This is a genomic window from Specibacter sp. RAF43, assembly GCF_052114065.1.
Classification (GTDB): domain Bacteria; phylum Actinomycetota; class Actinomycetes; order Actinomycetales; family Micrococcaceae; genus Specibacter.
Genome location: NZ_JBFREA010000013.1, coordinates 1 through 57,671, shown reverse-complemented (window position 1 = coordinate 57,671; position 57,671 = coordinate 1). Strand labels below are relative to the sequence as shown.

Genomic DNA, 57,671 nt, shown 5'->3' with positions numbered 1-57,671 from the left:
GGACAGCATTAACCTGGTGGTGGCGCTCAAGGAGGAATCCACCATCAGCTCCGTCACGATCAACCAAATTGCCGGCTCCGGCGGGCAATTTAATATCCTGACCAACAGCCGGCCCGTTCTGGACGGCGCGGCAAAGATCGGCAGCGGCTCCTTCAGCGCCCCGGACTTCACCCTGAAGGCGGCGCCGGGGGTCAAGGCCAAGTATGTGATTATCAACTTCACCCAACTGCCCAAGCTGCAGCCGTTCAGGACGTACCCCTACGGACTAAAGATCGCCGAGATCAGCATCAAGTAGCCGCCCGGTCCGCCCCGGACGGAATAACTTGCGCCAGAATCCAGTTGTGCAGGACGAAAGCCCGTTGGTGCCGCATCCCTAGCGCGGCCCAAGCTATGAAGGAAGAGGTTCACCGACACGTGAGCACGCAAGCACCCACCGCCGGAGACGTTCGTGACGTCATCATCGTCGGATCCGGCCCCGCCGGGTACACGGCCGCCATCTACACGGCCCGCGCCGATCTCAAGCCGCTCATGATCGCCGGCTCCGTCACCGCCGGCGGGGAGCTGATGAACACCACCGACGTGGAGAACTTCCCGGGCTTCCCGGACGGCATCATGGGCCCGGACCTGATGGAGAACTTCGGCAAGCAGGCCGAACGCTTCGGCACCGAGGTGATGTACGACGACGTTGCTTCGGTTTCGCTCTCGGGTGCGGTCAAGACCGTGACCCTGGCCGACGGCCAGGAGTTCAAGGCCCGGACCGTCATCATTTCCACCGGCTCCGCCTACCGGGAGTTGGGCGTTGACGGCGAGAAGCGGCTGGTGGGCCACGGCGTGAGCTCGTGCGCCACGTGCGACGGCTTCTTCTTCAAGGGCCAGGACATCGCGGTCATTGGTGGTGGTGACTCGGCCATGGAAGAGGCCATCTTCCTGACGAAGTTTGCCGAGACGGTGACGGTCGTGCATCGCCGCGACACCCTGCGCGCCTCAAAGATCATGCAGGACCGGGCGCTGAACCACCCGAAGATCAAGTTTGTGTGGAACAGCGAGGTGGTCGGCATCGATGGCGAGGCCAAGGTGACCAATGTGCGCCTGAACAACCTCGTCACAGGCGAGAAGAGTGACCTTCCCGTCACCGGCGTATTCGTTGCCATAGGCAACGATCCCCGGGTGGACCTCGTCAAGGACCAGCTGGAATTGACGGGCGCGGGAACGATCGCGGTCTCGGGCCGCTCGTCCAAAACCTCCATTGCTGGCGTTTTTGCCGCCGGCGACGTCGTGGACCCCACGTACCGCCAGGCCGTCACCGCCTCCGGGTCGGGGTGTGTTGCCGCGCTGGATGTGGAGCACTACCTCGCCGAGCAGAATTCCTAACAAAGACAAGTGGTGCCTTTGCCGGCACCGGGTGAAAGAAAGAGAGTGCCATGAGCAATGCCAAAAGCGCCACGGACGCCACCTTCAACGACGACGTCCTCAAGGCCGAAAAGCCCGTCATTGTAGATTTCTGGGCGGAATGGTGCGGCCCCTGCCGCAAGCTGGGCCCCATCCTGGATGAAATCTCCGTCGACTACGCGGACAAGGTGGAGGTCATCAAGGTCGACGTTGACGCCAACCCGGCCATTTCCGCCAAGTACGGCATCACCTCCATCCCTGCCGTCTATCTCTTCCACGGCGGCGAGGTGAAGAGCACCGTCATCGGTGCTCGGCCCAAGCAGTACTTCGAAAAGGAATTTGCCGATTTCCTGAAGTAGGCACCTTCCCCACTTTGCCCGTATGGACCGGATTTTTCCGGTCCATACGCGTTTAAGCACTTCTCCCAGATTGATTCTAAGCGTCAAGAATCGGATTGCCGGAATGGGCCACGGGGGCTCTTTGACGGGCCAGAAACGTGTTTCACGTGAAACATGCATCGCATTGGAGGTCCACAGACTGACACACCTCCGTGATGGCAAAACGTGCCGGTCACGCGGCGGCCTGTCACGGAAGAGGACGCGGCGGTAGAACGGTCTCCCACAGGTGCACCCGCACGGACAAATTGCGGTGGAGCTGACCGGTGTCGAAATCGAGGCGGCCATGGATCTGGGCCCTGGTTCATATCGATGGACGGACCTGTCCTGCCTCAGTACTACTTCGACAGTTGTTGGTTTCTTGCTCGCTGGTCTCGGTTTCGGGCGGGGGGCGAGGGAGGCGGGAAGGGTCATCGATGAGTTGGAAGTTCGCCACCTTCGTCCCTGGGGCCCGGGAGAAGGTCCGTGCCACCGTTGCCCGACACGGGGGCTCAAAACCCTGCCGGCGAGCTTGGCGATCACCGACAACGGGCCCGAATCGAAGCCGGCGGCCCCACCTTCCTCGCCGCCGCCCGGACCTGGTAGAACCAGGCCCGGGAGACATGGTGTTCTTTGCAGAACGCGCTGACAGCCCCGCGAGGGGCATCCTCGGGCCACGTCGCGACGCGATGCCGGATCTTCAGAGCAGGTTGAGTTTTAGTCACAACCCCCTGACCACGGACGTGTTGTCCGAGGGCCCGTCGTCCGTCTCCGCCGCCTGCAAGGTGCTGGCACCGAAGCTCGTGGCTGGTGCCGAATAGCTGCGCCGGCGCGGCGGCAGGTATATTGCCCACGGAGGTTGCGTACCCGGTCAGCTGGTGCCAGACCCTTGAGTCAGGTGTGGCCTCGCTGGTGGTTGTAATAGTGTGACCAGGCCGGGAATGGCGCGATTCTCTCGGCCTCTGAGCGGTACAGTTTTGCGTAGGCCCTTCCTCCAGCATGGTGCGGTTGAATCGTTCGACCTTGCCCTTGGCCTGGGGCAGGTAGGGGCCGGTGCGTTTGTGTGTGATGTCCGGGCCCAGGGCGTCGGCGAAGGCATGGGAGCGGTCTCGGCCAGCCGGGAGAAGTCATCGACCGCGTTGTGCAGGTACCCGTAGCCGGGCCGACGGTTGGTGAGGGTCCGGGTCTTGTTGCGGTTCCCTGCGGCTTTGCTCACCCGGAGGTCTTCTTCAGCTCCCCCGGCCACGCCGCATGTCACCAACGTCCGGGGTCAATACACCTAGTCAACCAGCACTGAAAAGACCACCACTACGGCTACAACGACAAGCCAACCAAAGACAGCCCAGCTAACGCTCCTCAATCGCTTCTTCTCACTCATGGCAAGTCAGTCCTCTCGATACTTCAATTGCGGCCATGCTAGCAGGGTCTTCCACGGCCCGCGTGCCCGCTCAGGCGGACCGCTTCACGCCCCGTCCAAGACCTCGGCACAGCTCGAAGAGTAAATGCTGCAGTGCGGTCTGAAACCCCGGTGCGGGCCGGCATGGATCCCATCGGCCACAACTACGTCCTTGCCGTCATTGAACAGCACATCCGCCTGGCCTACGCCGAAATCCACCCCGACGAGAAGGACACTACCGCCGCCGGAGTCCTGCGTTGACATCGGCGCCGAACAACGCTTCATCAAACCCCATGGCCCTGGACCAACGGCACAGTCGAACGCCTCAACCGGATCCTCCAAACAGGATGGGCCTATCGCCACATATTCACCAGCAACTCCGAAAGAGCCGCAGCCCTTGCACCCTGGCTCCACTACTGCAACACTGCACGCATCCACACCGGCACCGGAACACCACCCATCAACCCGGTGTCTCCAACCTAATGGCCAAGTAGGCCCGGATTGATGCCGGGGAAAAGTCCGGCCCGAGTAGGGATGAGCTGGTGCGAAACAAGCAGCTGCGGGCCCAGGTGCGGGACTTGAATGAGTCCAACAATATCCCTAAGTGGGCCTCGATCTTCTTCGCCAGAAAACCGGCCCATCACCACCGCTGGCCACCGATTCGCCGGTGAAAGGCGGGCAAAGGATCACCGACGCACTCCGCGCCCTGAATTCCCGGGACGCGAAGGTTCGGCCCCTGACCGGGTTCATGGGCCTTGTTCCGGAAGACTCGCATCACGCGCCCGGGGCAGGCTGGCCGCCATACCGGAAAACTGCTGACTCGGACCATCGACCTGCATTCCGCGCGTCTTATCGTTCCTTTCGCTGGCTCACCCGCGTCGTTTTATGGGAACCCTTTCTCTCCCCTATGACGACGTCAACAACAGGCGTCATGGCTCCCGAACGTTCGCCACGCGTCCCCGAAGGAATGAGACGTACTGGCTGCGATGGTTTAAGGCTATCCAATGGGGTCGGATACTTAGCCACCGCTGGATGGAACTCTTGGCGGGTGTGCAGCACGGATACGGCTCACAGAGCCCGTCGACTGTTGCCTGGCCGCTGAGGGCGGGTTGACGCAACGTGGCTCGCCTACATCGCTGTCCGGCCTTGGAAGACCGCAAGCGGCCCTACTGCGCCACGTCCACGGCGGCGCGGTCGACGCCGACCAGGGCAAGCCCAGAGCCCGCAGCCCTGGACTCCGCCCCGTCCGCCTTCGACGCCGGGACAAGATCCGCGGCAGCCACCCGCATATCTGCCCTCCCCCGGGAGCGGCATCTCCCCCCGACAATTGGACAATCGTCCCGGGCTGGACATCTCGGGCCGATCCCCGGCAGACGAAATCAACGGGGACCAGATCGTTCAGGACCATGTTTCACGTGAAACAGTGCAGCGGGATGCCGTGCGGGCTGCTACTCACCTCTCCTCCTGCTGCCTCCAACCCGCTGGGGGAACCCGTCATAGCTCCGAACTCGGCACAGGTCTAGTGACTCCACGCGCAATTATGTGGAAGCCGGGATGTCCCCCCCGCTGGGCGTGAAGCTGCAAAGCCCCTCGACGATGGATGCTGCCTTCACCGTCAGTTCCATATGGTCGGTCCACGTCGGCGCCGTCTTGCCCGTGGAGCCACGACTCTCGCCGAAAAGCCAACGCCGATTACGGTTTGGATCTCTGCCTGCGTCACCCGCGATGACGGCCCGTGCACGTAGTGGCGGCTATTCTTCCCTTCCAATGAAGCTACGAAGTCGAGCTGCGTTTCACCTCGATCCGTGCGCTGCACCCTCTGCCCCTCCTGGGACCCAAACGCTCCCCGGCCGGGGCGCTGAACCAGTACCAGACCAACGATGCCGATATTCCGCCGGACCGCCAGTGGCAGCACTGGGACACCCAGCGCGTCAAGGAATGGGCCACGCGCACCGGGCCGTGCACGCTGAATGTCGTGGAACGGATCTTTGAATCCGTCCAGGTCAAGGAGCAGGGCTTCAATGCCGCGCTGGCGGTGCTGCGCCTGAGTCGGCGCTACGGCCCGGCCCGACTGGAAGCGGTCTGCCGTATCGCACCGCAGAGCCAGATCAGGTCTCCGCGCTACGCCCACCTCCGTCCCCTGCTGGAAACCGGCCAAGACAGGAACCTTCAGCCACCGCCGGAGCTATTCCACCACGAAGGCGGCTACGTGCGCGGCAGCGACTATTACGCAGGAGGCACCCGATGAGCTCACTGGATATCGAGACCAAGCGAAAAATGCGTGAAATGAACGCCACCGAAATGCTCCAGTCAAGCGAGGCCCAGGACGAAACCCTGAGCATGGCGCTGAGCTTCGACGAACGGGTGCGCCTGATCGTTGACGAAGCGAATTCGACGTTCACCACCTCAAAGGTCGACGGCCTGATCAGTCGCGCGAAGCTGCGCTACCCCAACGCCGACCTGCGCCAAGTGGACCTGGTCGAGGAACGCGGGCTGAACCTCAACACACTCACCGCCATTGGCAGCTGCGGGTTCATAGCCCAAAACCAGAACGTGGTCTTCCAGGGATTCACCGGTTCCGGAAAATCGTATCTGGGCTGCGCCCTGGCGAGACAGGCCTGCCGCAACCGGATCCGCACCCACTACGTGCGCATGCCCGACCTCGAGGAGGAATGGGTCCAGGCCCAGGACAAACCCATGGGCGCCTCCAAGTTCCTGAAGAAATATGGATCATTTACCCTGCTGGTGATCGATGAGTGGCTCCTGGACCGCCCCAGCGGCGACTTCCTGCGCATGCTCCTGGAACTCATGGAACGCCGCTATGGCTCGGCGTCAACGGTGTTCTGCACGCAATATCAGCAGAAGGACTGGCACCAGCGGCTCGGCTCCGGCGTTCATGCCGACGCGATCATGGACCGGATCATCCACAACACCATTTGGATCGAGACCGGAAGCGACAACATTCGTGAGAAGATCGGCGCCGATCACGAATGACTAGACCCGTTGGAGGCCGGTGGTTCCCACCCCGGACAGCACCGGCCCCCAACGGCAATATCAGTGGCCCCAACGGCAATAATGGGTGGTCCCCAAATCGCCGAATACTCACGCGGCCCCACATGGGCCGTCACACTCCCCCGAGGCCGACGCCGCAGCGCCCTTGCCCGGCTCAGGCTGACTCCAAACAGGTTGGCGGAGCCGACTGCTGCAACTGGGCCGAGACGGGGCAAATCGATCGGGCCCGGTCTATCAACAGACCCTTCCCCGCGAAACCGTATGCTGCCCATCAGCTGCTTCGCGGGGAGGGGTCTGTTTCACGGCCCGCGTGCGGCGGGCCATCTCCCTGCTGCCCTCGGCCACTAGGTCTGCGGTACTTGGTTGATGGGAGTCGTTCCGATCACGGTGTTGAATGGTTAGACTTTGCCATCGGTCCAGGGGCATTGGCGTTGATGAATTGTTATCCGGCCCCGATGTCAGCGACGGCGTGTTTGAAGGCTGGCGACCGCTGGCCCGTGACGGCGTTGCTCTTCAGGATGCACTCGATGCGGCAATGCGGTCGCTGGCGAAGAAGGCCGCAGCCCGTCGCTGCAATCGCAGCGGAGCCAGCGGTAGGCGCATCGGCGTGAGACTCCGAGTTCCTTGGCCACGTGCGAACCAGGCCGGCCGGACCGTATCCGGTCGACGAGCCATTCACGTCGATGAACAGTCGATCGTGCATTGGGGTGGCGGACATTCGAACCAGTGTCACCACCCATATGGCCAGGTACAGGCATTGCCGGCCGACACCTTGGTGATTTCCATTCTGTGCAGCGGAGCCTTGGCAGAGGCCCGGGCCCTCGGGCGGACTAGACAGACTTTGCAGAACCGCTCTCGCCCCGCAATGCGACATCCCCAATGGCCGGCGAGAACCCTTCGAGACACCCTGCGACGGCGGGGTGAGTCGCCGCGGCGGCCGAGGCAGGAACACCCTTCTGCCGCTCGCGTCGGTTTCACGTGAAACATCGTTGTAGGGCGTCCGCGGTGCCTCCGCGGTGACCCTGCCCGGAAGTCCGCCTCAGGGGGCTCGGAGTCCGGGAAAACCCTGGCGAGCAAGAACTACTTTCCGCGCTTAGGATCGATCCAGGACAAGGCCAAAAAGCAGGGCGGGCGATGTTTCACGTGAAACACCGCCCGCCCTGGGAGATCAACTAGTTGGACCCGGGTGCCAATACATCCATGATCCGGTTGAGGTCCTCGACGGACGCAAACTCAATACTGACCTTGCCCTTGCGCGACCCCAGGGAGATTTTCACGTTCGTGTCGAGCCGATCAGACAGCGAACTTGCCAAGAAGTCCAACCGTTCGTGGCGCGGGCTCGGTTTGCTAAGCCGAGACCGGGAAGGATCGGCAGGAGCCTGGTACATCGCGACGGCCTCCTCGGTGGCCCGTACGGACATCCCCTCCGCCACGACCTTTTGGGCGAACCGTTCCATGGCCTCGACCTCGGGCAGCGACAACAGGGCGCGAGCATGCCCGGCGGAAAGTACCCCGGCGGCGACCCGACGCTGAACCACGGGAGGCAGCTTCAGCAGCCGAAGGGTATTGGAGACCTGGGGACGCGAGCGACCGATACGATCAGCCAGCTGCTCATGCGTGGTGCCAAAGTCCTCCAGCAGCTGCTGGTAGGCTGCCGCCTCTTCCAAGGGGTTTAGTTGGCTGCGGTGCAGGTTCTCCAGGAGGGCGTCCCGCAGGAGGTTCACATCGGAGGTGTCGCGAACAATGACGGGAATGGTCTCCAGCCCCGCGGCCTGGGAGGCCCTCCATCGGCGCTCACCCATGACCAGCTCGTACGGCTGATCCCCCTTTTCCGTGGACTTTCTGACCACGATGGGCTGCAAAACGCCGATTTCGCGGACGGAGTGCACCAATTCCGCCATGTCATCTTCGTCAAAGACCGTTCTTGGCTGCTTGCGGTTCGGGTGGATTTCCCCCACCGGCAGCTCCATGAAACGCGCACCCGGGACCTCAACCAGCTCGACCGACGCGACAGGCTTCCTGGTCTCCCGAAGAGCAGTCCCCGACTTGCGGCCCTTGGGCTCCGGGAAAAACAGGTCAACTGGTCGGGTAGGCAACGCCGATGACGAATTGGGGTCATCCAATGTTGAACTTGGGATCAAGGCACCTAAGCCGCGACCAAGGCCTCTACGCTTATCGGTCATTGACATGTCCTCCATAGAACGAGCCCCGGATACGACGGAGCCAAGTGAATTGCATTATGAAAACGTGGGCGCCGACGGCAGTCCCTTGGTATGAAGTCTAACGCTCGGCCAGTTCGGCCGCCGCCTCAAGGTAGGACAACGCGCCAGTGGATGAAGGATCATATGTCATGACGGTTTGCTGGTAGCTGGGCGCCTCGGAAATCCGTACCGACCGCGGGATGAGGGCCTGGAGCACCTGTTTCGGGAAGTGTTCGCGGACATCCGCCGCAACGTGCGCGGCCAGATTTGTTCTGCCGTCGTACATGGTCAACAGGATGGTCGAAACGACCAGCTCGGAATTGAGGTGTTTTTGTATCATTTCAATGTTTTTGAGCAGCTGACTGAGGCCCTCAAGTGCGTAGTACTCGCATTGAATGGGAATCATGACCTCGTTGGCGGCACAAAAGGCGTTCACCGTCAACAAGCCGAGACTGGGCGGGCAGTCGATGAAGATGAAATCGAGCCGAGGCTCTCCCTCCGCCTCGCGATACTTGGTGTATTCCTCGATGGCGCGCCGCAGCCGCTGCTCGCGCGCGACCAGGGAGACCAGCTCAATTTCCGCTCCGGCCAGGTGGATCGTTGCGGGTGCGCAGTAGAGATTGTCAATGTCCGGGCACGCCGCAACAACGTCAGCCAGTGCGAAGTCATTGATCAAAACATCATAAATACTGTCGATATCGGCGTGGTGCGGAACGCCCAGGGCCGTTGAGGCGTTTCCCTGCGGGTCTATGTCTATGACCAGGACGTTTAGCCCGGCAGAGGCAAGGGCGGCGGCAACATTGACGGTGGTCGTCGTTTTGCCCACGCCCCCTTTTTGATTGGCAACTGTTAGGATGCGAGTCTTCTGCGGCCGGGGCAGCTTGCGTCCCAACAACCGCTCCCGCCGCTTGGTCTCGCTTGCCAACTGGCTGGCGATGGGGCTGCCGTGATCAAAGTCGTCGTCAAGTGCGGAGAGAGTTTTTGTCGATGTTTCACGTGAAACACTGACAGTGGCGCCCAAATCAACCGATTTAGGCTGATTATCAAGCTTGTTGGCCCATACGTCCGATCGTGCCGACCCCAACGACATGAAGGGTGGGATCCGTTGCGAAACCGCTTCGCTACTGGTCACGATGACACGCTCACTTTCATCTGGCGGTAATGCCACTCTCTAGACTATCGGTTCCAACCCTCGCGATTGTGGATCAGCGCCGGGCCACCTTCACCCGGACCACGGTGGTGGGTTCGAGCAAAATATCGCCTCCGACGGTCAGGACTTCGGTCTGGATCCCGCCCAGCTTCTTGATCGTCTTTGCCGCCTTGGCGATCTCCTCCGGCGCGCTGCGGCCCTTTATGGCCAGCAGTTCCCCGCGGCCGCCCAGCAAGGGAATTGTCAGCGTGGCCAAGGTCCCCAGCGCAGACACGGCGCGGGCCGTGACAACCGAACATTCCACCTTGCCGATAGCCGCCTCGGCGCGGGCGCGCACAATCTCCACATTGTCCAGGCCGAGGTCCATCACAACTTCCTCCAGCCAGACCACACGACGCTCAAGGGGCTCGATCAAGGTCAGGTAAAGGTCCGGGCGGGCAATGGCCAGGCACAGGCCCGGCAGTCCGGCTCCGCTGCCCACATCGGCTACCCTTGCGCCGTCGGCAATCAGCTCGGCAATGACGGCACAGTTCAGAACATGCCGGTCCCACAGCCGTGGGACCTCGCGCGGACCTATGAGTCCGCGTTCAATCCCCGACGTTGCCAGGTGCTCGACATATCGCTTTGCCAGCTCAAGGCGATCCCCAAAGATCGCCTTGGCGGCATTTGCCTCGTCAACGCTTAGATCAACCACAACTTCAGTCCCCTCGCAAGCGATCCCGCTCACCCAACCATCGGCAGGTGAGCGGGACCGGCTATTTTCACTGCGTTTTATGCCTGGTGCGCGGCCGTGACGACGATGTGGCGCTCAGTGCCTTCGCCCTCGGACTCGGAGGCAAGGCCCAGTTCAGCAATGGCGTCATGGACAATCTTGCGTTCGTAGGCGCCCATCGGTACCAAGGCCACCGATTCGCGGCCGGCCTTGATCAGCTCGGCGGCGTCCCTGGCCACCTCGGCAAGTTCGACGTTGCGGCGGTCGCGGTATCCGGAGATGTCCAGAACCAGGCGGGATCGGTTGTCCGTGGCCGCCAGGACACTCAGGCGGGTCAGTTCCTGAAGGGCGTCCAGCACTTCGCCGTCCCGGCCCACCAAAGCCTTGAGGTTATCCGCTTCGTCCTCGGCCACAATGGAGATGTAGGTACGCCCGTTGCGCACCTCAATGTCGATGTCGCCGTCGATGTCGGCAATGTCCAGCAGCTCCTCCAGGTAGTCCGCGGCAATGTCGCCCTCTTCTTCGAGGCGGCTGGCAGTGGTGGAGCCTTCAGTGGAGGAGGGAGTTTCTTCGGCGTCAATTTCAGTTTCAGCAGGCATTATTTCTTCTTCCTGTTCTTGCGTTGTGGCTGGTTGCGCTGACCCTTGGGGGCGGGAACTTCCTCAATGACGGGCTCGAGGCTCTTCTTGGAGGCGCCCAGCAACGGCAGGCCCTTGGCCTCGCGACGCTTCTGGTACTCCTTGTAGGCGGGCGACCCGGGGGTCGGCATGCGGCGAATCACAAAGAACTGCTGGGCCATGGTCCAGATGTTCGTGGTGGTCCAGTAGATCAACACACCGATGGGGAAGTTCACGCCGCCGATGCCGAAGACGAGCGGCAGAACATACAGCATCATCTTCTGCTGCTTCATGAACGGGCCCTGCATGGCCTCTTCGGACATGTTCTTGGTCATGATCTGCTTCTGCGTGATGAACTGCGAAGCGATCATCGCCACGATCATGATCAGCGACAACACCACCACGGCCACCGAAAGATCTCCGCCCTGGAGTTGGGGCAGGAACGCGGCAGACAGTGGGGCGCCAAAGATCGTGGCCTGGTCAAACTGGGCCACCTGGCCGTGGTTCATGGCGCCAATGCCCTTGCTCTCGGCATTGGCCTTGGCCACCCCGGAGAGCACACGGAACAGCGAGAAGAAGAACGGCATCTGAATGAGCATGGGCAGGCACGCGGAGAACGGGTTGGTGCCGTGTTCCTTGTACAAGGCCATCTGTTCCTGCGCCATTGCCTGGCGGGAGAGCTGGTCGGTCTTGCCCTTGTATTTGGCCTGCAACTTCTTCATGTCCGGCTGGAGCGCCTGCATGCCGCGCTGGGCCTTGATCTGCTTGACGAAGACCGGGATCAGGGCCGCACGAATCACCAGCACCAGCCCGATGATGGACAGCGTCCAGGTCACCCCGGACGCGGCCGGCAGTCCAATGAAGGTCAGCCCATCATGGAAGAGCACCATGATCATTGAAACGAGCCACTCGAAGGGGTACAGAATCGTCCCGAAGAAGTCCATATTTCTTTTCTATTCTCCTCAAGCCGCCGGGCGGCTTTGTGTATCCGTCTGGGCTGCCAGAAAGACGTCTGGGTGATTCAGTTGGACGATGTAGGGGACCTTGGCGCCGTCGTTCCAGTGGATGTGCGCCGGCGCCGGCACCGGATCGATGCCCCCGGAATTCCACGGATGGCACCGCATGACGCGGCCGGCCGCGTACCAACTGCCCTTAACTGCCCCGTGAACGGTGACAGCTTCCAAGGCGTATGCCGAACATGATGGAAAAAACCGGCACACCGGCCCATAGATGGGCGAGATGAAGCGCCGGTAAACGGTCAAGATGACAATCAGCAGATTGCGCGGAAGGTTCCAGACGAAGCGCCCGACGACGGCCGGGCGGCTCGGTGTGTGACGCTCGAGGCGTGCTTGGGCCACGGACATCATCTCCTTTCCGACACTTCGGCCTTGTCTACCGGTGGTGCAGCGGTATCCTGGCCGGGCACCTTCTCCCGCTGGTCCACCCTGGGTGGAACGGCTTTGGAAAAGGCACGCTGATAGTCGCAGACAAGCTCGCTCCACTGGGCTCCGGCGGCGGCGGGCAAGGCCCGGACCACCACATTCAGTCCATATGGATAACGGCGAACCGTCTCGGCGGCTATTTCTCTCAGTCTCCTCTTAACGAGGTTCCGAGCAACAGCGTTCCCGACAGTCTTCGCAACGATGAACCCGATTTGACTGGGTTCGCCGCTGGAACTGGGCACCACATATAACACTAAGTTCCGGCGTCCGTTGCGGACGCCGGAACGTACAGTATGTGAGAAGTTGGCGGAGGTCCGCATTCTGTTCTTGGTGGCTAGCACCCTGCGATCAACTGCTACTTCTGCAAGGCTCGACGGATCGTCAAGCAGTTGGTTTGGTTAGGCCGACAGTTCGATGCGACCCTTGCCACGACGGGCGGCCAGGATGGCACGGCCGGCGCGGGTGCGCATGCGAAGGCGGAAGCCGTGCTTCTTGGCACGACGGCGGTTGTTCGGCTGGAAAGTCCGCTTGCTCACGGTAGTTACTCCAAGACAATCAAAGATGCGCCTTGCCCGAAGCTATGAAGGGGAAGAACAGGCCGACGCTAAGTATATGGATGCCCGCTTTTCCACCCCCAAAAGAGGAGCGCACGCCGGAGCGCAAAGCGGACACAAAGGACTTCACAACGTTAGGTCATTTTGGCCCCCATAGTCAAACCGTCCCCACACGGCTGCGGCACCCGGGATGCGTGATTTTGCCCGTTCCCCCGCCGCCCGTCATCCACAGGGCGTGTGCACAATCCCGTGGATAACCGGTGGACAACAGGGGGCAGACCGGTGCCGGGAACCGGCTGCGTGTGACATTTATCCACAAGCAGAATTCCTTGCTATCTTCTGGCGTTTTCATCCCTTAGGCTTGGCGCGTAGTTGGTTATCCACGGGTTGTGAATAACTCTGTGGATGGTCATTGCGGATGCCGGCTCCCCACACTCCCTGTGTGTAAGAGAAGTCACGCACGTCCGCACGCAAATACGAGATGGCTGGTGGAAACGCCGGCGGTAAGGGTGGATCAGTCCATGAGCACAGAGGAGATCAATGACGTTGGCAGTTCCTGGCGCCGGGTAATTCGGATCCTGGAACAGGACGAACGTGTCTCGCCGCGCCAACGTGGATTTGTTGTCCTCACCCAACCGCAGGGGCTCATCGGCAACACCCTCCTGGTGGCCGTCCCCAACGAATTGACCCGCGAGGTATTGCAAACACAGCTCAGCGCAACCCTCAATGATGCCCTCCGCCAGGTGTTTCCCGAGGAAATCGGCTGTGCCTTCAGCGTCAACGCCGATCTTGTCCCACCGGTCAAGGAGGAGGCCCCGGTCCAGGAGCCGTCCCCCGCCCGGGCGGAGCGGGTCCACCGGCCCGAGCACGGTTCCAAGCCGTCTCCCATGCTGCCGAGCACATCCCAGGAATTCGGGCGCCTGAATCCGAAGTATATTTTTGACTCATTTGTGATTGGGGCCTCCAACCGGTTTGCCCATGCCGCAGCCGTTGCGGTGGCCGAAGCCCCGGCCAAGGCCTACAACCCGCTGTTCATTTATGGGGACTCGGGCTTGGGCAAGACCCACCTGCTCCATGCCATTGGCCACTACGCCCGCCGCCTCTACACGGGAATCCGGGTTCGATACGTCAATTCCGAGGAATTCACCAACGACTTCATCAACTCCATCCGTGATGATGAGGGCGCGAGCTTCAAGCAGCTGTACCGCAACGTTGACATCCTGCTCATTGACGACATCCAGTTTCTGGCCAACAAGGATGCAACACAGGAGGAGTTCTTCCACACCTTCAATGCCCTCCACAATCACAACAAACAGGTGGTGATCACCTCCGATCTTCCGCCCAAGCGATTGCAGGGGTTTGAGGAACGCATGCGTTCGCGCTTCGAGTGGGGCCTGCTGACCGATGTTCAGCCCCCGGAGCTCGAGACCCGCATCGCGATCTTGCGCAAAAAGGCCATCGGGGAGGGATTGTCCGCACCCGATGACGCCCTGGAATACATCGCCTCGAAGATCTCCACCAACATTCGTGAACTGGAGGGTGCCCTCATCAGGGTGACCGCGTTCGCCAGCCTGAACCGCCAGCCCGTGGACGTCGGGCTGGCGGAGATGATACTCAAGGACCTGATCACCGACGATGGCGCGCAGGAAATTACGTCGACGGCCATTCTGGGACAGACCGCGGCATATTTCAACATCTCCCTCGAAGAACTGTGCAGCAAGTCCCGGACCCGGACCCTGGTGACCGCCCGACAGATCGCGATGTACCTGTGCAGGGAGCTGACGGACATGTCCCTGCCCAAAATTGGGCAGGAATTTGGCGGCCGGGACCACACCACCGTGATCCATGCGGATCGAAAGATCCGGGAGTTGATGGCCGAACGCCGTGCCATCTACAACCAGGTCACGGAACTGACCAACAAGATCAAGCAGCAGCAGCGCGAGGGCTAGTCCCGCAGCGGGCGAAAAAAATTCCAGTAATTAACAGCTGTGGATAAGCCTGTGGACAGTTAAGTGCACAACCGCCCTGTCCCTGCGGATAACTACAGGGTCGGCTGTGGATCGTTGATTTGGCCGGAAATCTTGTCCACCTCCGCCCACCGCACGATGCGGGACAGCCCCACAGATTGTGCACAGGGCAGTTCCGCGCAACGGCGCCAACCAAGCGAGTTATCCACAGTATCCACAGGACTTATTAACACTACTAACTACAAGAATTATTCGTTTCAAAGAACATTTTCCCCGTGCCCCGACGCCGGCACGGCTGCGTCGAATGGCAATGTTCGGCTCCGCTGTATGAAGCGCTAAGCTGTCTGCAAGCATGTAGTTTCACAACGGTCACCTGTCCTTCCACCGAAGGCCCTGCGATCGGCTCGTCCACCACCCACTTTCCGCATGATGAAAGGCGGCACCCCTCCGTGAAGTTCCGAGTCGAACGGGATGTTCTGACCGAAGCCGTCAGCTGGGCCGCCCGATCCTTGTCACCACGGCCGCCGGTTCCCGTCCTTTCGGGCCTCCTGCTTAAGGCCGAGGCCGGCACGTTGAGCCTGGCCAGCTTTGACTATGAAATTTCGGCACGGTTGGAGATCCCCGCAGACATTGCCGAGGAGGGCAGCATCCTGGTCTCCGGACGCCTGTTGGCAGATATTTGCCGCAGCCTTCCCGCCGCACCGGTGGACGTGGAAACCGACGGTTCCAAGGTCACCTTGACGTGCCGCAGCAGCCGCTTCCACTTGGCTACCATGCCGGTCAATGACTATCCGGAACTCCCGGCCTTGCCCGAACTCAGCGGAACGGTGGACGGGGAGGCCTTTGCCCAGGCTGTTTCACAGGTCATCATCGCCTCCAGCAAGGATGACACCCTGCCCATTCTCACCGGTGTAAAGATGGAGATTGAGGGTGACCTGATCACCTTGCTGGCCACCGACCGTTACCGGCTGGCCCTGCGGGAAATCCGCTGGAATCCGGCCTCTCCGGGCATTTCCACCGGCGCGCTGGTAAAGGCCAAGACCCTCAGCGAAGTTGCCAAGACCCTCGGCGGGTCCGGGAACATCAACATCGCCCTCTCCGATAACAGCGAACTCATCGGCTTTGAAAGCGGCGGCCGGCGCACCACCTCGCTTCTCGTCGATGGCGATTATCCGAAGATCCGCTCACTTTTCCCGGACAATACCCCCATTTACGCCACGGTCGAGACGCATGCCCTGGCCGAGGCCGTGCGCCGTGTTTCCCTCGTCGCCGAGCGCAACACCCCGGTCCGCCTGATTTTCACTGACGGCCAGCTCACCCTGGATGCCGGCACCGGCGAAGATGCACAGGCATCGGAAAACCTTGAGGCCACGCTGATGGGCGGGGACATCACCGTTGCCTTCAACCCGCACTACCTCAGTGAGGGGTTGAACGCCTTTGACAGCAAGTACGTGCGTTTTTCCTTCACCTCYGCCCCGAAACCGGCCATGCTCACCGCCCAGGATGACGCCGACGGGGAAAACCGCGACGACTACCGCTACCTGGTGATGCCGGTAAGGCTTCCCAACCAGTAGCTCCGCCCGCCGCTTCACCATCACCAGAAAAGAGAAACCGTGCACATCGGACTTGTCGGACTTGGAAAAATGGGCTTCAACATGCGGGCGCGCCTGCGGGCGGCAGGCATCCAGGTCACCGGCTTTGACAGAAATCCCGATGTGACGGACGTGGCCTCACTCGGCGAGCTGGTGGCCGCCGTCCCGGCACCGCGCCTGATCTGGGTCATGGTTCCCTCCGGCGACATCACCAACGCGGTGATCACGGAATTGGGACAATCAATGGAAGCCGGAGATCTCCTGATTGACGGGGGAAATTCCCGGTTCACCGAAGACCAAAAGCACGGTGCCATGCTTGACGCCAAGAAAATCGGGTTCATGGACGTCGGCGTCTCCGGCGGGGTGTGGGGCCTGCAAAACGGCTACGGCCTCATGGCGGGCGGATCCGTCCAGGACGTGACCCGGGCTCTTCCGGTACTGGACGCGCTCCGCCCGGAGGGTGAACGCGCGGACAGCTTCGTCCACGTGGGCGGCGTGGGCGCGGGGCACTACGCAAAAATGGTGCACAACGGCATCGAATACGGGCTGATGCAGGCCTATGCCGAAGGTTATGAGCTCCTGGCCAAGAAAGAGATCATCAAGGACCTGCCCGGGACGTTCCGTGCCTGGCAAAAGGGGACCGTGGTCCGCTCATGGCTGCTGGATCTGATGGTGAAGGCCCTGGACGAGGATCCGGGCCTGGAGTCCATTGACGACTTTGTGGAGGACTCCGGCGAGGGGCGCTGGACCGTGGAGGAAGCCATCGCCAACGCCGTGCCGGCGCCGGCCATCACGGCGGCCCTTTTTGCCCGGTTCTCCTCCCGCGAGGACAACTCCCCCGCGATGAAGATGGTTTCCGCCCTCCGGCACCAATTTGGCGGACATGCCACAAAACCCGCAGGCTCCTAAGACGATCCGAACACGCCGGTAGCATCTGTGTTTATTGAGCAACTTTCCCTGACGGATTTTCGCAGCTACGCCCAGGTTGACCTCCAGCTCACTCCGGGCGTCACGGTGCTGGTCGGCTCCAACGGGCTGGGCAAGACGAATCTGGTGGAAGCCATCGGTTATCTTTCCACGCTATCCTCGCACCGGGTGAGCACGGATGCTCCCCTGCTGCGCTTCGGTACCGAGCGTGCGTTGGTTCGGGCCCAGCTGGTCCGGGGTCCGCAAAAAGTGCTGCTGGAACTGGAAATCAATGCCGCCCGGGCCAACCGCGCCAGAATCAACCGCGCCAACCCGGTGCGGGCCAGGGACATTTTGGGGATCTGCCGCAGCGTCCTGTTTGCCCCGGAGGACCTGGCCCTGGTCAAGGGGGATCCGGGCGGCCGGCGACGTTTCCTCGATGAGCTGCTGGTGGTCCGCCTCCCCAGGCATGCGGCAACCCGGACCGAATTCGACCGGGTCCTCAAGCAGCGCAACGCCCTGTTGAAATCCGCCCGGACACAGCATTTCTCGCGCAGCGGCATCAGTGACGGGCAGCTGGACACGCTCGATGTCTGGGACCAGCACCTGGCCGCGGCCGCCGCCAATTTGCTGACCGCCAGGCTGGAATTGCTTGAGCGTCTCCGCCCGCACATGTCCGAGGCCTACGCCCAACTCACCGACGGATCCAAACTCTTGCGTGCCGTCTACCGCAGCAGCATTGACGCCCAGGCCGAGGGATCGGAGTACGGAGCCGCGCCCGTCGACGGCACCGCGGCGGACCAAGTCGCGCCGGATCCGGAGGACCTGTCCAAGTTCAGCGTTGCCGAACTCACCGAAAAGTATGTGGTGGCGCTGGGTGCATCGCGCAAGCGGGAACTGGAGCGCGGCACCTCCCTGGTGGGTCCGCACCGGGATGAACTGGAATTGCTTTTGGGTGTGGCACCCGCCCGGGGCTATGCATCGCATGGGGAATCCTGGTCCGTGGCCCTGGCCCTGCGCCTGGCATCGTTTTATGTGCTCAGCGAGGACGATCACACCGCCAACAACGAGCCGATCCTGATCCTGGATGACGTCTTTGCCGAGCTTGATGCCCAACGGCGCAGCAAGCTGGCGGGGATCGTTGCCAGCGCCGAACAGGTTCTGGTGACGGCCGCCGTCGACGGGGATATTCCCCCCGAACTGTCGGGGGCCCAGATCCAGGTCCTCCCCGGAGGGGTAGGACAGAGCGGGGCAAATGCCGCAAGCGTGGTGCCCGGTGGCGGGTAGCACGCCCGACCCCGGTGCCGCCGCCGAGGATCCCACGGGCATCAAGGGCCGGAAGAAGGCCCAGGCAACCGATCACGTCACCGAGGTGGATGCCGCCCAGGCCGCCCTCAACAGGATGCGGGCCATCGCCAAGAGCCGCGGGGAACTGCGGATCCCGCGCGGGCGGCTCGGCGAGAAGCCGACCCCTCGACGCAAGCGGCAGCCGTTCCTCGATATCAAGGACGGCGGGCGCGACCCCCTGGGCCTGGGCAAGGTCGTGAGCCGGCTGGTGTCGGACCGCGGCTGGTCCTCGCCGCTGGCCGTCGGTTCCGTCATGGCGCAGTGGGACACCCTGGTGGGCCCGGACATTGCCGCGCACTGCCAGCCGGAGAGCTTTGACTTCACCACCTTGCACGTGCGCTGCGACTCCACCAGCTGGGCCACCCAGCTCAAGCTCCTGTCGTCGTCGCTGCTGGCCAGGTTCGACGCCGAACTGGGCGCCGGCGTCGTGACGAAAATCCTGGTGCTGGGTCCCACGGCACCCAGCTGGCGCAAGGGCTTCCGAAGCGTCAAGGGCCGCGGCCCGCGAGACACCTACGGGTGACTCGGGCGGCCATGCCGGCCGGGCCGGTCAAACGCGCGGGAGGGCTTTAGAATCCCTTGGCGCGTACTTCCCCTCAACTCCCGCTCCGAAATTGGATTCTAAGGCGGTTATCTCGCCGCCCAGGGCACGTTGGGACGGCATTCACCCCCGCTACGAGGTAGAATTAGAGGCAAGACCGTCTCTCCGCGGCGCTATGGCAGATCCTGTCGTGGGTGCGGGAGCGGTATTTATGTGCCTTCCACGGTGACCTTGGTGCCCGGGGCTTGACCGCCCCGCACAAGCCAATGGTGGCAATCGAGCGAAAAATAGAGGGGTCGAACGCGCCTGTGACTGAGATTAATCCGGATGCCCCGGAGAATGCGATGAATCCAGACCTGGACAGCCCGGCTGCAGCGGTTGCGGTCGACATCAGGGCGGAAAACACCAGCCACTATGACGCCAGCGACATCACGGTCTTGGAAGGCCTGGAAGCGGTTCGCAAGCGTCCCGGGATGTACATCGGCTCCACCGGGCTGCGTGGACTGCACCACCTGGTATATGAAGTGGTGGACAACTCCGTCGACGAGGCCCTGGCAGGCTATTGCGACCACATTGAAGTTACGCTCCGAAGCGACGGCGGCGTCCGGGTCGTTGACAACGGGCGGGGCATTCCCGTTGATATCCACCCCACCGAAGGCAAGCCCACCGTGGAGGTCGTCATGACGATCCTGCACGCCGGCGGAAAGTTTGGCGGCAGCGGTTACGCGGTTTCCGGCGGTCTGCACGGCGTGGGCATTTCCGTGGTCAACGCCCTCTCCCGCCGGGTCGATACGGAAATCCGGCGCAAGGGGTTTGTGTGGCGCATGAGCTTCGCCGACGGCGGCAAGCCGCAGGGCACCCTGGTCAAGGGGGAGGCGACGACCGAGACCGGCACCATCCAGACGTTCTATCCGGATCCGGAGATCTTTGAATCCGTCGAGTTTGATTTTGAGACCCTTCGGGCCCGTTTCCAGCAGATGGCGTTCCTGAACAAGGGCCTGAAGATCACGCTCACCGACGAGCGCCTGGCCAAGCCCGCAGCCGATGAGGACCCGGATCTTGACGCCATCCCCGAGGGCACGGACGCGGCCACGGGCAAGCGCGTGATCGTCTACCAGTACAACGACGGCCTGCTGGACTATGTCAAGTACTTGAACATGTCCAAGAAGTACGAGCCCGTGCACGAGGACGTCATTGCGTTTGAAACCGAGGATTCCTCGCGCAGCATGGCCGTGGAGCTGGCCCTGCAGTGGACCACGTCGTTCTCGGAAAGCGTTCACACCTACGCGAATACGATCAACACCCACGAGGGCGGAACCCATGAGGAGGGCTTCCGTGCCGCCATGACGTCGCTGATCAACCGGTACGCGCGCGAGAAGAACATCATCAAGGAAAAGGACGACAACCTCACCGGGGACGACATCCGGGAAGGCCTCACCGCCGTCATTTCCGTGAAGCTGTCCGAACCCCAGTTCGAGGGCCAGACCAAGACCAAGCTCGGCAACTCCGAGGTCAAGGGATTTGTTCAACGGGTGGTGACCGACGGGTTGGGTGACTGGCTCGAACGCAACCCCGGCCCGGCTCGGGACGTCATCCGCAAATCCATCCAGGCGTCCCAGGCCCGGCTCGCGGCCCGGAAGGCGCGCGAAAACACGCGTCGCAAGGGACTGCTGGAATCCGGCGGCATGCCCGGAAAGCTCAAGGACTGCCAGTCCAAGGACCCCTCCCTTTCCGAAATCTACATCGTGGAGGGCGACTCCGCCGGCGGTTCGGCCGTCCGCGGCCGCAACCCAACCACGCAGGCGATCCTGCCGCTGCGCGGCAAGATCCTCAACGTCGAACGCGCCCGCCTGGACCGGGCCCTGGGAAATGCCGAGGTCCAGGCCATGATCACCGCATTTGGGGCCGGCATTGGCGAGGACTTTGACGTGGACAAGGCCCGGTACCACAAGATCGTGCTGATGGCCGATGCCGACGTTGACGGCCAGCACATCACCACCTTGCTGCTGACCCTCCTGTTCCGCTACATGCGCCCCCTGATTGAAAGCGGTTATGTCTACTTGGCGCAGCCTCCGCTGTACCGGATCAAGTGGTCCAATGCGCCGCACGATTACGTCTACAGCGACAAGGAACGCGACTCCGCGCTGGCCGCCGGTGCCGCCGCCGGCCGCCGGATCCCCAAGGACAATGGCATCCAGCGCTACAAGGGGCTCGGTGAGATGGATTATTCGGAACTGTGGGACACCACGATGGATCCGGCCCACCGCACCTTGTTGCAGGTCACCATGGAAGACGCCGCGGAGGCCGATCAAATCTTCTCCATCCTGATGGGTGAGGACGTGGAATCGCGTAGGAACTTCATCCAGCAAAACGCCAAGGACGTCCGGTTCCTCGATATCTAGGCGGCGGCAGCTCCTGCCGCAGCCGACCTATTGCGAAACCGACATATATTGGGAATGGAATATAAAAGACAATGAGTGACGAAACCCCCGAAAATCCGGGCAGCGGCGAGACCGGCGAAGATGTTCTTGAAGGCACCCTGATGCACGACCGCATCGAGCAGATTGATCTGCAAGAGGAAATGAAACGGTCCTACCTGGACTATGCCATGGCCGTCATTGTGGGTCGCGCCCTGCCCGACGTCCGTGATGGACTCAAGCCCGTCCACCGCCGCGTGCTCTATGCCATGTTTGACGGCGGCTACCGCCCGGAACGCTCCTTCAACAAGTGTGCCCGCGTGGTCGGGGAGGTCATGGGCCAGTACCACCCGCACGGTGACTCGGCCATCTACGACGCCCTGGTGCGCCTGATCCAGGACTGGACCATGCGCTACCCGCTGGCTCTGGGACAGGGCAACTTCGGGTCCCCCGGCAACGACGGCGCCGCCGCCCCGCGATACACCGAAACCAAAATGGCCCCGCTGGCCATGGAGATGGTGCGGGACATTGACGAGGAAACCGTTGATTTCCAGGACAACTACGACGGCAAGAACCAGGAACCGACCATTCTGCCGGCCAGGTTTCCCAACCTGCTGGTCAACGGTTCCTCCGGCATCGCCGTGGGCATGGCGACCAATATCCCCCCGCACAACCTCCGCGAGGTTGCCGACGGCCTCCAGTGGTACCTGGCCAACCCCACGGTCAGCCGCGAGGAACTTCTGGATGCGCTGATCGAGCGCATCAAGGGACCCGACTTCCCCACCGGCGCGCAGATTCTGGGCCGCAAGGGCATCGAGGATGCCTACCGCACGGGCCGTGGATCCATCACCATGCGCGCCGTGGTCAACGTGGAGGAAATCCAGGGCCGCACCTGCCTGGTGGTCACCGAACTCCCCTACCAGGCCAACCCGGACAACCTCGCCATCAAGATCGCCGAACTCGTCAAGGACGGCAAGATCGCCGGCATTGCCGATCTCCGCGATGAGACGAGCGGGCGCACGGGCCAGCGCCTGGTCATCGTGCTCAAGCGCGACGCCGTGGCCAAGGTGGTGCTGAACAACCTGTACAAGCACACGCAATTGCAGGAGAACTTCAGCGCCAACATGCTGGCCATCGTCGACGGCGTGCCGCGCACCCTGCCGCTGGATGCGTTCATCCGCCACTGGGTGACGCACCAGATGGATGTCATCATCCGCCGCACCAGGTTCCGCTTGCGGAAGGCCGAGGAAGAGGCGCACATCCAGCGCGCCCTGCTGAAGGCCCTGGACGCCCTGGACGAGGTCATTGCCTTGATCCGCCGCTCCTCCACCTCGGAGGAGGCCCGCGACGGCCTGATGGCCCTACTGGAGATTGACGAGATCCAGGCCAAGGCCATCCTGGACATGCAGCTGCGCAAACTGGCAGCCCTGGAGCACCAGAAGATCCAGGACCGCAGCGACGTCCTTGAGACCATGATTACCGAATTTAACCGGATCCTGGCCGATCCGGAGGTCCAGCGCGGGATCGTCAGCGACGAGCTCGCTGAGATCACCGCCCGCTACGGCGACGATCGACGCACCGAGATCATGATGGGCTACGACCCCAACATGAGCATGGAGGACCTCATTCCCGAAGAGGAAATGGTGGTCACCATCACCCGCGGCGGCTACGTCAAGCGGACCCGCAGCGACAACTACCGCACGCAGCACCGCGGCGGTAAGGGCATCAAGGGCGCCCAACTGCGCGGAGACGACGTCGTGGAACACTTCTTCGTCACCACCACCCACCACTGGCTGCTGTTCTTCACCAACCTGGGCCGGGTCTACCGGGCCAAGGCGTATGAGCTCGCCGAGGCCGGCCGGGATGCCAAGGGCCAGCACGTGGCCAACCTGCTGGCCTTCCAACCGGACGAAAAAATCGCCCAGGTCATGGAGCTGCGGGACTACCAGCAGTCGCCGTACCTGGTGCTGGCCACCAAGAACGGGTTGGTGAAGAAGACCCGGCTGGAGGACTACGACACCAACCGCTCCGCCGGGGTCATCGCCATCAACCTGCGCGACGGCGACGAACTTGTCTCCGCCCAACTGGTCTCGGACACGGACGACCTCTTGCTGGTGTCCCGGAAGGGCCAGTCGATCCGCTTCACGGCCACCAATGAGGCGCTGCGTCCCATGGGGCGGGCCACCTCCGGGGTGACCGGGATGAAGTTCCGGGACCTGGATGAGCTGCTGGCCGCGGCGGTGGTCACGGACGACTCGTACGTCTTTATCGTCACCGAGGGCGGCTACGCCAAGCGCACGGCCGTCGCCGAGTACCGTTTGCAAGGCCGCGGCGGGCTGGGAATCAAGGTTGCCAAGCTGGTGGAAGACCGCGGCGACCTGGTCGGCGCCTTGATTGTGCACGAGGACGACGAGGTGTTGGTGGTCATGAGCGGCGGCAAGGTGGTCCGCTCGAACGTCTCCGAGGTCCCGGCCAAGGGCCGCGACACCATGGGCGTCATTTTCGCCAAGCCGGACAAGAATGACCGCATCATCGAGGTGGCCCGCAATAGTGAACGCGGCCTGGAGCAGGACGATGATCTACCGGATGTGGACGAGCCGGTCCCCGGCAGCGAGGAAGGCCTCGAAGCGGGCAATCAGCTTGATGAAGTACCGTTAAACGACCATGACGCATCAAATGGAGGTACCGATTGAGCACGAATAACCCGAAACCGCGGCCCGGTGCCGCCCCGAGGGTCAGTGCCCCGGTGCGTCCGGCCCAGCGTCCCGGCTCCTCCATGGGAGCCACCAAGACCGCCGCGGTGAAGCGACCGGCCCCTGCGCGCCCGCCGCTGGTGAAGCCCGCCCCCAAGGCCAAGGCCCGCCGGGCCCGCCTGCTGGTGAGCAAGGTGGAGCCCTGGTCGGTGCTGAAGATGGCGTTCCTGCTGTCCGTGGCCCTGGGCATCATCACCGTGGTGGCCGCCATCGTCCTGTGGTCGGTGCTGGACGTGATCGGCTTGTTCGACAAGGTCAATTCGCTCATGACGGACATCCAGGGCACCGAGGGTGGCAGCGCCTTTGATCTGAAGAAGTACGCCTCCCTGGGCCAGGTGGCGTCGTTTGCCACCATCATCGCCGTGGTGAACGTTGTCCTACTTACGACGCTGTCGCTGCTCTCCGCCGTGCTGTACAACATTTCCGCCACGCTGGTCGGCGGCATTGGTGTGACCTTGACGGACGACTAAAATCGCCTAAATCCGCGAATCGGCGGGGCCAATCCCGCAGTGGACCCGCCGATTTGGGACTTTGGGAATGTGTACGGTAAAGTTTTGTTTCGGCCCAGCTGAGGGTTGTGAGGGCGTATAGCTCAGGCGGTTAGAGCGCTTCGCTGATAACGAAGAGGTCCCAGGTTCAAGTCCTGGTACGCCCACGGAACCTGCCGGTTCTGTCCTAAGGATGGTGTGATGGCAAGGAAATTGCTGGTCTTGGCCGCGGCTMTCGGCGGATTGATCATCCTGAACAAAAAATGGCAGGTAGCCAAGGAACACAAGGCAACCTGGAGCCAGGCGACGGATACCGTCAAATAATGCCGAGATATACTTAACACCTCCGCTGGGGGCATGGCGCAATTGGTAGCGCACCTGCTTTGCAAGCAGGGGGTTCGGGGTTCGAGTCCCCGTGCCTCCACCCAGACAAACACCCCGGTCCTGTGGACCGGGGTGTTTTGTGCTCTGCGGCGCGGCGCCGATTCTTCCCTGCCGCGCCGGTGACCTACTGTTGACAGGTGATCTTGTTCCTGGCCGTGGTCGGCATCCTGGGTGTTTCCGCTTCCGGTCCCATCATGGCGGCCACGGCGGCGCCGGCCCTGACCATCGCCCTGTGGCGCAATGCGTTCGGTGCCGTGGCCATGGGTTTGCCGGTCCTGGTGACGGGTCGGGCGGGCATCGCGGGGCTGACCCGGGCGGAGCTGAAGTGGTCGGTGATTGCGGCCACCGCGCTGGCACTGCATTTCGCCTGTTTCATTACCGCCGTCAAATTAACCAGCGTTGCCGCAGCCACGGCCATGGTGTGCCTGCAGGCGGCATGGATCGCACTGCTCCAGTGGGTGCGCGGTCGGCGGCCACACCGTTCCATCGTCCTGGGCCTGGGCATTGCGCTCGGCGGCGTGGTGGTCATCACCGGTTTTGACTTCGGCGTCTCCCGGGATGCGCTCATCGGGGACGTCCTGGCGCTGGCCGGCGGTGCTCTGGCCGCCGTCTACACCCTTGCCGGCGCCCGGGCCCGCAAGAGCATGACCACAACCCTTTACACGAGCATTTGCTACAGCATTTGTTCGATCATTCTGCTGGCCATGTGCCTCGTGTTCGGCCAGCCGCTTATCAATATTCCCGCCATCGCCTGGCTGGGCATCATCGGTGTCACGGTGGTGGCCCAAATTCTCGGCCACACCATCTTCAACCACCTGCTGGCCACCATTTCCCCGCTGGTGGTCTCCATGATGATCTTGTTGGAGATTCCGGGCGCCGCGTTGCTGGCCGCGGTGTTCCTCGGCGAGCAGCTTCCCTCCGGGACGTACCTGGGACTGACCCTGATCCTTGCCGGGCTGGCCGTGGTGGTCCTGCGCCAGGGCCGCAGCGGTTTGAAACGGCAGGCCGAGGACGCCGGGAGCTGACAACAAAGGCCCCGGCATCCTTGGATGCCGGGGCCTTTGCGAGGGGCCCGCCCGGGTCCCCTGCCGGGGAGGGCTGCCGGCTACTTGTTGTTGTCGCTGTTGGGCGCCTTCGGCTTTGGCGTGGCGGCACCGTCGGAAGCGTCGGTCACGGTCTCCTTGGCCGCCTTCGCGGCAGTGTCGGCGGCATCGGTGACCTTGGCCCCGGCGTCGGTTGCGGCCTCGCCAGCGGCATGCAGGCCATGCTGGGCTGCCTCGGCCGCGTCCTGTGCCGCCTCCTTGACGTTTTCGCGGACGTCAGGGGCGGGAGTAAAGGGCGCCGGGGTCTTCCACGGGTCCTCCACAGGCTTGGAGGCCTTCCACGCGGCCGCTCCGGCCGCCGCCGCGGCGGCGATCACGCCGAAGACCACCCAGCCCTTGCCGCCCTTCTTCTGGCTGCGCTTGAGCTCGGCGGCGGCCGTCCGCGCTGCGGACGCCGCGGCCTTTTCCGCCTGCTTGATGGCCTTTTTGCTCCCGGTGAGCTTGGCCACCACGACATCCACCTGCTCGGAGGTCGTGGCATTTTCCAGGGCCGCGGCCACCGCGCCGGCAGCGTCGCCAAGTTTTGCGGAGAACTTTGGCAAGAACTCATCAACCACCTTGCCTTTGGCCGAGGCAATATGCGGGGCGGCCTTGTCCAAGGCCTCGTGCATGCGCGGCGTGGCCTCATCGACGGCGTCGGAAATCCTTGGGGCCAGTTTTACCAGGCCCTCCTGGATCCTGGGCGTCACGGCGGCCACGCCGTCGGCGGTGTACCGGGCAGCCTTGCGCAGGCCGTCCTGGACGACGGGAGATGCCGTCTCGATGCCCTTTTCAATGCGGGGGACGGCCCAGCCCAAGGCGGCCTCCACCCGCTCACGGGCGTTATCGACTCCGGTGTTCAGGGACTCTTCCAAACCATGGGTAATGCGGTCTACCTTCTTCACGTTTCTCCTCCAGATGTCGGCATTCTCCGTCTTCAGCCTACGTCGCCTACTGCGTCCGTGCTATCCCTTCCCAGTTCGCCCGGCGCGGAATGTGCGGTGCTGGCAGCAATAATGCCAGATTCACATGGCAGAATGTCGCCATGACTGCTATCCCAACCGCAAAAGCAACTATCAGCACCAGCCTGGGCGACATCGTGGTAAACCTCTTTGGCAACCACGCCCCCAAGACCGTGGCGAACTTCGTGGGCCTGGCCACCGGTGACATCGAATGGACGCACCCGGCCACCGGCGAGAAAAGCAATGCGCCCTTGTACAACGGCACCATCTTCCACCGCATCATCAAGGATTTCATGATCCAGGCCGGCGACCCCCTGGGCCGCGGCACGGGTGGCCCCGGCTACCAGTTCGACGATGAGATCAACCCGGATTTGAACTTCAACGAGCCCTACAAGTTCGCGATGGCCAACGCTGGCACCCAGGGCGGTCGCGGCACCAACGGGTCCCAGTTCTTCATCACCACCATCCCCACCGGATGGCTGCAGGGCAAGCACACCATCTTCGGCGAGGTTGTCGATGCCGACTCCAAGGCAGTCGTTGACGCCATTGAAGGCGTGCCCACCGGTCCCGGCGACAAGCCGCGCGAGGACGTCGTCATCAACTCCATCACGGTGGAAAAGATCTAGTCCCGGCCATTTCCGGCACGACCGGCCGCCGGTGATTTCGACAATCACCGGCGGCCGGTGCTTTGTCCCCGGCGGTTCAGGCCGCTCTTTCCGTTCCGCACTAAGGATTCCCGCCATGAGTTTTCCGCAACAGAGCGCCGGCGCCCCGACTGGGGCTCCCGTCTGCCCGCGCCACCCTGAGCGGGTCTCCTATGTGAGCTGCCAACGCTGCGGTCGTCCGGCATGCCCGGAGTGCCAGCGCAGTGCCGCCGTGGGAATCCAGTGCGTGGATTGTGTGCGGGAGACCGCCAAGGCCATGCCCGGCCGGAAGACCATCTTTGGCGGCGCCGTTCGGACGGGACGCCCGGTGGTCACCCTGACCATGATGGCGATCTGCGCTGTGGCGTTTGCGCTGGATTGGGCCATTCCCGGCGGCTTCGTATTCCAAAATTTTGCCTATGCCCCGTTTACCACGGCGACCGAACCGTGGCGCATGATCACCTCCGCGTTCCTGCACTCCACCAACATCACGCACATCGCCTTCAATATGTATGCGCTGTGGATTCTGGGCAATGCCCTGGAGCCGGCGTTTGGCCGGGCCCGCTTCCTGTCCATCTATCTGGTCAGCGCCTTCGCCGGATCGGTGGGCGTCCTGCTGCTCTCCCCGGTGGATACCGTGGTGGTGGGCGCCTCCGGCGCGGTCTTCGGCCTCTTCGGGGCACTCTTTGTGGTGCAGAAGAAGCGTGGCGGGGATCTGCGGCAGATCGTGGTGCTGCTGCTGATCAATGCGGCGCTGGGATTCTTTATCCCCAACATCGCGTGGCAGGCCCATCTGGGCGGCTTGATTGCCGGTTCGCTGTGTGCCGTTGCCGTTGCCTATGCTCCCGCCAGGAACCGCAACGCCGTTCAATGGGGCGCCATGGCCGCCATCGTGCTCGTTTTGGTGGGCCTGACCCTGTACAAGGTCTCCACCTTCCCGGCATTTCTCATTGGTTGAGCCCGTGTCCGTGGCGTAAGTCAGGCCTGTAGGCGCCGGTAGTCGCCGGCATAGTGCACCAACGGCGAGGAACCAGGCTGCCAGGTGGTCTGGCTGCCCATGGCGGTGACTGCGCCGACCACCAGTAGGTGGGTGGCGGCCTCGTGGACCGCCGTGGTGGAGACTTCAAAATATGCCAGGCCGCCTTCCAGGATGGCGCAGCCGGTTCCCGGACCCCGCCTGAAGGGGATCTGGCTCAGCAGCCCTTCCACCGGCGTCCCGGGGGACGCCAACCAGTTGGCGTCCCGCTTTTGTTCGGCCGTCAGCAGCGTCAGGGCCCACAGTCCCGAGCCCGCCACGGCCTGTGCGATCCGTGATCCTTCATACAGGCTCACCAGCATGGTCGGCGGGTCGTAGGACACTGACAAGTAGGCGCTGACGGTGGCGGCGTAGTCCCGGCCGCGCCACACCGTGGTGACAACGGCCACCCCGGCGGCCTGTTCGGCACTAAGCCTGCGGTATTCATCGATATCCTCCTGTAGCGGTATATGTGGAGAAACCAGGTGGGCATCGAGCGGGGCGGAGAGTTCCATGAGGCCATCGTCGCACGGATCCTTAGTTGTCCACAGCTCTATCCACAGCTGGGCATAACTTACAGGATTGTAGTTCTAGTAGCGGGCCGTTCGTCGTTCGTTCAGTTATCCACAGCGATATGCACACTGTTAATAAGTTACACACATGTAATTCCACAGCTGTGGATTACTTTCGGGCAGCAATTCCTGTCATTTAAGGGGATTCGTCGAAAAAGTTATCCACTTCTGTGGATAACTTTGAGAACAACTGGGGACAACTGATGTTCGAAGACGGCCTGTGGAAAGTTCGAACAAGTTTTCAACACCCGTGGATAAGTGGCGAAGTTTCATGACCCTCTCCCCAAACTGTGGATAACTTTGGGGACAACGTGTGAACAACGGCACGCCCGCGACGACCCACGCTCTTGGCTCGTTTCGTGCGACTGCCAAGGGGTATGTTCCTGATGGAACACTGACCCTACCGGGCCGGCTGGCGGGTACAGGGGCCTTGCCCGGTATCGGGCGATCGCAGAATGGGAGAGACGGAGATGTGGCAGTGAATTTGGAAAGCAATCCGGACCGGGCGATCCATCTCTGCCGCCTGTCCGGGGCGCTGCGAGGAGAAGATGTGCCTCAATACGCGAGCGGGCCGGAACAGCGGCGCCGCGAGATTAACGACGGAGCCGGCCGTCCGGCCGGTGAGATCCTCGCTGATTTGGCGGCCAGTGCTGCCCAACTGGAAGACGCCTTCGCCCACTGCGCCGCGGGATGGCCCAATGGAAATTTCCGTGGCGGAGCTCACTACGGGGTCTTTGGTTGCCCCGCGCACCGGCTTCGAGAAGTGGAGATGCACCATGTGGATCCCGGGCTCGGCTACACGCCCCGGGACTGGCCGGAAGAATATGTGGCCTGGGACCACCCGGAATTGCTCTCCACGGTGCCAGAGCGGCTGGCCTCGTCCGGTGACCGGCGTCAGTTCATAGCCTGGTTGGCGGGCCAGGGTCCCTTGGACGCCGAAGCGACCCTACGGCCCTGGTGAGCGGCCCCTCCGACCGCACCGTGTAGGCGGGGTGGAGCTATGCCAGCAGGGCATCCAGTCCGGCGTTGGCGGCCTCGGGCAGCAGGGGGACGTAGCGGTCGTAGATGGCCTGACGGGCGCGCCGCCCCGCCTCCACGGCCTGGCGGGCGGCGATGGCCTCGAAAATCTCGCGGTCCAGGGCCGCCGAGGAGGCCTCCGTCCGTTCGGTGGCCTCGGAGTCCACGAGTTGCTGGGTGATCAATCCGACGATCGCCTCGGCGACGGCCCGGCCGCACATGGTCAGCAGCGAGTTGCCGCTCGCCTCCCAGACGGCCAGGTGGAAGTCGACGTCGGCCCGGGCGAACGCCTCGGCGTCCTTGCCCACGGCCTGTTCCATGCGTTCGATGGCCGAGCGCATGACGGCCAGTTGTTCGGCATTGTGCAGCGTCGCGGCCAGCCGGCAGGCCGAGGATTCAAGCACCAGCCGGAACTGGACCAGCTCGGTCATGGACAACGAGTCCAGCCGTGCCATGGTGGTGAAGGAACGGGTCAGCGATTGCGGGGAGGGCTCGAGCACCCTGGGACCGCCGCGCCCGCCGGGCTTGGACTCGATCAGCCCCATGGACTGGAGCACGCGCAGCGCTTCGCGCACAGTCGGGCGGCTGACCGAGAACTGCACCATCAGCTCGCGCTCGGAGGGCAGGTGGTCCCCGGCGACGATGGCGCCGGAGGTAATGGCGGTTTCAATCTGCTCCACGATCCGCTCGTAGGTGAGCGTTGCGACCGCCGGCGTGAAGGTAACGGTGTTCATCTGATGCCTGACGTCAAGGGGGATGCCTTCTCTTGCGAGCAACGGCGCAACTGGTTCGACCAGCCAACTAATTAGAAATATACAACCGATGGTGCCGCGTTGTCAGTCAACCGCTTCATAGAGAGGCACGTCCTCGGACTCAGCCAAGTCAAACACCACCTTTTCGAGCGTGCCGGTGAACGCAAACTCGCCGTCGTAGTGGGGGGAGACAGGCGAAAGGGAATCGCGGCCAATATCCAGTCCGTGCCAGCCGTGGAAGTGCGGCAGCACGCGCGGGAACACCGTGGCGCCCACAGGGTGCGCGCCGACAAAAAGACGCCCCACGCCGGCGCGGTCGCCGGTCTTGTCAAAGACAAAGCGCAGCACGGTGGCGTCCGCCGGGACCGGCCCGGYCGAGCGAATGACGTAGCGCTCCCCCACATAGTTGTACTCGTAGTGCAGATGCCCGTCCCGGACATAGAGCACATAGCCGCTGCTGACCCCGCCGAGCGCCACCAGCACGCCCTCGGATTGGCCCAGCGGCTGCGCGAGATGCGCCGTGATGGAATGCGCGCGGTTCATCGTTGGCGGCGTCGCGGCCATCGGCAGGTGGGCCATGCCGGGCAGGTACGTGAAACGGCGCCGGGCGCGCGGGGAGCCGGGCCGCGGCACCCTGGCCCGCACGGCGAAGCCGCGGTCATCCAGCGGCAGGACCCCGTATTTTGAGGCTTCCACCCAGAATCGCTCCACCATCTCGGCCAGCTTTTCCGGCCGTTCGGCGGCCAGGTTGCGGCATTCGGACCAGTCGGCATCCAGGTGGTAAAGCTCCCACTGGTCGGATTCGTAGGGTGTGCCGCGCTGGTGGAACGCGACGGCCTTCCAGCCGTTGTGCCACAGGCCCCGGTGGCCGAACATCTCAAAGTGCTGGGTGGTTCGGGTGGTCGGCGCATCGGGTTGGGCAAAGCTGTACGACATGTCGGTGCCGTGCATCGGCAGTTGGGGGACACCGCGGTACACCTCCGGCGCCGGCACGCCCACGATGGCCAACATGGTGGGAGTGAGGTCGATGACGTGGTGGAACTGCTCGCGCACCTCCCCGCGTGCGGCGATGCCGTCGGGCCAGTGGATGATCAGCGGGTCCCGCACGCCGCCCTCGTGCGTGTTTTGCTTGTACCGCTTGAACGGCGTGTTGCTCACCTGCGCCCAGCCCCAGGGATAGTTTGTCTGGGAGTCGGGCCCGCCGATCGAATCGATCCGGGCGAGGTTGGCGGCAAAGTCCTCCGGGATGCCGTTCTGGAATGCCGTCGTGTTCAGCGAACCCTGCGCCCCACCCTCCTGGCTGGCGCCGTTGTCGGAGATGAACGCGATCACGGTGTTGTCCAAGCGGTCGATGCGCCGCAGGAAATCAAGCAGCCGGCCCAGTTCCGTGTCGGTATGGTCGATCATGGCCGCATAGGCTTCCTGCAAGCGGGCAAAGAGCCGGCGCTCGTCGCCGCTGAGATCCGCCCACGGGAGCACGCCCGGGTTGCGGGGCGCCAGGGCCGTGCCGGGCGGGATGATGCCCAACTCGATCTGCCGGGCGTGACGCTCGGCGCGCACCACGTCCCAGCCGCGCGCGTAAGTGTCTCGATATTTCGCCAGGAACTCCGCCGGCGCCTGGTGCGGGGCGTGAGCGGAGGCGAACGCCAGCTGCAGGAAGAAGGGCTTGTTGGGCGTGACCGACGTCTGGTCGGTGATAAAGGAGATGGCCCGGTCGATCAGATCCCCGGTCAGGTGATATCCGTCCTCGGGTGTGGCCGGCGGGTCGATCGCATGATTGTCGTACGTCAGCTCCGGATGGAAGCAGTCCGTTTCGGCCTCCAGGAATCCGTAGTAGCGCTCGAAGCCCCGGGCCAGCGGCCATTGGTCATAGGGGCCCGATGCCGTCGTGTGTTCCGTGGGGGCAAGATGCCATTTTCCCACGCACATGGTGTTGAAGCCGCGATCGCGCAGGATTTCGGCGATGGTGGCAGCCTCATTTGTGACAAAGCCGCGGCCGCTGGGGAAGCCGGTATCCAGATTGGAGAGCATTCGCATGCCCACCGAATGGTGGTTGCGTCCGGTCAACAGCGACGCCCGGGTGGGCGAACAAAGCGTCGTGGTGTGGAAGTTCGTGAAGCGCAGGCCCCCGCCCGCCAAGGCGTCGATATGGGGGGTGTCGATCTCGGAGCCGTAGCACCCCAGATCGGAGAATCCCACGTCATCGAGGACAATGTAGATGATGTTGGGCGTCGCCGGGGAGGCCGCGACCGGTTCAGGCCACCACGGGACGGATTCCTCGTGGGTGCGCCCGATGGTTCCGTAAAACGCCGTGGATGCCACGGGGATGGTGCCGGTCATAATTCGCTCCTTAGCGTCATCTTTGGCGCAGGGTCATGAATCGGAAACTGTCGGGGAGCGTACCGAAAATCACCGTGTTTGCGCGGGAATGAAGACCGCGGCAAGGACGCGGCGGCTCCCCGGGAAACCCGCCGCCACTCCTCATCGGAGTCTGGCCAGCATAATATAACTGGCCTGACCATTGCTATAGGTTGATATATGTACTTCAATGTTGTTGGATAAGTCACATCGCAGGACTTTTCGAACAATCGATCTCAACCGATGGAGTGCTCATGCTTCGCTCAAAGAAAACTAGCCTGTCAGTGGCCCTGCTGCTGGCGTCCTCGCTGACCCTGGGCGCATGCTCCGCCGGTTCGACGACGGGCGGTGAAGGCGGCGGTGCCGCCAAGACGTCCATCACCGTGGCCTTGAGCGGCCCGCCCGTCAATCTCGATTTCACGACGACGGCGGGCTCGGCGATTCCCCAGGCGCTCATGGCCAACGTCTACCAGGGGCTGGTGCGCGTTGACCAGGACGGAAAGATCCAGCCCCTGCTCGCCGACTCCTGGGAATTGAGCCCGGACCGCACCACGTATACCTTCAAGCTCCATCCCGGCGTCACCTTCTCCAGCGGTGATGCCTTCACGGCCGACGATGTTAAATTCAGCATAGATCGCGTGAAGTCCGACGCCTGGAAGTCCAGCCTGAAAGCCAAGATGAACGTCGTCAAGGACGTCGTGGTCGTCAGCGACACCGAAGTCAAGGTGGTGCTCAAGCAGCCAAGCAACGCCTGGCTCTTTGACATGGGCTCGCGCATTGGGGCCATGTTTGACCCGAAGGGTGTTGGCGACCTGGCCAACACACCCGTCGGCACCGGCCCCTACACGGTCTCATCGTGGAAACCGGGCGAGTCCATGGAGATGAGCGCCCGCACCGACTATTGGGGCCAGGCTCCCAAGGTCAAGACCGCGACGTTGCGCTACTTTGCCGACGCCACGGCCACGACCAACGCGCTGCAGTCGGGGGACGTCGACGTCGTTTACAACATGCAGGCACCGGAACTGCTCTCCAGCTTCCAGGGCAACAAGGACTACCAGGTCCTCGAAGGCACCTCCACCGGCGAGATCATCCTCTCGATGAACAACAAGGCGGCCCCGTTCAACGACGTGCGGGTACGCCAGGCCGTCATGTACGCCATCGACCGCAAGGCCGTCAGGGACACGGCCTGGAACGGCCTCGGCACGCTCGTCGGGGGCCCGGTTCCGCCGACCGACTCCTACTATGAGGATCTGAACGGCGTGTATCCGTTCAACCCGGACAAGGCCCGGGCCCTGCTCAAGGAGGCCGGCGCCGAGAACCTGAACATCACCTTCTCCGTGCCCACCCGCCCCTATGCAACCGCCGTGTCCGAAATTGTGGTGTCCCAGCTCAAGGACGTGGGCATCAACGCCAAGATCGCCTCCACCGAATTCCCCGCCGTCTGGCTGGATAAGGTCTTTACCAAGCACGACTACCAAATGTCCGTCATCCTGGCGGTGGAGCCACGCGACGTGCTGACCATGTTCAACGACCCCAACTACTACATCGGCTTCGACAACTCCAAGATCAAGGCGGACGCGGCGGCCGCCGACATGGCTGACGAGGCCGGCTACGTCTCGGGGATGAAGAAGGTGGTGCGTACCATAGTCGAGCAGGCCGGTTCCGACACCCTCTTCCTGTTCCCCAACATCGTGGTGGCGAAATCCGGTGTCACCGGCATCCCCGCCAACGCCGTATCCGAAGGCCTTGACCTGAGTGTCATGGGCTGGAAATAGGATCCTCCGGGACCTGGTGGTTGCCCGCCGGATCGCGCGGGGCGCGTGCTTGAGAGGGACTGAGACAATGGATCAACTGATGGGAGGCCCGGCATGGTGATGCGCATTCTGACCAATCTGGCCAGGTTTGCGGCCAGCTTCGTCGCCGCCACCGTCCTGGTGTTCCTGTTCATGCGCGCGATCCCCGGCGATCCGGCCCAGATTGCCCTGGGCGTAGATGCGACGCCGGAGCTCATCGCCAAGACCCGCGCCGAATTCGGTACGGACCAGCCACTCCTCGTGCAGTACCTTGACTGGGTCCGCGGGCTGCCGTTCGGGGACTTCGGCACCTCCTACGTGACGCACCGGGACATCAGCCCGCTGGTGGCCGACCGGGTGCAGGTCTCGCTGATCCTGGTCCTCCTGGCGATGCTCGTGGCCCTGATCATCTCCATCCCGCTCGGCACGCTGGCGGCGGTCCGGCACCGCAAGGCCTCCGGCGCCGTCATCAGCGCCATCAGCCAGCTGGGCATAGCCATCCCGGGCTTTCTGGCCGGAATCCTGCTCGTGGTCGTCTTCGCGATCGGGCTGGGCTGGTTTCCGGCCAACGGCTGGACCCCGCCCGGGGCGGACTTTGGCCGGTTCCTGTCCCGGGTCGCACTGCCGGTGCTGGCGCTGGCGTCCGTGCAGGGGGCCATCCTCACCCGGTACGTCCGCTCGGCCGTGCTGGAGGTGATGAGCGAAGACTATTTGCGCACCGCCCGGGCCAAGGGGCTGTCGCCACTGGCCGCCCTGCTCAAGCATGGCCTGCGCAACGCCGCGATCCCGGTCCTGACGGTAACGTCCGTCCAGTTGGCGGCATTGATCATCGGCGCGGTAGTCATCGAGCGTGTCTTCGTCATCCCCGGACTTGGATCGATGCTCCTGGATGCCGTCGGCAACCGGGACATGCTCACCGTCCAATCGGTGGTGATGGTGCTCGTCGGCATCACCTTGGTCATCAACTTGTTCGTGGACGTGTTCTACACCGTCCTGGATCCGCGCATTCGGAAATCGGCTTAGGGGAACGTCCATGGCATCGAAGATCCTGACAGTCAGGCCGGCCAAGCGCAGGCGCCCCTGGCGCGGGTCCATGGTGGTCGGCGTCGTACTCGTGGGCGCCGTGGTCCTCGCGGCCCTGGTGTCGTATTTCTGGACGCCGTTCAACCCCACCCAGGCCTATCCGCTGGATCGGCTGCAGGGCCCCGGCCCCACCCACCTCATGGGCACCGACCGGTACGGCCGCGACGTGTTCTCCGGCATCCTCTACGGTGCCCGCATCACGCTCCTGGTCGGCGTCGTCGCCGTCGGCATCGCCCTGCTGGTTGGCACGCCGCTGGGCATCCTGGCGGGCATGAAGCGCGGGGCGACGGAGGAAGTGACCATGCGGTTCGCCGATATCCTGCTCGCCTTCCCGGCCCTGTTGATGGCCATCATGTTTTCGGCCGTCTTCGGCGCCAGCACGGTGACCGCGATGATCGCCATCGGCATTGGCTCCATTCCCGGGTTCGCCCGGGTGGCCCGGTCCGGGACCCTGCAGGTGATGAGCACCGAATACGTCCAGGCGGCCCGGGCGGCCAGCCAGCCGGCATTCCGCATCGCCCGGCGGCACGTGCTGCCCAATATTGTCGGCATGGTGGTGGTGCAATGCTCGGTGACCTTCGCCCTGGCCGTGCTGGCCGAGGCCGCCCTGTCCTTCCTGGGGTTGGGCACCCCGCCGCCGGTCCCGAGCTGGGGCCGGATGCTCCAGGAGGCCCAACAATACCTGGGCACGTTCCCCCTGCTGGCCATCTGGCCCGGCATGGCGATCGCCGTGGCCGTCATGGGCTTCAACATGCTTGGCGACGGGCTGCGGGATCGCTTTGACCCCAAACTGAACGGAGACCGCCCATGAGCGCCCCGACGACCGGCCTGCTCACGGTCCAAGACCTCTCCGTGCAATACGGCGCATTCACGCTGGTGCGCAACGTGTCCTTTGAGATGGCCCGCGGGGAGCGCATCGGGCTGATCGGTGAATCCGGCTCCGGGAAATCACTGACCACCACCGCCCTAATGGGGCTGCTGCCGGACGGGCTTTCCGCCTCGGGCGCCGTGTATCTGGCCGGCCACGGCCACAACTTCGTCGGCGCCCCCGACGCCGCCATGCGCAAGATCCGCGGCCGCGACATGACCATGGTGTTCCAGGAACCGCTCACCGCGCTCAACCCGCTCATGCGGGTCGGGGCACAGGTTGCCGAGATCATGACCGTGCACAAGACCGCCGCGTCCCGCCGGGAAGCGCGCGCCAGGGCGATCGCCATGCTCGCGTCGGTGAAGCTGCCCGATCCGGCCGAGGCCGCCCGCGCCTATCCGCACCAGCTCTCCGGCGGCCAGCGCCAACGCGTCATGCTGGCCATGGCGCTGGCCAACGACCCCTCGCTGCTGCTGTGCGATGAGCCGACCACCGCCTTGGACGTCACGGTCCAGCGCCAGGTGCTGGACCTGGTCCTTGAATCCGTGACCGAACGCGGCACCGGCCTGCTCTTCATCACGCACGACCTTGCGGTCGTCGCCAACATGTGCACCCGCGTCCTGGTCATGAACAACGGCAGCGTGGTCGAGGAGGGCAGCACCGAGGACATCTTCTCCCGCCCGCAGCACGCCTACACGCGCGGGCTGCTCGCCGCCAGCGACATGGAGGCGACGGACCGCGACGGCCGCCTGTTCACCGTCACCTCGGCCGCGGCCTATGTGCCCCTGACACCGGCGGAAGTTGCGGCCCGCGCCAGTGCCCGCGCCCGCGACAATGATGCCGGCGTCGCCCCCGAAGTGGCGGACGACGGCGGTGCGGTCGCCGCCGGCACGGACGCTCAGGCAAACCCCGTGGCCCCGGTCATCGCCGTGTCGGGGCTGACCCGCACCTACCGGCGGGACCGTCCCTCACTGTTCGGCAAGGCCGCCGAGGTGCACGCGCTCAAGGACGTGAACTTTGCGGTGCGTCCGGGCGAACGCCTCGGGGTGGTCGGTGAGTCGGGCTCCGGGAAGTCCACGCTGCTGCGCATCCTGGCCGGGCTGGACCGGCCGACGACCGGATCCGCCGTCGTCGCCGGCAATGAGGTGGCCGGCGCCACCGAACGCAGCCTGGTGCAGCTGCGCCAGGAGTTGCAGATTGTCTTCCAGGACCCGATGGGCTCGCTTGACCCGCGCATGCGGGTGCTGGAGATCATCACCGAACCCCTCCTGGTTCCCGGGCGCACCGAGACCGCAGCGCAGCGCCGTGCCATGGCCGAGGCGATGCTGGACGCCGTGGGGTTGGGCCCGGAAACCCTGGACCGCTACCCGCACCAGTTCTCCGGCGGCCAGCGCCAACGCATCTCGATCGCCCGGGCACTCATTTGCCGTCCCCGGGTCCTGGTGGCCGACGAACCGGTCTCCGCGCTGGACGTGTCGGTCCGGGCGCAGGTTTTGAACCTGCTGGCGGATTTGGTGGACCAGTATCAACTGACCCTCGTCTTCGTCTCCCACGACCTGGCCGTGGTGCGCCACCTGTGCGACCGGGTGGTCGTGATGCGCGACGGCGAGATCGTCGAGGCCGGCGACACCGAGACCATTTATCAAAACCCGCAACATCCGTATACGCAAAAGCTCGTGGCCAGTTCCATGAACCTGCGCGCCGAGGTGCTGGCCAAGGAACTTCTCGCTCTCCGAAGTGATTAGGACCGCCGCCGGCGCACGAAGGGACCGTCCATGAGACAGACCGCGCAAGACCTATCCGCCACCGAACTGTCCGCCGCCTACGCGGCCGGACTGGATCCGCGCGAGGTCGCCGAGTCGGTGCTGGCCCGCATCGCGGAACGTGAGCCGGTCCTGAATGCCTTCTACGTCCACGACCCGGACCAGGTGCGCCGCGACGCCGAGGCCTCCGCGAAGCGCTGGGCGTCCGGCACGCAGCTTTCGGCCTTCGACGGCGTCCCGGCCACGGTGAAGGAGAACATCCCGCGCGCCGGGGTGCCCGTCCCCTCCGGCACGGCCCTGGCGAACCCGCCCGTGGCGGCCGAGAACGCGCCCGTCACCGACCGGATGCTGGAGGCCGGGCTCGTCCTGCTCGGCTCCACCACCATGCCCGACTGGGGCATGCTGTCCTCCGGGGTGTCCTCCCGGCACGGGATCACACGCAACGCCCTGGACCCGGCGCTGACCACCGGCGGTTCCAGTGCCGGTGCCGGTGCCGCGGCCGCCGCCGGGTACGGGCCGCTGCACGTTGGCACCGACATCGGCGGCTCCATCCGGCTGCCGGGCACCTGGGCCGGGCTGGCCACCTTGAAGCCGAGCGCCGGGCTGGTCCCGCTGCACGCCCCCTACCTGGGCCGGGCGGCCGGCCCGCTGGCCCGCACGGCCGCCGACGCCGCCGCCTTGATGAGCGTGATCGCCCGGCCCGACGTCCGCGACTACTCCGCCCGCCCCTACCCGAGGATGGACTGGTTCGCCGGTCCCGCCAACCCGTCCGGGCTGCGGGTCGGGTTGCAGCTCAACGCCGGATCGGGCGCCGAGGTCGACCCCCAGATCGCCGCCGCCGTGCAGCGCGCGGCGGATCTCTTTGCCGCGGCCGGCGCCCGCGTCCGTGAGCTTCCACCCTTCATGACCCCGGAGCAGCTGGCCGGCATCGACGCCTTCTGGCGAACCCGGTCCTGGGCGGACTACAGCGCGCTCGAGGAGGGTCAGCGCGAGAACGTGCTGCCCTACATTGTCCGCTGGTGCGCCGGCGGCAGGAACTACGACGGCGTCGCCACCATGGTGCACTACCACCGGTTCGCTCAGGTGCAGCAGGCCACCATCGCCGCCACCCGGGACTTTGACCTGGTGCTGTCCCCCGTGGCGCCCATGGCGGCGTTTCCCGCCGAACAGCCCATGCCGATCGATGATCCGGACCGGCCGATGGCGCACATCTCCTTCACCATGCCCTACAACATGTCCGGCCAGCCGGCGGCGACCGTGAACTGCGGCTTCATGGCGGACGGGCGCACCATCGGACTGCAATTGGCCGGGCCGGTGGGTGCCGATGACAGGGTGTTGGCGGCGGCCGCCTGGTTTGAAACGGTGCGCGGGGACGCGTCACCGGATTGGTCGCGCGTCCCCTGACACCTGACTCCTGAGGCGGGCGCCCCGAGCCGGGCACTCAGGCCGGCGGGGTGAACCGCCCGTCGATGGCCGTCCAGCCGCCGTCGACGGTCAGCACCGAGCCCGTGACGAAGCTGGCGGCATCTGAGGCCAGGAAGACGACGGCGCCGGCCAGTTCCTCCGGCCGGGACCAGCGGCCCAGCGCGCTCTTGTTCGCGTAGGCGTCGTACCACTGTGGATTGGCCTTGATCTGGGCCGTCAGCGGCGTCTCCACCACGCCCGGGGCGACGGCATTCACGCGCACCCCCTGCGGGCCGAATTCGGCGGCCGCCGTGCGAATCAGCTGCACCAGCCCGGCTTTCGTGGCCGCGTAGGCGCCCTGGCCCGGTTCCACCACGGTGGCCCGGATCGAGGAGAAGCCGGTGATCGAGCCGCCGCCCCGGGCCGCCATCTGGGGCCCAAACGCCCGGATCAGCCCGAAGGATGCCCGCAGGTTCAGGTTCACCACCTTGTCAAAGTCCTCCATGGTGTAGTCGGCGATCCGCTTGCGGACATTGGTGGCGGCCGTAAAGACCAGCGAATCCACGGCGGGGTGGGCGGCCGCGACGGCGCCCACGGCGTCGATGTCGGTGACGTCCAGCTCAAGAGCCGAGGCGGTGCCGCCGGCCAACGCGGCCGTCTCCCGGGCGGCCTGCAGGTTGCGGTCGGCGCAAATGACGTCGGCGCCCTGGGCCGCCAGGGCGAGGGCCGATTCACGGCCAATGCCGCTGCCGGCCCCGATGACCATGGCAAGGCGCCCGTCCAGGCGGAAAAGCTGGGTGTAGTCGATGGCTGAATTCACGTGGTTTCCTTGCGTCGGTGCGGAGTCTGGGAGGGTGGCTTAGGCGGGGCGGATCATGGCCATGCGGGTGGTGGTGAATTCCTCGATGGCCCACCGCGGGCCCTCCCGGCCAATGCCGGAATCCTTGACGCCGCCGTAGGGCATGATGTCGGAGCGGAAGCCGGGGATCTCGTTGACCACCACGCCGCCGACGTCGAGTTGGTTGATGGCTGCGAAGGCCGAGGCCAGGGAGCGCGTGTACACGGACGCCTGGAGACCATAGCGGGAGTCGTTGACCAGCTCGATCGCCGCGGCCAGGGTGTCCACCGTTTCCAGGGCGACCACCGGGCCAAAGATCTCCTGGCACCACAGCGGGGAGGTGCGCGGGACGTCGGCGAGCACCATCGGGTAAACGAGCGATGCCGTGGCTCCGGCCGGCGTACCCGGTGCGTGGCCGGCGGGTGCATTTGTCGCGACAATGCGGGCACCCTGGGCGACGGCGTCCGCCACCCAGGCGGTGATCCGGGCGGCCGAGGCGGCGTTGATGACGGGGGCGACGCGGGTGGCAAGGTTCCGGGGGTCGCCCACGACGACCTCGGGCAGCCGGGCGGCCAGCTTCCGCGTGAATTTGGCGGCGATGCCCGGCAGCAGGACCACGCGCTGGACGGAGATGCACGCCTGCCCGTTGGCGTAGAAGCCGCCGCGGATGACGGCGTCCACCGCGGCGTCGACGTCGGCGTCGTCATCGACGATCAACCCCGTGTTGGAGCCCAGCTCCAGCACGGCCTTCCGGGGTGCCGCGTCGCGGGCGATCCGGTGGCCGACGGCGGCGGAGCCGGTGAAGGAGATGACGGCGGCACGGGGGTCCCGCACGAGCGCCTCGCCGACGTCGATGCCGCCGTTGACCAGTTGCACCGCCGCGCGGGGCAGGCCGTGGGCGGCCAGGACGTCTCGAATCAGCTCGACGAGCCGCAAGGTGGCCAGCGGGGTGTCCGGGGACGGCTTGATGATGATGGGGCAGCCGGCCGCCAGCGCCGGGGCAATCTTGTGGCTGGCCAGGAGCACCGGGTAGTTGAAGCCGGCGATGCCGACCACGACGCCGGCCGGGCGGCGCGTGTAGTAGCCCAGCATGCCGGCGCCGAGCGGCTGCAGGTCCAGCGGCACCGTCTCCCCGGTCATCCGGCTGACCTCCTCGGCCGCGGCCGTCCAGGTGGTCAGCGTGCGCGCCATCTCCACGGCACAGTCCACCGCGGGCTTGCCCGTTTCAAGCACCAGCACCCGCTGCAGTTCCTCGGAGCACGCGGCCAGGGCGTCGTGGATGTCGGCCAGCAGTGCCCGCCGGGTGCCCGTGGTGGCGGCGGCCATCGCCGGGCGGACGGCGGCGGCCTCGGCCATGGCCCGCGCGGCGCTGGCGGCATCCCCTACCGGTGCCGTGCCGATCACCGAGCCGTCAAAGGGGAAGAAGACGTCGGCCCGGGCGACGGCGGGGAGTCCGGCGTCGCCAATGGGCAGGTCCTGGCTGGGCTGCGCAGTGGACAGGGCGGAGATACTCATGGCAGTTCCTTTCCGGGCGCCGCGGTGGTGCCGTGTGGGACGGGGGCTCAGACACACCCTAGCCGTCGAGTGGTCTTACCAGTAATATAAGCAGACTACTAGCGAACGACGGGTGGAGGCAATGGATATGACGATCGGGACGAGTTTGACGACGGACGGGCGAAGCTATCGGCTGGCGGTCGTGCCGGGCGACGGGATCGGCCCGGAGGTCACCGACTGCGCCCTGGCGGTGCTCGACGCCGCCGAGGAACTCTTCGGATTCACGACGACGCGCGAACACCTGGACGCGGGGGCACGGCACTACCTGGCCACCGGCGAGCTCTTCAGCCCCGACATCGCGCTGCGCCTGCGGGCCAACGACGCGATCTTGTTCGGCTCCATGGGAGACCCCTCGGTGGCGCCGGGCATCCTGGAGCGCGGCTTCATCCTGGCCATGCGCCAGGCGTTCGAGCAGGCGGTGAACCTGCGACCGGTGCGCCTGTACCCGGGCGTGAAGACGCCCATCGCCGGGCTGACCCCGGAGCGCTGCGACCTGGTGATCGTGCGGGAGAATACCGAGGGCGCGTATGTCGGCCGCGGTTCGACGGTGCATGCCGGCACCGCCAACGCCGTGGCGATCCAGGAGTCGGTGAACACCCGCGCCGGCATTGAACGGGTGGTGGACTACGCGTTCCGGCTGGCATCCTCCCGGCGCAAGAAGCTCACGCTGTGCCACAAGACCAACATCCTGCTCGAGGCCGGCAAGTTGTGGCAGGAGACGGTTAACGAGCTGGCCGGCCGCTACCCGGATGTCGAGACGGACTACGTCCACGTGGACGCCATGTGCTTCCACCTGCCGCTCGCCCCCGAGCGCTTCGACGTCGTCGTCACCGACAACCTCTTCGGCGACATCATCACGGACCTGGGTGCGGTGATTCAGGGCGGCCTCGGAGTCGCCGCCAGCGCCAACCTCAACCTCGACGGCAGCGCCCCGAGCATGTTCGAGGCCATCCACGGGTCGGCGCCGGACATCGCCGGCAAGGGCTACGCCAACCCGGCCGGCGCCATCCTGTCGCTGGCCATGTGCCTGGCCCACCTGGGCGAAGCCGAGGCCGCACGCTCGATTGAATCCGCCGTCGTGCAGGTCCTGGGCGCCATGGACGGGCTCAGCGGCCCGGCCATGGGCGGGAGCACGGCGCGCATTGGTGAACGGATGGCCTCGGCACTGGCCGACGTGGCGGCCGGCCGGACACCCCAGCTTGCCGGATCCTCGGTCATGGCGGGCATGCGGGCGGCGGCCAACGCCTAGGGCAGGCATCCCGGCAGCCGTCCGCACCCGGGGACCGGGCCCCGGCGATGGTGTGGGCAACCCCTGTCGCATCCCGGGGCCGCGGCCTAGACTAAAAGTTACCGAGCGGCCGCCCCGGGCTGCATCCGATCCAGATGGTCGAGCCCAGATGGCCGAGCACAGGTGGCCGAGTACAGGTGGCCGAGTGCGGAGAGCGGCATGAACGGGCACAACGAAGAAGGGCAAGGCAATGTCCGGTGAACATGAGAAAGATGAGCCAACCGAAACCAGCGAGCCGGACGTGGATCGCGGGCGCTACGTGCAGGGCGCCTATGGCAAGGCCGGCGCGGAGCCGGGCCACCTCAGCGGCGAGTCGGAGGGCCAATACACCGAAGGCGACTACGGGCGTACGGGAACCGAAGACGCCCACGCGGACAGCGCCGCGGGCAGGTTTGTGGAGGCCGACTACGGCGACGCCGGCGACGCCCCCGGCCACGAGGCAACCGATCCCAAGGGCCGCTACACGACCGGCGACTACGGCGACGCCGGCGATGTAGAGGTTTGAGGCCGGTAGCCTAGCTGCGCCACCGGGTGGTCATCATGAACCCCGCCAGGGCGATGGCGAAGCCGATGCCGATGTTCCAGTTGGTGATCCCGGGGATGGGCAGGCCGCCGTCGGAGATGTAGTAGGTGATGATCCAAAACAGCCCGACCAGCATCAACGTCACCATCACCGGAAGGAACCATACGGCATTGGGCTTCTGGGCCTTGGTGGACCGGGTGACGGCCGGCCCCTTGGCGGCACGGCGACGGGACTTTGACTCTGGCACAGGAACTCCTTGACTTCGTGGCGTGGCCGCGGCACCCTGTGCCGCGACCGCGGCAGATGCGCCCCGTGGCACGGTGCGGGCAAAAATCCATGGACTGAATTCTTTGGGGGCCTGATCTGCCGGTATTGTTGACGTAATTCTAGCTGTTAACGCTGCGGCACAGGATTGCATGAATTCAAGGGCAGGATTTCAGCGCCGCACCCAGGAGGGCCCCGGAGTGGTTCGATCCCCAGAACGGCTCGATTCCTCCGTCGGTGTCGCCGATCTGCTCTCCGGCAATCGCGCCGCACGCGCCCGCTCCGCACGCGGGCGGAGCCGGGCCGCGGCCCGGCTCCCCCGGCGGAGCCTGCCGCGCATGGTGGTGCAGCTGACCGGCGAACTCCTCATCACCGCGGGCATCCTGTTGCTGCTGTATGTGGCGTGGGAACTGTGGTGGAGCAATATCGACGCCGGCAATACCCAGGCCCAGGCCGTGGAACGGTTCACTCGTGACTTCCAGGGTCCGCTGATTCCCCCGGTGCCCCAGGCCCCCGCAAACTTTGGCCCGCCGAAGGTCACGGCCGCACCGGCCGCCGGCGTCGTCTTCGGGGTGGTGTACATTCCGCGCTTCGGCCCCGCCTACAGCCGCCCCCTGGTGGAGGGGACGTCCCCGGCACAGCTGGACACCCTGGGCCTGGGCCGTTATGCCCAGTCCGCCATGCCGGGGGAGATCGGCAACTTCTCGGTAGCCGGCCACCGGCAAACGCACGGCGCCGTGCTGGACGCCATCCACACCCTGGTCCCGGGTGATCGGATCTACGTCCAAACCGGGGACGGTTACTACACCTATGTTTTCCGGAATAATGAAATAGTGCTGCCGGACCGCGGCGACGTGCTGTTGCCGGTGCCAACCCGGAAAGGCGCCGCGCCCACGGAACGGTACCTGACCATGACCAGCTGCAACCCGCGCTTTGGCGCCGAGGAGCGCATCGTGGCGTACGCCGTCATGGAGTCCTGGCAGCCCGCCGGCGCGGGACCCCCGGCGGCCATCGCCGCGCAGCTGGCCGCCAACAAGGAGAAGGGATAAAACGTGTACGCCTGGATTTTCCGCCGCCTGCCCGGACCGCTGTGGTTCCGCATCATCACCACGGTCCTCTTCCTCGCCGCGGTAGTGCTGGTGCTGTGGCAATTTGTTTTCCCCTGGCTGTCCCAATACAACCCGCTCAATGAGTCCACGATTGGTGGTGGAGCCTGACATGGCCCTGCGCATTCTAGTGATCGATAACTACGACAGCTTTGTCTACACCCTGGTTGGCTACCTGCAGCAGCTCGGTGCCGAGACAACGGTTGTCAGGAACGACGACGTCACCCTGGCCGAGGCGGTGGAGCTCGCCGCCGCCCGGGACGGGGTCCTGATCTCCCCCGGCCCGGGCACCCCGGCCGAGGCCGGCGTGTGCATCGAGCTGATCAGGTGGTGCGGCGAGCATGCCAAGCCCATGCTGGGCGTCTGCCTGGGCCACCAGGCCCTGGCGGAGGCCTACGGCGGGGTGGTCACGCATGCGGCGGAACTCATGCACGGCAAGACCAGCGAGGTCCACCACCACGGCGACGGGGTTTTTGCCGGGCTGCCCAGCCCCGTGACTGCCACCCGCTACCATTCCCTGGCCGCCGTCCGGGACAGCATCCCGGACACGCTGGAGATCACCTCCGAAACCGCCGACGGCGTCATCATGGGGTTGGCGCACAGGAGCGCGCCCCTGTGCGGGGTGCAGTTCCACCCGGAGTCGGTCCTGACCCAGGGCGGCTACCAGATGCTCGGCAACTGGCTTGAATCACTGGGCCTGACGGGCGCGGCCGCCAAGGCGGCGACGCTGAGCCCGCTCATCAACACCTAAGCACCAAGAATCGCGGCCACGCGGCCCGGGCCGCCCCCGCCGGCTACGGCTTGGGGGCGGAGGAGGGACCGGAGTTGTCCGGCTCCTCCGTCGGGGTCGGCCCGTCCGACGGCGGCTCCACCGCCGGTGCCTTGGCCAGGGTCACGGTGATCGTCGTCCGCTGCGCCACCCGGGTGCCGGCCGACACGGATTGTTTCATGACCATGCCCGGGGCCACCGCGGTGTTTTCCGCCTCCTCGAAGACCACGGCCAGGGTGGGCGAGGCCTTGGTCAGCGCCGCTTCCACGGCCTTTTTGACTTGGGCCGGGTCCTTGGTGAGATCGAAAAGCGAGGGCATGTCGACTTGGCCGTTGGAGATCTTCAACGTGACCTCGGTGCCGACCGGCACGGACGTGCCGGGCGCGGGATCCGTTGTCACCACCAGGTTGGCCTGGATTTGGGGATCGGTGACGAAGTCATTGGGCTTGAAGGCGAGGTTGAGCGCGGCCAGCTCCGCCCGGACCTCCGACTCCGTCCGCCCCGCGATGTCCTTGGGGATGGTGACTTCCGACGGGCCCTTCGAGACGAAAACATCAATGACGGTGTGCGGGTTGACCTGCACTCCGGCGTGCGGATCCGTGCGGATGACGTTCCCGGCGTCGACGTCGGTGCTGAATTCCTCGACCGGCTTGGGGTCCAGGCCCAGGCTGCTCAATTGCGCCAGGGCCTCCTCTTCGCTGACGTTGGCCAGGACCGGGACCGTGACCGGGACCGGCGCCGCGGGCCGGTCACTGAGCCACATGTAGCCAAAGACGCCGCCGCCGGCCAGGATGAGGGCCAGAAAAACGAACAAGGTGGCGATCCAGGCGCGCCGCCGGCGCTTCACCCGGCGGTCCGGTTCGACGGGTACCTCCGGGAGGTCGGCGTCGTCCCGGATGAGCGCGCCGCCGGCCAGCACCTTCGCCATGGCCCGCGTGGCCGGGCCGTCGCCATCAAGCGGTGTGGTGCGGGGTTCAGGCACCGCGGGGGCCGCCGGCGAACCCACAAAGGGGGCCGGTGCGGGGGCGGCCACCGTGGTCACCAATTCGGTGGGCAGGGACGCGGCCGCGGCGGGGGCCAGGGTGACGCCGGTCCGGGCTGCACGCAGGGCCCGCCGGAAGGCGGCCGCGTCCTGGAAGCGGTCCGCCCGGTCCTTTTGCAGCGCCCGCAACAGCACGCTGTCCACCGCCGCGGACACGTCCCGGTTGAACTTGCTGGCCGGCGGCGGCACCTCGCGGACGTGCTGGTAGGCAACTGAGACCGGCGAATCCCCGGTGAACGGCGGCCGGCCGGCCACCATTTCATAGAATAGGCAGGCGGTGGAATACAGGTCGCTGCGGGCGTCAACGGCTTCGCCGCGCGCCTGTTCGGGGGAGAGATACTGGGCGGTTCCCATGACGGTTTGCGTCTGCGTCATGGTGGCGGCGGTATCGGACATGGTTCGGGCGATGCCAAAATCCATGACCTTGACGGTGCCCAGGCGCCCGGGCCGGGAGGCATCGGCGGTGACCATGACGTTGGCCGGCTTGATGTCCCGGTGCACGATGCCGGCGCGGTGACTGTATTCCAGGGCCGACAGCACGCCCAGGGTGTACTCGATGGCCCGGTCGATGCCGATCTCGTCGGCCCTGATCAGTTCCCGCAGGGTCTGCCCGTGCACGTATTCCATCACGATGTACGGCAGCCGGGCGCCGTCCTGCAGCGGATCCTCCGAGGGGTGCTCCCCGGTGTCGTAGACGGCCACGATGGACGGGTGGTTCAGGCCCGCCACGGCTTGCGCCTCCCGCCGGAACCGGGCCTGCAGCTGTGTATCGCGGGCCACGTCCCCGCGCAGCACCTTGATGGCAACCATCCGGTCCAGGCGGGTGTCCAGGGCCTTGTAGACGTCGGCCATGCCGCCGCGTCCAAGCAATTCGCCGATCTCGTACCGCCCATTGAGGACGCGCGGAATATTCACCGGATCAGGGTCCTTTCGGTGGGTGGGTGGATTGGTGGGTCGTATGGTGCGGGCGGCTTACTATTTGGCCGGTGCCTTGGGCGTGGCCGATTCCGTGGCTCCCGGCCCGGTGGAAACGTAGTACGTCACCACCGAACCCTTGGCCGCGGGAGACCCCGCCGCCGGGTTCGTGCGAATGACGATGCCCCGGTCCACGGTCGAGGACGGTTCGTCCACCTGGGCGGGCTGGAACCCGGCATCCACCAGGGCCTTGTTGTAGTCGTTGGCCTTCTGGCCCGCATAGGAGGGCACGGTCGCCGTCTCCGGTCCCTTCGAGACGGTGACGGTCACCTCGGTGCCCTCCGTCATGGGGCCGCTGGGGCTCAGGTCCATGACCAACCCGGCCGCGACGTCGTTGCTGAATGCGTCGGCCCGCTTGACCTGCAGCTTCATGCCGATGAGTTCGCTCTGGACCTCCGCATACGGCCTGCCCAGGAACTGGTCCGGGTGCACCGTCACCTCGGTCGGGGCCGTGGAGGTGGGGGTTTCGGCCGCCGTGGTGGTCGGCGTTTCCACCGGGGTGGTCTCCGCGGTCGTCACGGCAATGGACGACGGCGGCGCCGAGGACGCCGTGGCTGCCGGCTTGGCGTCGAAGATGCCCAGATTTTGCAGCAACAGCGCAACGATGGCAAAGAGCAGCAGCGCGATCAACGCCACCGCCGGCCACGTCCACGGGCTGCGGCCGCGCTTGGCCGGCTCCTGCGCCGGTTCCTCATCGCTGTCCTCAAAATCGGCGTCGGAGGCAGCCTCCTCGTGCCAGGCCCGTTCGGCGCTCAGGGCCCCCGCGCGGGTCATGGCCGCGGCAGGCGCCTCGGCACGGTCCCCCTCAACGGTGGGCAGCGCCGTCGTGCTCGGCTCGGCTACATTGCCCACCACCGACGTGGCGGCCGTCGCGTTCAGGTCCACCGGCGCCGTGATGGGCCCGGTGGTGGCCTCGAACAACAGCATGCCCGGGACGGCTGCATGGGCGCCGTTGATGTTGCCGACCCGGATGGCCTCGGCGGCCTCGGCCAGCTTGAGCGCATTGGCCGGACGGTTCGCCGGGTCCTTGGCCAGCATGGACATGAGCAGGGCGCGCACCGGAGTGGGCAGCGTGTCCGGCAGCGGCGGCGGGGCGTCGTTGACCTGGGCGAGGGCAATGGCGATCTGGGACTCGCCCGAGAACGGGCGGTGGCCGGTGATGCACTCGTAACCGATGACACCCAGGGAATAGATGTCCGAGGAACCCGTGGCGATCTGGCCGGTGGCCTGCTCCGGGGCCAGGTACTGGGCGGTGCCCATCACCTGGCCGGTCTGCGTCAGGGGCACCTGGTCCGCCAGGCGGGCAATGCCGAAGTCGGTGATCTTGACCCGGCCCTCGGGGGTGATGAGCAGATTGCCGGGCTTCACGTCGCGGTGCACCAGGCCCTGGGCGTGCGCCACGGCCAGCGCGCGGGCGGTCTGGGCAATCATGGACAAGGTCCAGTCCGCCGAGAGCACGTGCTCGCGCTCGATCATCGCGGAGAGCGGCTCGCCGGGGACCAGCTCCATGACCAGGTACGCCGAGCCGTCCTCTTCGCCGTAGTCAAAGACGTTGGCGATGCCCACGTGGTTCAGCAGGGCCGTGTGCTTGGCCTCCGCCCGGAACCGGGCCCGGAAGCCGGGATCCCCCGTGTATTCGTCCTTGAGTATCTTGATTGCGACAATGCGACCCAGGACCAAATCCTGTGCCTTCCATACCTCGCCCATACCGCCGATGGCAATGCGTGAGGTGAGTTGGAATCTGCCGCCTAAGGTGATTCCTGAAGTAGGCCTCACTTTTTCAACACCGCCTTGAAGAGTTTGCTTGCGTTGGGACTTGTTAATTGCGCCCCGGTCAGGACGTCAACATCTGGCATGACGATGGTGACCACCACGGAGGGGTCATCCGCCGGGGCGAACCCGGTAAACCATGAATTGTTTAGGTTGTTGGCCACTTCCGCGGTTCCGGTCTTCCCGGCCACCTTCACGCCCGGCACGGCCGCCGCCCTGGCAATGCCGTTGTCCACGACGCTGACCATCCAGTCCGTGATTTGCCGGGCAATCTCCGGGGTAGTTGATTGCCGCAGCACCTCCGGGGTCAGGCTCTGCACCGTTTTCAAGTCCGGCGTGCGCACGGCCTTGACCAGGTTGGGCTTCATTTGCTGGCCGCCGTTGGCCAGGGCGGAGGTCATCATGGCGATCTCCAGGGGCGTGGCCAGCACGCTTTCCTGGCCAATGGCGCTGCGGGCCAACTGCGGGGCGTCCAGGGTGCCCTTCGTGCCGGGGAAGACGCTGCCCGCCACGGCATCCGGGAACTTCAGCGACTTGTCATTGAAGCCGAACTTTTCCGCCGCCGCCGTGATCGGCCCCTGGCCAAGGTCCAAGGCGATGCTGGCAAACGGGGTGTTGCACGAGTTTTCCAGGGCAAACGCGAAACTCGCCTTTTCCTGCGTGTAACACTGCCCGTAGCGGTAGTTGGGGAGCGTGTAGTCGATGCCCGGGAAGGGCAGGCTTGCCGGGTTGGGGAGCACGCTGTCCTTGGTGTACTTTCCGGATTCCAGCGCGGCGGCCGTGTCAATGAGCTTGAAGACCGAGCCCGGCGCGTACTGCTGCTTGTAGGCCGCCGAGCCGAAGAGGTTGATGCCCGGGATGTGCACCAGCTTCTCCTGGGCCGCGGTCACGGCGGCGGCGCTGTGGCTGGCCATCTGATTGGTGTCATAGGAGGGCTTGGAGACCATGGCGATGATGGCGCCGGTCTTCGGGTTCATCACCACAATGGAGCCGGCCACGCCGTCCGGGATCATGTCGTAGGCCATCTTTTGGATCGCCGGGTCGATGGTCAATTCCACGGAGCGGCCCTGCGGCTGCGCGCCGGTGAACGTCTGGGCGATCCGGTCGAACAAGGCGTCGTTCGAGGTGCCGGCGAGCTCGTCCTTCATGGCCGACTCAATGCCGTACTGGCCCGCGTACATGCTAAAGAACCCGGTGATCCCGGCGTAGAGGAAGGGATCGTTGTAGGTGCGCTGGAACTTGCAGTCCGAATCGGTGGCCACGGACTCCGCGATGGGATGCCCGGCCACCAGGATGGGCCCGCGGTTGCTGCAGAAGTTCTGCACCAGCTGGCGGTTGTTGTTGGCGTTGTTGTTCAGCGAGTCGACGGCAAAGAACTGCACATAGGTCACCGAGCAAAAGAGCAGGGCAAACAAGGCGATGGCGACGACCCAGGCGTTGCGGATGGCCTGGTTCATGGGGCGCTCACCTCCTCCTGGTGGTCCGTCGGTTCGGCGGAGACATCGATGGGACGCCTGGCCGCATTGGAAATCAGCAAAAGGAGGGCCACGATGATCCAGTTGGCCAGCAGCGAGGACCCGCCCGCCGCGAGGAAGGGGGTGGTCAGGCCGGTCAGCGGAATCATTCCGGTGACGCCGCCGATCACCACAAAGCACTGCAGCGCCAGCGCAAACGACAGGCCGACGGCCAGCAGCTTGCCGAACGAATCCCGGGTGCCCAGCGCGGCGCGAAAACTGCGGGCAATGAAAAGGGCGTACAGCATGACGACGGCGAAGAGGCCGACCAGGCCCAGCTCCTCGCCAATGCTGGCAATGATCATGTCGCTGTTGGCCAGGGGGACGCTGTCCGGGGAGCCCTGCCCGAACCCGGTGCCCAGCAAGCCGCCGTTGGCCATCCCGAACATGCCCTGGACCACCTGGAAGCTGCCGCCGGCCGCGCCAATGTACTGGGGATCGAAGGCGTTGAGCCAGACATCGATGCGCCGGTGCACGTGCGAGAAGAGATGGTAGGCGGCCGTGCCGCCGACGGCCATCAGCAGGACGCCGATGATGACCCAGCTGATGCGGCTCGTGGCCACATAGATCATGACCATGAACAAACCGAAGAACAGCACGGACGTGCCCAGGTCGTGCTGGAAGACCAGGACGCCCACGCTGGCCAGCCACGCCACGATCATCGGAGCGAGGTCCCGTGTCCGGGGCAGCTGCAGCGGTCCGATCTTCTTGCCCGCCAGCAGGATCAGGTCGCGGTTGGATGAAAGATACCCGGCAAAGAATATGGCCAGGGTGATCTTGGCGATTTCACCGGGCTGGAAGGTAAACGGGCCCAGCCTGATCCACACGGTGGCCCCGTTGACGTCGCCGGCGGAGATGCCCGGAACCAGGGGCAGGATCAAGAGGATCACCGAGACCAGGAGCGAGATGTAGGTATAGCGGCGCAGGATGCGGTGGTCCTTCAGCAGCCAGATCACGGCGATCGCGGCCGCCACGGCCAGGCCCGTCCAGAGCCACTGCCGCTGCCCGGCATTGTCCCCGGAGGTGATGTCCAGGCGGTGAATGACCGCCAGGCCCAGGCCGTTGAGGGCCACCACCACGGGCAATATGACCGGATCGGCATATTTGGCCCGGAAGCGAAGCGTCAGATGCACGGCCAAGGACAAGCCGGCCAACACAGCCGACTGCGTGTAAAAGTCGTTGTCAAAGCTCCGGCCAAGGTTCAGGTTCACCAAGGCGTTGGCCAGGATCCCCACGCCCAGGGCCAGGATCAGCAACACCAGCTCCGTGTTGCGCCGGGGAGTGCCCACGGTCAGTAACTGGCTCATTGCGCACCGTCCGTACATGTTGGCGTGCTGGACGGGGGGATGTCATTCGCCGTGGCAAGCCCGGTGGCCTTCGGCGTTGCCTTGGCCGCCGGGGTGGCCGCCTTGGCACTGGTGGCGCCGGTCGCCGCCCCGGATGTGCCCGCCGCCGTGGAGGTCTTGGGGGCCGTGGTCGACGGCGTCACCGCATTGCACGGCGGCATTCCGGTGCCGGTGCCCAGCTGCAGGTCGCTGATGATCTGCTCGGCGTCGCCGAGTGTGCCCGCCGGCAGGGTTCGCTGGATGAGCTGCTGCGAATATTCCGGCAGCGAGGAAACCTCAACACCGGTTTCCCGTTGGAGGTGGGAGAGAGAAATGGGGCCCAAGGATTGTGACACGCCGTTGAAAATGGCCGCGTGGCCGTTGGAAACGCCCACATAATATTGCGTCTGGGTCCAGGCGTAGGCGGCCCACGCGCCGGCCAGGATGACGATGGCCGTCACGGCTCCGAGCACGGCGAGCACCAGGGTGCGGCGGCGCGCGTTGGGGACCTCGTCGGCGCCCTCGACCGGGCGCTGGGCGGCGTCGTCCGGCTTGTGCGTGAGCACCGTGGCGGCGCGCTGCGTGGCCGGGTGGTGGGCCAGCAGTGGAATCTTGCCCTCGGCATTGGCCGTCAGGGCCGCGCCCACGAGTTCATGCGGGCGCAGGGACAGCTCATGGCGGACGACGGCGGCGCGTATGTGCAGGCCAATATCGTCCCCGCTGCCGGGCCGGGGTTCCCCCGGTGCGGCGGCTTCGGCCCGGTCCCGGAGTTCCAGGGCCGTCGCGGCCGCCTCGGATTCCCCGACCACGAACACGGCGCCGGCCAGCTCCTCGAGCGCGGTCGGCTCCTCGCGCACGACGGGCGTGGCGGCACCGGCGGGGGCGGCGGCGGGCGCGTCCCCGGCGTCGTCCAGCAACACGGGAACGGTTTGCAGGGCGGCGGTGGGGGTGTCATCCCCGGCCGACTCGGCGACCTCAAAGACCACCACCGTGACATTGTCCGGCGAGCCGGCGGCCAATGTCAGTTCAATCAGGGTGTCCGCGGCCGTGGCCAGGCTCTTGGTGTGCCGGATGACCTCCTCGATCACCTCGTTCCGGACAAAGTTCAGCCCGTCGGAGCACAGCAGCCAGCGCTCCCCGGGCGCCGCGTCAAAATACCGCAGGTCCAGTTCGGGGGAGGCGTCAACGTCGCCGAGCACGCGCATGAGCACGTTCTTGTGCGGATGGACCTCGGCCTCCGCCTCGGTCATGCGGCCCTCGTCGATCATGCGCTGGACAAAGGTGTGGTCCGTGCTCATCTGCGCGAAGGAGCCGTCCTTGAGCCGGTACGCGCGCGAATCGCCAATGTGCGCATACGCCAGGCGCTCCCCGGTCAGCAACAGCGCCGTCACCGTGGTGCCCATGCCGGCCAGCTTCGGATTCACGTGCACCAGTTCGGAGAGCAGTGAATTGGCGGTCTGGATTTCGTCGGCCAGGTGCGTGCCGGCGTCGTCCTGGTAGTTGTCATGGTCCAGATGGATCAGATCGAGCACCGTTGAGGCGCTGGCAACGTCGCCGCCGGCGTGGCCGCCCATGCCGTCGGCCACCACGGCCAGGTACTTGCCCGCGTACGCGGAGTCATCATTCTTTGCGCGGACCAGGCCCACGTGTGACCGGGCGGCGTAGCGCAGGATCAACGGGTGTTCGGCCATGCTCACGGCCTCAATTCGATGACCGTTTTGCCGATCCGAACCGGAACCCCAAGCTCCACGGGCAGGGCGCGAGTCAATTGCGAGCCGCCAAGGTAGGTTCCGTTGGTGGATCCCAAGTCTTCAATGAACCAGCGCGTGCCCTGCGGGAACAGGCGGGCGTGGCGGCCGGATGCGTAATCGTCCTCCAAAACCAGCGTGGCATCCTGGGCGCGGCCGAGCAGGATGGGGGTGTCGGCGAGTTCCAGGGTGGTACCGCTCAGCGGGCCCTCGGTCACCACCAGTTCCCGCGCCTGGACCTTCGTGGGCGCCGGCGCCTCAGCCAATTCAGGGTGCTTGCGGGCCTGGCGCGCCGTGGGGGCGCCGACCTTGGCCTTGCGCCCAATGACCAGGTCGCGGCGCATGGCAGCAACAACGCTGAAGACCATGATCCAAATCAGGATGAGGAACCCAAAACGCAAGATCGTCACGGTCAGGCTGAGTTCATTCATGCGCGGCCACCGTTTCGGGCCGGCAGGATGCGGAAGATGATCTCGGTCCGGCCCATGGTGATCGTGGTTCCGTCGGTGAGGGGCGCGCTGCCCTGGACGCGGTGTCCATCCACATAGCTGCCGTTGGTGGAGCCAAGGTCGACGGCGGTGCTGACGCCGTCCCGGGTGCGGATCTCCAGGTGCTTGCGGGAGACGCCGGTGTCCTCGACCAGGATGTCCGCCTCCGAGGACCGGCCCAGGATGATGGAACTGGCGTTGAGCGAGTACCGCTGCCCGGCAATGTCCAGGACGGGCTGCCCACCGGGGACGGGCGGCGGCGCGGCGGCCGTCTGACGCTTGTAGACGGGAGCCGGCGCACGCGGTGCCGGCGGCATCGCGGGCGGGCGGCCCGCGGCGCTGCCGTGGGCCGGCTGGGCGGGGCGCTGGCCGTTCTCCCGCTCGGTGGCCGAGGCGACCTCAAAATGCCCGGGGCGCAGTCCCGGCTCATGGTTGAAGGCCACCCGTACCGGCCCCTGCAGGACGTAGCCCTGGCCGCGGGCGTGGTTGATGACGACGTCGCACAGCTCTTCGGCCAAGGTGACGCCCCAGGAACGGGCCCGTTCAAAGTCGGCGTCGCCAAGCTGGATATTGAAAACATTCGGGGCCAGTGTGCGGCCCGCGTCCAAGGTCATGGACTTGTCATCGAGCTCACGCCGGAGCGCGCTGGCCATTTCCACCGGTTGGAGTGCCATGGAGCCGCGGGAGAAGGCGCCACGGACGGCCTTCTCGATGCCCTTTTCGACATTGTCGAACAGTCCCATGGTTCTCCTCTCGTTCTCCATCGTGCCGGTACGTCATTCCTTACAAGGGCGGGCCGCCGGTACCGGGGGCGGCCCGTTGAAAATTGGCGCTTTCGAGCCATCGCGCCGGTCCGTGACAACGGTGCACCACCCCGATACTACTGGGCCTATCTTGGAATTACCTTATTGGAGGGCCCCGACGCCATGGAATTCATCCTCAGTCCGGGGATGCCGCCAGGACCCCGATTCGGACCGGGATCCTTGAATTTCCAATGGTCCTTGAGTGGGGTGGAACCGTGCCGCCGCGGCGGGGAGGAGCCATTTTGGATTTACCCGCAGTGTCCTATATGCTTGATCTCGCTGTTCCACTGGCCCCCGGTTCGGGGCCATGGGAAAAGTGAAAACGCGCGAGTGGCGGAACGGCAGACGCGCTGGCTTCAGGTGCCAGTGTCCGAAAGGGCGTGGGGGTTCAAATCCCCCCTCGCGCACGTTTTGAAAATCCCCGGTGGACTTCGGTTCGCCGGGGATTTTTTTGCGTTCCCCACGGCTCTCCCGCGCGCCACGGGCGGCCGCGCCGTGGCACCGATCTCCCCTGTTCCCCGGGCCTGGTCCGGACCCTTGGTGGATTTGCGTGGGGTGTGAAAGGTGTGTATTGTTTTTCGAGTTGCCCCAGTTCGTTGGGGTGCCGATTCTCCGGTGTGGGTTGCCTGTTGTGGGTGGTTTGTGTCGGTGGTTTGGTGGTGTGGGTCACGGTTTGTGGTTTGCGTTGCCGGGCGGGGTCGGGTATATTTGAGAAGTTGCTCCGGCGCTGATCGCCACGRAATTGTGTGTTGGGTTTCGGGTGTGTTGGTCGGGTGTGGTTGTTGTTTGAGAACTCAATAGTGTGCCAAGTTTTATTGATACCAATTTATTTATTTGATTGGTTATTGGATCGTCTGCTGCCGCCCCTGTGGTGGTGGATGGTTTTTTAGCTGGTTTCGAATTTAGTGCATCATGGCGTCGCCTTTTTCCGGTGTGTTGTGGTGTGTCTGTTTGTTKTTMTTAACGGAGAGTTTGATCCTGGCTCAGGATGAACGCTGGCGGCGTGCTTAACACATGCAAGTCGAACGATGATCCCCAGCTTGCTGGGGGGATTAGTGGCGAACGGGTGAGTAACACGTGAGTAACCTGCCCTTGACTCTGGGATAAGC

Annotated in this window: 50 protein-coding genes, 3 tRNA genes, 1 rRNA gene and 4 pseudogenes (1 of these 58 running past the window's edge); 33 read left to right on the top strand and 25 right to left on the bottom strand. The window is 64.9% G+C overall.

What is annotated here, in order from left to right:
* From AB4Y80_RS09145 to trxA, 3 genes are all read left to right on the top strand, one after another.
* A protein-coding gene (locus tag AB4Y80_RS09145; RefSeq protein WP_442213743.1) for an ABC transporter substrate-binding protein crosses the window boundary here: on the top strand, positions 1–295 show its final stretch. It extends 1,151 nt beyond the left edge of the window; 295 of the gene's 1,446 nt are visible here — the last part of the coding sequence; its start codon lies beyond the left edge, outside the window; its stop codon occupies positions 293–295.
* A gap of 95 nt (positions 296–390) precedes the next feature.
* Positions 391–1,371 (top strand): thioredoxin-disulfide reductase, encoded by a 981-nt coding sequence (gene trxB, locus AB4Y80_RS09140; RefSeq protein ID WP_442213742.1) that lies wholly within the window; start codon positions 391–393, stop codon positions 1,369–1,371.
* Positions 1,372–1,421: 50 nt separating this feature from the next.
* Entirely contained in the window at positions 1,422–1,748 is a 327-nt protein-coding gene (trxA, locus tag AB4Y80_RS09135; RefSeq protein ID WP_442213741.1) for a thioredoxin, read from the top strand.
* Between the two features lie 909 nt (positions 1,749–2,657).
* On the opposite strand, the pseudogene AB4Y80_RS09130 reads toward trxA, so the two are convergent.
* Positions 2,658–2,979, bottom strand: a pseudogene (locus AB4Y80_RS09130) (integrase core domain-containing protein); the annotation flags it as partial.
* A 336-nt stretch (positions 2,980–3,315) separates the two neighbouring features.
* On the opposite strand from AB4Y80_RS09130, the pseudogene AB4Y80_RS09125 reads away from it, so the two are divergent.
* The 3 genes and pseudogenes from AB4Y80_RS09125 to AB4Y80_RS09115 all read left to right on the top strand — a co-directional run.
* A pseudogene (locus AB4Y80_RS09125) lies at positions 3,316–3,642 on the top strand (integrase core domain-containing protein); the annotation flags it as partial.
* A 1,366-nt stretch (positions 3,643–5,008) separates the two neighbouring features.
* Positions 5,009–5,407: pseudogene (locus AB4Y80_RS09120) on the top strand (IS21 family transposase); the annotation flags it as partial.
* A complete protein-coding gene (locus AB4Y80_RS09115) occupies positions 5,404–6,153 on the top strand; it encodes an ATP-binding protein (RefSeq protein WP_442213740.1) in 750 nt (249 codons plus the stop codon). The pseudogene AB4Y80_RS09120 and the gene AB4Y80_RS09115, both read left to right, overlap by 4 nt.
* A gap of 476 nt (positions 6,154–6,629) precedes the next feature.
* Here the strand turns inward: AB4Y80_RS09115 and AB4Y80_RS09110 are convergent, their stop codons facing one another.
* The 9 genes from AB4Y80_RS09110 to rpmH form a co-directional block, all read right to left on the bottom strand.
* Positions 6,630–6,911 carry a helix-turn-helix domain-containing protein gene (locus AB4Y80_RS09110; protein WP_442213764.1) on the bottom strand — a complete coding sequence of 94 codons (282 nt, stop codon included), beginning with the start codon at positions 6,909–6,911 and terminating at the stop codon, positions 6,630–6,632.
* Positions 6,912–7,343: 432 nt separating this feature from the next.
* Positions 7,344–8,354 carry a ParB/RepB/Spo0J family partition protein gene (locus tag AB4Y80_RS09105; protein ID WP_442213763.1) on the bottom strand — a complete coding sequence of 337 codons (1,011 nt, stop codon included), beginning with the start codon at positions 8,352–8,354 and terminating at the stop codon, positions 7,344–7,346.
* Between the two features lie 97 nt (positions 8,355–8,451).
* On the bottom strand, positions 8,452–9,504 hold the full coding sequence (locus tag AB4Y80_RS09100) for a ParA family protein (protein WP_442213738.1): 1,053 nt from the start codon (positions 9,502–9,504) through the stop codon (positions 8,452–8,454).
* A 73-nt stretch (positions 9,505–9,577) separates the two neighbouring features.
* Positions 9,578–10,216, bottom strand: coding sequence for a 16S rRNA (guanine(527)-N(7))-methyltransferase RsmG (rsmG, locus tag AB4Y80_RS09095; RefSeq protein ID WP_442213737.1), 639 nt, complete (start codon positions 10,214–10,216; stop codon positions 9,578–9,580).
* A 77-nt stretch (positions 10,217–10,293) separates the two neighbouring features.
* Positions 10,294–10,833 (bottom strand): Jag family protein, encoded by a 540-nt coding sequence (locus AB4Y80_RS09090; RefSeq protein ID WP_442213736.1) that lies wholly within the window; start codon positions 10,831–10,833, stop codon positions 10,294–10,296.
* Positions 10,833–11,795, bottom strand: a complete 963-nt coding sequence (yidC, locus tag AB4Y80_RS09085; protein WP_442213735.1) for a membrane protein insertase YidC — start codon at positions 11,793–11,795, stop codon at positions 10,833–10,835. The genes AB4Y80_RS09090 and yidC overlap by 1 nt, the downstream gene beginning before the upstream one ends.
* Before the next feature lie 18 nt (positions 11,796–11,813).
* A complete protein-coding gene (gene yidD / locus AB4Y80_RS09080; protein WP_442213734.1) occupies positions 11,814–12,215 on the bottom strand; it encodes a membrane protein insertion efficiency factor YidD in 402 nt (133 codons plus the stop codon).
* Positions 12,215–12,634, bottom strand: a complete 420-nt coding sequence (rnpA, locus tag AB4Y80_RS09075) for a ribonuclease P protein component (RefSeq protein WP_442213733.1) — start codon at positions 12,632–12,634, stop codon at positions 12,215–12,217. Before rnpA ends, yidD begins: the two co-directional genes overlap by 1 nt.
* 57 nt (positions 12,635–12,691) lie before the next feature.
* Positions 12,692–12,829, bottom strand: coding sequence for a 50S ribosomal protein L34 (gene rpmH / locus AB4Y80_RS09070; RefSeq protein ID WP_062008104.1), 138 nt, complete (start codon positions 12,827–12,829; stop codon positions 12,692–12,694).
* 539 nt (positions 12,830–13,368) lie between these two features.
* On the opposite strand from rpmH, the gene dnaA reads away from it, so the two are divergent.
* From dnaA to AB4Y80_RS09010, 12 genes are all read left to right on the top strand, one after another.
* Positions 13,369–14,796, top strand: a complete 1,428-nt coding sequence (dnaA, locus tag AB4Y80_RS09065; RefSeq protein WP_442213732.1) for a chromosomal replication initiator protein DnaA — start codon at positions 13,369–13,371, stop codon at positions 14,794–14,796.
* A gap of 467 nt (positions 14,797–15,263) precedes the next feature.
* Positions 15,264–16,388 (top strand): DNA polymerase III subunit beta, encoded by a 1,125-nt coding sequence (gene dnaN, locus AB4Y80_RS09060; RefSeq protein WP_442213731.1) that lies wholly within the window; start codon positions 15,264–15,266, stop codon positions 16,386–16,388.
* Positions 16,389–16,427: 39 nt separating this feature from the next.
* On the top strand, positions 16,428–17,315 hold the full coding sequence (gene gnd / locus AB4Y80_RS09055) for a phosphogluconate dehydrogenase (NAD(+)-dependent, decarboxylating) (RefSeq protein ID WP_442213729.1): 888 nt from the start codon (positions 16,428–16,430) through the stop codon (positions 17,313–17,315).
* Between the two features lie 27 nt (positions 17,316–17,342).
* Complete coding sequence (recF, locus tag AB4Y80_RS09050; RefSeq protein ID WP_442213728.1) at positions 17,343–18,599, top strand: DNA replication/repair protein RecF; 1,257 nt, start codon at positions 17,343–17,345, stop codon at positions 18,597–18,599.
* The gene (locus tag AB4Y80_RS09045) at positions 18,589–19,182 is read left to right on the top strand and encodes a DUF721 domain-containing protein (protein ID WP_442213727.1); all 594 of its coding nucleotides are present in this window, start codon (positions 18,589–18,591) and stop codon (positions 19,180–19,182) included. The genes recF and AB4Y80_RS09045 overlap by 11 nt, the downstream gene beginning before the upstream one ends.
* 362 nt (positions 19,183–19,544) lie before the next feature.
* The gene (gyrB, locus tag AB4Y80_RS09040; RefSeq protein WP_442213762.1) at positions 19,545–21,602 is read left to right on the top strand and encodes a DNA topoisomerase (ATP-hydrolyzing) subunit B; all 2,058 of its coding nucleotides are present in this window, start codon (positions 19,545–19,547) and stop codon (positions 21,600–21,602) included.
* Positions 21,603–21,673: 71 nt separating this feature from the next.
* Positions 21,674–24,310: a DNA gyrase subunit A gene (gene gyrA / locus AB4Y80_RS09035; RefSeq protein WP_442213725.1), complete on the top strand. Its 2,637-nt coding sequence runs from the start codon at positions 21,674–21,676 to the stop codon at positions 24,308–24,310.
* Positions 24,307–24,840: a DUF3566 domain-containing protein gene (locus tag AB4Y80_RS09030; RefSeq protein ID WP_442213724.1), complete on the top strand. Its 534-nt coding sequence runs from the start codon at positions 24,307–24,309 to the stop codon at positions 24,838–24,840. The genes gyrA and AB4Y80_RS09030 overlap by 4 nt, the downstream gene beginning before the upstream one ends.
* Positions 24,841–24,951: 111 nt before the next feature.
* Positions 24,952–25,025: transfer RNA gene (locus AB4Y80_RS09025), tRNA-Ile, on the top strand.
* 34 nt (positions 25,026–25,059) lie between these two features.
* On the top strand, positions 25,060–25,182 hold the full coding sequence (locus AB4Y80_RS09020) for a DLW-39 family protein (protein ID WP_442213723.1): 123 nt from the start codon (positions 25,060–25,062) through the stop codon (positions 25,180–25,182).
* 27 nt (positions 25,183–25,209) lie between these two features.
* Positions 25,210–25,282: transfer RNA gene (locus tag AB4Y80_RS09015), tRNA-Ala, on the top strand.
* Positions 25,283–25,379: 97 nt separating this feature from the next.
* Entirely contained in the window at positions 25,380–26,267 is an 888-nt protein-coding gene (locus tag AB4Y80_RS09010; protein ID WP_442213722.1) for a DMT family transporter, read from the top strand.
* 80 nt (positions 26,268–26,347) lie between these two features.
* Here AB4Y80_RS09010 and AB4Y80_RS09005 read toward each other — a convergent pair whose 3' ends face one another.
* Positions 26,348–27,229: a hypothetical protein gene (locus AB4Y80_RS09005; protein ID WP_442213720.1), complete on the bottom strand. Its 882-nt coding sequence runs from the start codon at positions 27,227–27,229 to the stop codon at positions 26,348–26,350.
* A gap of 140 nt (positions 27,230–27,369) precedes the next feature.
* Between AB4Y80_RS09005 and AB4Y80_RS09000 the strand changes: the two genes are divergently transcribed.
* Positions 27,370–27,912, top strand: coding sequence for a peptidylprolyl isomerase (locus AB4Y80_RS09000; RefSeq protein WP_442213719.1), 543 nt, complete (start codon positions 27,370–27,372; stop codon positions 27,910–27,912).
* 274 nt (positions 27,913–28,186) lie between these two features.
* A complete protein-coding gene (locus tag AB4Y80_RS08995; RefSeq protein ID WP_442213718.1) occupies positions 28,187–28,888 on the top strand; it encodes a rhomboid family intramembrane serine protease in 702 nt (233 codons plus the stop codon).
* 20 nt (positions 28,889–28,908) lie between these two features.
* On the opposite strand, the gene AB4Y80_RS08990 is transcribed toward AB4Y80_RS08995, so the two are convergent.
* Complete coding sequence (locus tag AB4Y80_RS08990) at positions 28,909–29,460, bottom strand: flavin reductase family protein (protein ID WP_442213716.1); 552 nt, start codon at positions 29,458–29,460, stop codon at positions 28,909–28,911.
* 535 nt (positions 29,461–29,995) lie between these two features.
* On the opposite strand from AB4Y80_RS08990, the gene AB4Y80_RS08985 reads away from it, so the two are divergent.
* Complete coding sequence (locus AB4Y80_RS08985; RefSeq protein WP_442213715.1) at positions 29,996–30,478, top strand: maleylpyruvate isomerase N-terminal domain-containing protein; 483 nt, start codon at positions 29,996–29,998, stop codon at positions 30,476–30,478.
* A gap of 37 nt (positions 30,479–30,515) precedes the next feature.
* On the opposite strand, the gene AB4Y80_RS08980 is transcribed toward AB4Y80_RS08985, so the two are convergent.
* The gene (locus tag AB4Y80_RS08980) at positions 30,516–31,268 is read right to left on the bottom strand and encodes a FadR/GntR family transcriptional regulator (RefSeq protein ID WP_442213714.1); all 753 of its coding nucleotides are present in this window, start codon (positions 31,266–31,268) and stop codon (positions 30,516–30,518) included.
* A 102-nt stretch (positions 31,269–31,370) separates the two neighbouring features.
* Positions 31,371–33,626: a sulfatase-like hydrolase/transferase gene (locus tag AB4Y80_RS08975; RefSeq protein WP_442213713.1), complete on the bottom strand. Its 2,256-nt coding sequence runs from the start codon at positions 33,624–33,626 to the stop codon at positions 31,371–31,373.
* Positions 33,627–33,898: 272 nt separating this feature from the next.
* Between AB4Y80_RS08975 and AB4Y80_RS08970 the strand changes: the two genes are divergently transcribed.
* The 5 genes from AB4Y80_RS08970 (at position 33,899) to AB4Y80_RS08950 (ending at position 40,555) form a co-directional block, all read left to right on the top strand.
* Positions 33,899–35,419: an ABC transporter substrate-binding protein gene (locus tag AB4Y80_RS08970; protein ID WP_442213712.1), complete on the top strand. Its 1,521-nt coding sequence runs from the start codon at positions 33,899–33,901 to the stop codon at positions 35,417–35,419.
* Positions 35,420–35,512: 93 nt separating this feature from the next.
* Entirely contained in the window at positions 35,513–36,460 is a 948-nt protein-coding gene (locus AB4Y80_RS08965; protein ID WP_442213711.1) for an ABC transporter permease, read from the top strand.
* A gap of 10 nt (positions 36,461–36,470) precedes the next feature.
* Positions 36,471–37,331 (top strand): ABC transporter permease, encoded by an 861-nt coding sequence (locus AB4Y80_RS08960; RefSeq protein WP_442213710.1) that lies wholly within the window; start codon positions 36,471–36,473, stop codon positions 37,329–37,331.
* Entirely contained in the window at positions 37,328–39,133 is a 1,806-nt protein-coding gene (locus AB4Y80_RS08955; protein WP_442213709.1) for a dipeptide ABC transporter ATP-binding protein, read from the top strand. The genes AB4Y80_RS08960 and AB4Y80_RS08955 overlap by 4 nt, the downstream gene beginning before the upstream one ends.
* A 30-nt stretch (positions 39,134–39,163) precedes the next feature.
* Complete coding sequence (locus AB4Y80_RS08950) at positions 39,164–40,555, top strand: amidase (protein WP_442213707.1); 1,392 nt, start codon at positions 39,164–39,166, stop codon at positions 40,553–40,555.
* Between the two features lie 37 nt (positions 40,556–40,592).
* Here AB4Y80_RS08950 and AB4Y80_RS08945 read toward each other — a convergent pair whose 3' ends face one another.
* From AB4Y80_RS08945 to AB4Y80_RS08935, 3 genes and pseudogenes are all read right to left on the bottom strand, one after another.
* Positions 40,593–41,375, bottom strand: coding sequence for an SDR family NAD(P)-dependent oxidoreductase (locus AB4Y80_RS08945; RefSeq protein ID WP_442213706.1), 783 nt, complete (start codon positions 41,373–41,375; stop codon positions 40,593–40,595).
* A gap of 39 nt (positions 41,376–41,414) precedes the next feature.
* Positions 41,415–42,908 (bottom strand): aldehyde dehydrogenase family protein, encoded by a 1,494-nt coding sequence (locus AB4Y80_RS08940; protein WP_442213705.1) that lies wholly within the window; start codon positions 42,906–42,908, stop codon positions 41,415–41,417.
* A gap of 98 nt (positions 42,909–43,006) precedes the next feature.
* Positions 43,007–43,054: pseudogene (locus AB4Y80_RS08935) on the bottom strand (hypothetical protein); the annotation flags it as partial.
* Here AB4Y80_RS08935 and AB4Y80_RS08930 point away from each other — a divergent pair.
* Positions 43,036–44,196 (top strand): 3-isopropylmalate dehydrogenase, encoded by a 1,161-nt coding sequence (locus tag AB4Y80_RS08930; RefSeq protein WP_442213760.1) that lies wholly within the window; start codon positions 43,036–43,038, stop codon positions 44,194–44,196. The pseudogene AB4Y80_RS08935 and the gene AB4Y80_RS08930 sit on opposite strands and share 19 nt — an antisense overlap.
* A 229-nt stretch (positions 44,197–44,425) precedes the next feature.
* Positions 44,426–44,740 (top strand): hypothetical protein, encoded by a 315-nt coding sequence (locus AB4Y80_RS08925; RefSeq protein ID WP_442213704.1) that lies wholly within the window; start codon positions 44,426–44,428, stop codon positions 44,738–44,740.
* Between the two features lie 10 nt (positions 44,741–44,750).
* Here the strand turns inward: AB4Y80_RS08925 and AB4Y80_RS08920 are convergent, their stop codons facing one another.
* Entirely contained in the window at positions 44,751–45,005 is a 255-nt protein-coding gene (locus AB4Y80_RS08920) for a cell division protein CrgA (protein WP_442213703.1), read from the bottom strand.
* A 355-nt stretch (positions 45,006–45,360) separates the two neighbouring features.
* Between AB4Y80_RS08920 and AB4Y80_RS08915 the strand changes: the two genes are divergently transcribed.
* Genes AB4Y80_RS08915 through AB4Y80_RS08905 form a run of 3 tightly spaced genes read left to right on the top strand, consistent with a single transcriptional unit; the run spans position 45,361 to position 46,879 of the window.
* Entirely contained in the window at positions 45,361–46,071 is a 711-nt protein-coding gene (locus tag AB4Y80_RS08915; protein WP_442213759.1) for a class E sortase, read from the top strand.
* A gap of 3 nt (positions 46,072–46,074) precedes the next feature.
* Positions 46,075–46,239 carry a hypothetical protein gene (locus AB4Y80_RS08910; RefSeq protein ID WP_442213701.1) on the top strand — a complete coding sequence of 55 codons (165 nt, stop codon included), beginning with the start codon at positions 46,075–46,077 and terminating at the stop codon, positions 46,237–46,239.
* 1 nt (position 46,240) lies between these two features.
* The gene (locus AB4Y80_RS08905; RefSeq protein WP_442213700.1) at positions 46,241–46,879 is read left to right on the top strand and encodes an aminodeoxychorismate/anthranilate synthase component II; all 639 of its coding nucleotides are present in this window, start codon (positions 46,241–46,243) and stop codon (positions 46,877–46,879) included.
* A gap of 43 nt (positions 46,880–46,922) precedes the next feature.
* On the opposite strand, the gene pknB is transcribed toward AB4Y80_RS08905, so the two are convergent.
* Genes pknB through AB4Y80_RS08870 form a run of 7 tightly spaced genes read right to left on the bottom strand, consistent with a single transcriptional unit; the run spans position 46,923 to position 56,502 of the window.
* Positions 46,923–48,854, bottom strand: coding sequence for a Stk1 family PASTA domain-containing Ser/Thr kinase (gene pknB, locus AB4Y80_RS08900; RefSeq protein ID WP_442213699.1), 1,932 nt, complete (start codon positions 48,852–48,854; stop codon positions 46,923–46,925).
* 60 nt (positions 48,855–48,914) lie between these two features.
* The gene (locus tag AB4Y80_RS08895; protein ID WP_442213698.1) at positions 48,915–50,690 is read right to left on the bottom strand and encodes a protein kinase domain-containing protein; all 1,776 of its coding nucleotides are present in this window, start codon (positions 50,688–50,690) and stop codon (positions 48,915–48,917) included.
* The gene (locus tag AB4Y80_RS08890; RefSeq protein ID WP_442213697.1) at positions 50,687–52,141 is read right to left on the bottom strand and encodes a peptidoglycan D,D-transpeptidase FtsI family protein; all 1,455 of its coding nucleotides are present in this window, start codon (positions 52,139–52,141) and stop codon (positions 50,687–50,689) included. The genes AB4Y80_RS08895 and AB4Y80_RS08890 overlap by 4 nt, the downstream gene beginning before the upstream one ends.
* Positions 52,138–53,505, bottom strand: a complete 1,368-nt coding sequence (locus AB4Y80_RS08885; RefSeq protein WP_442213696.1) for an FtsW/RodA/SpoVE family cell cycle protein — start codon at positions 53,503–53,505, stop codon at positions 52,138–52,140. Before AB4Y80_RS08885 ends, AB4Y80_RS08890 begins: the two co-directional genes overlap by 4 nt.
* Positions 53,502–55,214 carry a PP2C family protein-serine/threonine phosphatase gene (locus AB4Y80_RS08880; protein WP_442213758.1) on the bottom strand — a complete coding sequence of 571 codons (1,713 nt, stop codon included), beginning with the start codon at positions 55,212–55,214 and terminating at the stop codon, positions 53,502–53,504. Before AB4Y80_RS08880 ends, AB4Y80_RS08885 begins: the two co-directional genes overlap by 4 nt.
* Before the next feature lie 2 nt (positions 55,215–55,216).
* Positions 55,217–55,702, bottom strand: coding sequence for an FHA domain-containing protein FhaB/FipA (locus tag AB4Y80_RS08875; protein ID WP_442213695.1), 486 nt, complete (start codon positions 55,700–55,702; stop codon positions 55,217–55,219).
* On the bottom strand, positions 55,699–56,502 hold the full coding sequence (locus AB4Y80_RS08870; RefSeq protein ID WP_442213694.1) for an FhaA domain-containing protein: 804 nt from the start codon (positions 56,500–56,502) through the stop codon (positions 55,699–55,701). Before AB4Y80_RS08870 ends, AB4Y80_RS08875 begins: the two co-directional genes overlap by 4 nt.
* 384 nt (positions 56,503–56,886) lie before the next feature.
* On the opposite strand from AB4Y80_RS08870, the gene AB4Y80_RS08865 reads away from it, so the two are divergent.
* Together AB4Y80_RS08865 and AB4Y80_RS08860 are read left to right on the top strand one after the other, a co-directional pair.
* Positions 56,887–56,969, top strand: a tRNA-Leu gene (locus tag AB4Y80_RS08865).
* A 553-nt stretch (positions 56,970–57,522) separates the two neighbouring features.
* Positions 57,523–57,671: ribosomal RNA gene (locus AB4Y80_RS08860) — 16S ribosomal RNA — on the top strand; the annotation flags it as partial.

Bases quoted from the DNA above. Each gene is read 5' to 3' on its own strand.
- trxB (WP_442213742.1), top strand. From the start codon at position 391: ATGAAGGAAGAGGTTCACCGACACGTGAGCACGCAAGCACCCACCGCC.
- trxA (WP_442213741.1), top strand. From the start codon at position 1,422: ATGAGCAATGCCAAAAGCGCCACGGACGCCACCTTCAACGACGACGTC.
- AB4Y80_RS09115 (WP_442213740.1), top strand. From the start codon at position 5,404: ATGAGCTCACTGGATATCGAGACCAAGCGAAAAATGCGTGAAATGAAC.
- AB4Y80_RS09110 (WP_442213764.1), bottom strand. From the start codon at position 6,911: ATGGGTGGTGACACTGGTTCGAATGTCCGCCACCCCAATGCACGATCG.
- AB4Y80_RS09105 (WP_442213763.1), bottom strand. From the start codon at position 8,354: ATGACCGATAAGCGTAGAGGCCTTGGTCGCGGCTTAGGTGCCTTGATC.
- AB4Y80_RS09090 (WP_442213736.1), bottom strand. From the start codon at position 10,833: ATGCCTGCTGAAACTGAAATTGACGCCGAAGAAACTCCCTCCTCCACT.
- yidC (WP_442213735.1), bottom strand. From the start codon at position 11,795: ATGGACTTCTTCGGGACGATTCTGTACCCCTTCGAGTGGCTCGTTTCA.
- yidD (WP_442213734.1), bottom strand. From the start codon at position 12,215: ATGTCCGTGGCCCAAGCACGCCTCGAGCGTCACACACCGAGCCGCCCG.
- dnaA (WP_442213732.1), top strand. From the start codon at position 13,369: ATGAGCACAGAGGAGATCAATGACGTTGGCAGTTCCTGGCGCCGGGTA.
- gyrB (WP_442213762.1), top strand. From the start codon at position 19,545: ATGAATCCAGACCTGGACAGCCCGGCTGCAGCGGTTGCGGTCGACATC.
- gyrA (WP_442213725.1), top strand. From the start codon at position 21,674: ATGAGTGACGAAACCCCCGAAAATCCGGGCAGCGGCGAGACCGGCGAA.
- AB4Y80_RS09000 (WP_442213719.1), top strand. From the start codon at position 27,370: ATGACTGCTATCCCAACCGCAAAAGCAACTATCAGCACCAGCCTGGGC.
- AB4Y80_RS08990 (WP_442213716.1), bottom strand. From the start codon at position 29,460: ATGGAACTCTCCGCCCCGCTCGATGCCCACCTGGTTTCTCCACATATA.
- AB4Y80_RS08980 (WP_442213714.1), bottom strand. From the start codon at position 31,268: ATGAACACCGTTACCTTCACGCCGGCGGTCGCAACGCTCACCTACGAG.
- AB4Y80_RS08970 (WP_442213712.1), top strand. From the start codon at position 33,899: ATGCTTCGCTCAAAGAAAACTAGCCTGTCAGTGGCCCTGCTGCTGGCG.
- AB4Y80_RS08965 (WP_442213711.1), top strand. From the start codon at position 35,513: ATGGTGATGCGCATTCTGACCAATCTGGCCAGGTTTGCGGCCAGCTTC.
- AB4Y80_RS08960 (WP_442213710.1), top strand. From the start codon at position 36,471: ATGGCATCGAAGATCCTGACAGTCAGGCCGGCCAAGCGCAGGCGCCCC.
- AB4Y80_RS08955 (WP_442213709.1), top strand. From the start codon at position 37,328: ATGAGCGCCCCGACGACCGGCCTGCTCACGGTCCAAGACCTCTCCGTG.
- AB4Y80_RS08950 (WP_442213707.1), top strand. From the start codon at position 39,164: ATGAGACAGACCGCGCAAGACCTATCCGCCACCGAACTGTCCGCCGCC.
- AB4Y80_RS08940 (WP_442213705.1), bottom strand. From the start codon at position 42,908: ATGAGTATCTCCGCCCTGTCCACTGCGCAGCCCAGCCAGGACCTGCCC.
- AB4Y80_RS08930 (WP_442213760.1), top strand. From the start codon at position 43,036: ATGACGATCGGGACGAGTTTGACGACGGACGGGCGAAGCTATCGGCTG.
- AB4Y80_RS08925 (WP_442213704.1), top strand. From the start codon at position 44,426: ATGTCCGGTGAACATGAGAAAGATGAGCCAACCGAAACCAGCGAGCCG.
- AB4Y80_RS08915 (WP_442213759.1), top strand. From the start codon at position 45,361: ATGGTGGTGCAGCTGACCGGCGAACTCCTCATCACCGCGGGCATCCTG.
- AB4Y80_RS08905 (WP_442213700.1), top strand. From the start codon at position 46,241: ATGGCCCTGCGCATTCTAGTGATCGATAACTACGACAGCTTTGTCTAC.
- AB4Y80_RS08890 (WP_442213697.1), bottom strand. From the start codon at position 52,141: ATGAACCAGGCCATCCGCAACGCCTGGGTCGTCGCCATCGCCTTGTTT.
- AB4Y80_RS08885 (WP_442213696.1), bottom strand. From the start codon at position 53,505: ATGAGCCAGTTACTGACCGTGGGCACTCCCCGGCGCAACACGGAGCTG.
- AB4Y80_RS08880 (WP_442213758.1), bottom strand. From the start codon at position 55,214: ATGGCCGAACACCCGTTGATCCTGCGCTACGCCGCCCGGTCACACGTG.
- AB4Y80_RS08875 (WP_442213695.1), bottom strand. From the start codon at position 55,702: ATGAATGAACTCAGCCTGACCGTGACGATCTTGCGTTTTGGGTTCCTC.
- AB4Y80_RS08870 (WP_442213694.1), bottom strand. From the start codon at position 56,502: ATGGGACTGTTCGACAATGTCGAAAAGGGCATCGAGAAGGCCGTCCGT.